The 57,671-nt window shown below is 31.4% G+C and carries 56 protein-coding genes and 1 tRNA gene (1 of these 57 running past the window's edge); 20 read left to right on the forward strand and 37 right to left on the reverse strand.

Annotated features, from left to right (window positions below; translation table 11 throughout):
• The 3 genes from ACUUYC_RS11310 to ACUUYC_RS11320 form a co-directional block, all read right to left on the reverse strand.
• A protein-coding gene (locus ACUUYC_RS11310; protein ID WP_474265940.1) for a DUF4407 domain-containing protein crosses the window boundary here: on the reverse strand, positions 1-733 show its 5' portion. 368 nt of this gene lie to the left of the window's left edge; only the first 733 of its 1,101 coding nucleotides appear in the window; the start codon lies at positions 731-733; its stop codon lies beyond the left edge, outside the window.
• A 286-nt stretch (positions 734-1,019) separates the two neighbouring features.
• Positions 1,020-3,656, reverse strand: a complete 2,637-nt coding sequence (locus tag ACUUYC_RS11315; RefSeq protein WP_474265941.1) for a M56 family metallopeptidase — start codon at positions 3,654-3,656, stop codon at positions 1,020-1,022.
• Positions 3,653-4,024, reverse strand: coding sequence for a BlaI/MecI/CopY family transcriptional regulator (locus ACUUYC_RS11320; protein ID WP_474265942.1), 372 nt, complete (start codon positions 4,022-4,024; stop codon positions 3,653-3,655). Before ACUUYC_RS11320 ends, ACUUYC_RS11315 begins: the two co-directional genes overlap by 4 nt.
• Positions 4,025-4,359: 335 nt before the next feature.
• Here ACUUYC_RS11320 and ACUUYC_RS11325 point away from each other — a divergent pair, with 335 nt between their 5' ends.
• The gene (locus tag ACUUYC_RS11325) at positions 4,360-5,895 is read left to right on the forward strand and encodes a family 16 glycosylhydrolase (RefSeq protein WP_474265943.1); all 1,536 of its coding nucleotides are present in this window, start codon (positions 4,360-4,362) and stop codon (positions 5,893-5,895) included.
• An 81-nt stretch (positions 5,896-5,976) separates the two neighbouring features.
• On the opposite strand, the gene ACUUYC_RS11330 is transcribed toward ACUUYC_RS11325, so the two are convergent.
• Positions 5,977-7,365, reverse strand: coding sequence for a dipeptidase (locus tag ACUUYC_RS11330; protein ID WP_474265944.1), 1,389 nt, complete (start codon positions 7,363-7,365; stop codon positions 5,977-5,979).
• 109 nt (positions 7,366-7,474) lie between these two features.
• On the opposite strand from ACUUYC_RS11330, the gene ACUUYC_RS11335 reads away from it, so the two are divergent.
• From ACUUYC_RS11335 to ACUUYC_RS11350, 4 genes are all read left to right on the forward strand, one after another.
• Positions 7,475-7,556 (forward strand) — tRNA-Leu (locus ACUUYC_RS11335).
• A 105-nt stretch (positions 7,557-7,661) separates the two neighbouring features.
• Positions 7,662-7,901, forward strand: coding sequence for a hypothetical protein (locus tag ACUUYC_RS11340; RefSeq protein ID WP_474265945.1), 240 nt, complete (start codon positions 7,662-7,664; stop codon positions 7,899-7,901).
• A gap of 279 nt (positions 7,902-8,180) precedes the next feature.
• On the forward strand, positions 8,181-8,369 hold the full coding sequence (locus ACUUYC_RS11345) for a hypothetical protein (protein WP_474265946.1): 189 nt from the start codon (positions 8,181-8,183) through the stop codon (positions 8,367-8,369).
• 188 nt (positions 8,370-8,557) lie between these two features.
• A complete protein-coding gene (locus tag ACUUYC_RS11350; RefSeq protein ID WP_474265947.1) occupies positions 8,558-8,794 on the forward strand; it encodes a hypothetical protein in 237 nt (78 codons plus the stop codon).
• An 82-nt stretch (positions 8,795-8,876) separates the two neighbouring features.
• Here the strand turns inward: ACUUYC_RS11350 and ACUUYC_RS11355 are convergent, their stop codons facing one another.
• Positions 8,877-9,287, reverse strand: a complete 411-nt coding sequence (locus ACUUYC_RS11355) for a hypothetical protein (protein WP_474265948.1) — start codon at positions 9,285-9,287, stop codon at positions 8,877-8,879.
• A gap of 143 nt (positions 9,288-9,430) precedes the next feature.
• Positions 9,431-10,663: a 3-deoxy-D-manno-octulosonic acid transferase gene (locus tag ACUUYC_RS11360; RefSeq protein ID WP_474265949.1), complete on the reverse strand. Its 1,233-nt coding sequence runs from the start codon at positions 10,661-10,663 to the stop codon at positions 9,431-9,433.
• Positions 10,664-10,761: 98 nt separating this feature from the next.
• On the opposite strand from ACUUYC_RS11360, the gene ACUUYC_RS11365 reads away from it, so the two are divergent.
• The 3 genes from ACUUYC_RS11365 to ACUUYC_RS11375 are packed head-to-tail and all read left to right on the forward strand — an operon-like array spanning position 10,762 to position 14,273.
• The gene (locus tag ACUUYC_RS11365; protein ID WP_474265950.1) at positions 10,762-11,919 is read left to right on the forward strand and encodes a DegT/DnrJ/EryC1/StrS family aminotransferase; all 1,158 of its coding nucleotides are present in this window, start codon (positions 10,762-10,764) and stop codon (positions 11,917-11,919) included.
• A gap of 27 nt (positions 11,920-11,946) precedes the next feature.
• Positions 11,947-12,972 (forward strand): UDP-glucose 4-epimerase GalE, encoded by a 1,026-nt coding sequence (gene galE, locus ACUUYC_RS11370; RefSeq protein ID WP_474265951.1) that lies wholly within the window; start codon positions 11,947-11,949, stop codon positions 12,970-12,972.
• Between the two features lie 20 nt (positions 12,973-12,992).
• Positions 12,993-14,273, forward strand: coding sequence for a metal-dependent hydrolase family protein (locus ACUUYC_RS11375; protein ID WP_474265952.1), 1,281 nt, complete (start codon positions 12,993-12,995; stop codon positions 14,271-14,273).
• Positions 14,274-14,335: 62 nt separating this feature from the next.
• On the opposite strand, the gene ACUUYC_RS11380 is transcribed toward ACUUYC_RS11375, so the two are convergent.
• Together ACUUYC_RS11380 and ACUUYC_RS11385 are read right to left on the reverse strand one after the other, a co-directional pair.
• Positions 14,336-15,916: a hypothetical protein gene (locus ACUUYC_RS11380; RefSeq protein ID WP_474265953.1), complete on the reverse strand. Its 1,581-nt coding sequence runs from the start codon at positions 15,914-15,916 to the stop codon at positions 14,336-14,338.
• 266 nt (positions 15,917-16,182) lie between these two features.
• A complete protein-coding gene (locus tag ACUUYC_RS11385; RefSeq protein WP_474265954.1) occupies positions 16,183-16,383 on the reverse strand; it encodes a hypothetical protein in 201 nt (66 codons plus the stop codon).
• A gap of 227 nt (positions 16,384-16,610) precedes the next feature.
• On the opposite strand from ACUUYC_RS11385, the gene ACUUYC_RS11390 reads away from it, so the two are divergent.
• The gene (locus tag ACUUYC_RS11390) at positions 16,611-16,823 is read left to right on the forward strand and encodes a hypothetical protein (protein ID WP_474265955.1); all 213 of its coding nucleotides are present in this window, start codon (positions 16,611-16,613) and stop codon (positions 16,821-16,823) included.
• A gap of 62 nt (positions 16,824-16,885) precedes the next feature.
• Here the strand turns inward: ACUUYC_RS11390 and lspA are convergent, their stop codons facing one another.
• The 12 genes from lspA to ACUUYC_RS11450 all read right to left on the reverse strand — a co-directional run bounded on the left by lspA (position 16,886) and on the right by ACUUYC_RS11450 (position 27,955).
• Positions 16,886-17,392, reverse strand: a complete 507-nt coding sequence (gene lspA / locus ACUUYC_RS11395) for a signal peptidase II (RefSeq protein WP_474265957.1) — start codon at positions 17,390-17,392, stop codon at positions 16,886-16,888.
• Between the two features lie 15 nt (positions 17,393-17,407).
• On the reverse strand, positions 17,408-18,298 hold the full coding sequence (fabD, locus tag ACUUYC_RS11400; protein WP_474265958.1) for an ACP S-malonyltransferase: 891 nt from the start codon (positions 18,296-18,298) through the stop codon (positions 17,408-17,410).
• 119 nt (positions 18,299-18,417) lie between these two features.
• Entirely contained in the window at positions 18,418-19,569 is a 1,152-nt protein-coding gene (locus ACUUYC_RS11405; RefSeq protein WP_474265959.1) for a DinB family protein, read from the reverse strand.
• 19 nt (positions 19,570-19,588) lie between these two features.
• The gene (locus ACUUYC_RS11410) at positions 19,589-20,518 is read right to left on the reverse strand and encodes a dihydrofolate reductase (protein WP_474265960.1); all 930 of its coding nucleotides are present in this window, start codon (positions 20,516-20,518) and stop codon (positions 19,589-19,591) included.
• A 13-nt stretch (positions 20,519-20,531) separates the two neighbouring features.
• Complete coding sequence (locus ACUUYC_RS11415) at positions 20,532-21,017, reverse strand: hypothetical protein (protein WP_474265961.1); 486 nt, start codon at positions 21,015-21,017, stop codon at positions 20,532-20,534.
• 193 nt (positions 21,018-21,210) lie between these two features.
• Positions 21,211-21,804 (reverse strand): GNAT family N-acetyltransferase, encoded by a 594-nt coding sequence (locus ACUUYC_RS11420; protein ID WP_474265962.1) that lies wholly within the window; start codon positions 21,802-21,804, stop codon positions 21,211-21,213.
• A 105-nt stretch (positions 21,805-21,909) separates the two neighbouring features.
• Positions 21,910-22,770, reverse strand: a complete 861-nt coding sequence (locus ACUUYC_RS11425) for an energy transducer TonB (protein WP_474265964.1) — start codon at positions 22,768-22,770, stop codon at positions 21,910-21,912.
• A 25-nt stretch (positions 22,771-22,795) separates the two neighbouring features.
• Positions 22,796-23,620, reverse strand: a complete 825-nt coding sequence (locus ACUUYC_RS11430; protein WP_474265965.1) for a thymidylate synthase — start codon at positions 23,618-23,620, stop codon at positions 22,796-22,798.
• A 114-nt stretch (positions 23,621-23,734) separates the two neighbouring features.
• Positions 23,735-25,450, reverse strand: a complete 1,716-nt coding sequence (locus ACUUYC_RS11435; RefSeq protein ID WP_474265966.1) for a NupC/NupG family nucleoside CNT transporter — start codon at positions 25,448-25,450, stop codon at positions 23,735-23,737.
• Between the two features lie 13 nt (positions 25,451-25,463).
• Positions 25,464-26,102 carry a bifunctional nuclease family protein gene (locus ACUUYC_RS11440; protein WP_474265967.1) on the reverse strand — a complete coding sequence of 213 codons (639 nt, stop codon included), beginning with the start codon at positions 26,100-26,102 and terminating at the stop codon, positions 25,464-25,466.
• Between the two features lie 93 nt (positions 26,103-26,195).
• Positions 26,196-27,164, reverse strand: coding sequence for an electron transfer flavoprotein subunit alpha/FixB family protein (locus ACUUYC_RS11445; protein WP_474265968.1), 969 nt, complete (start codon positions 27,162-27,164; stop codon positions 26,196-26,198).
• 44 nt (positions 27,165-27,208) lie between these two features.
• Positions 27,209-27,955 (reverse strand): electron transfer flavoprotein subunit beta/FixA family protein, encoded by a 747-nt coding sequence (locus tag ACUUYC_RS11450; protein WP_474265969.1) that lies wholly within the window; start codon positions 27,953-27,955, stop codon positions 27,209-27,211.
• Between the two features lie 346 nt (positions 27,956-28,301).
• Between ACUUYC_RS11450 and ACUUYC_RS11455 the strand changes: the two genes are divergently transcribed.
• The 5 genes from ACUUYC_RS11455 to ACUUYC_RS11475 all read left to right on the forward strand — a co-directional run bounded on the left by ACUUYC_RS11455 (position 28,302) and on the right by ACUUYC_RS11475 (position 33,066).
• The gene (locus ACUUYC_RS11455) at positions 28,302-29,279 is read left to right on the forward strand and encodes a pyruvate dehydrogenase complex E1 component subunit beta (protein ID WP_474265970.1); all 978 of its coding nucleotides are present in this window, start codon (positions 28,302-28,304) and stop codon (positions 29,277-29,279) included.
• Between the two features lie 69 nt (positions 29,280-29,348).
• Positions 29,349-31,877: a DUF5686 family protein gene (locus ACUUYC_RS11460; RefSeq protein ID WP_474265971.1), complete on the forward strand. Its 2,529-nt coding sequence runs from the start codon at positions 29,349-29,351 to the stop codon at positions 31,875-31,877.
• A gap of 251 nt (positions 31,878-32,128) precedes the next feature.
• The gene (locus ACUUYC_RS11465; RefSeq protein WP_474265972.1) at positions 32,129-32,308 is read left to right on the forward strand and encodes a hypothetical protein; all 180 of its coding nucleotides are present in this window, start codon (positions 32,129-32,131) and stop codon (positions 32,306-32,308) included.
• A gap of 186 nt (positions 32,309-32,494) precedes the next feature.
• The gene (locus tag ACUUYC_RS11470; protein WP_474265973.1) at positions 32,495-32,650 is read left to right on the forward strand and encodes a hypothetical protein; all 156 of its coding nucleotides are present in this window, start codon (positions 32,495-32,497) and stop codon (positions 32,648-32,650) included.
• Positions 32,651-32,814: 164 nt separating this feature from the next.
• Positions 32,815-33,066, forward strand: a complete 252-nt coding sequence (locus ACUUYC_RS11475) for a hypothetical protein (protein WP_474265974.1) — start codon at positions 32,815-32,817, stop codon at positions 33,064-33,066.
• 67 nt (positions 33,067-33,133) lie between these two features.
• Here ACUUYC_RS11475 and ACUUYC_RS11480 read toward each other — a convergent pair whose 3' ends face one another.
• From ACUUYC_RS11480 to ACUUYC_RS11505, 6 genes are all read right to left on the reverse strand, one after another.
• Positions 33,134-33,400: a hypothetical protein gene (locus ACUUYC_RS11480; RefSeq protein ID WP_474265975.1), complete on the reverse strand. Its 267-nt coding sequence runs from the start codon at positions 33,398-33,400 to the stop codon at positions 33,134-33,136.
• A 561-nt stretch (positions 33,401-33,961) separates the two neighbouring features.
• Positions 33,962-35,689: a tetratricopeptide repeat protein gene (locus ACUUYC_RS11485; RefSeq protein ID WP_474265977.1), complete on the reverse strand. Its 1,728-nt coding sequence runs from the start codon at positions 35,687-35,689 to the stop codon at positions 33,962-33,964.
• A 422-nt stretch (positions 35,690-36,111) separates the two neighbouring features.
• Complete coding sequence (locus ACUUYC_RS11490; protein WP_474265978.1) at positions 36,112-36,360, reverse strand: hypothetical protein; 249 nt, start codon at positions 36,358-36,360, stop codon at positions 36,112-36,114.
• Between the two features lie 86 nt (positions 36,361-36,446).
• A complete protein-coding gene (locus ACUUYC_RS11495; RefSeq protein ID WP_474265979.1) occupies positions 36,447-38,156 on the reverse strand; it encodes a helix-turn-helix domain-containing protein in 1,710 nt (569 codons plus the stop codon).
• A gap of 299 nt (positions 38,157-38,455) precedes the next feature.
• A complete protein-coding gene (locus ACUUYC_RS11500; RefSeq protein ID WP_474265980.1) occupies positions 38,456-38,644 on the reverse strand; it encodes a hypothetical protein in 189 nt (62 codons plus the stop codon).
• Between the two features lie 93 nt (positions 38,645-38,737).
• Positions 38,738-40,513, reverse strand: coding sequence for a helix-turn-helix domain-containing protein (locus ACUUYC_RS11505; RefSeq protein ID WP_474265981.1), 1,776 nt, complete (start codon positions 40,511-40,513; stop codon positions 38,738-38,740).
• 355 nt (positions 40,514-40,868) lie between these two features.
• Here ACUUYC_RS11505 and ACUUYC_RS11510 point away from each other — a divergent pair, with 355 nt between their 5' ends.
• Positions 40,869-41,117, forward strand: coding sequence for a hypothetical protein (locus ACUUYC_RS11510; protein WP_474265982.1), 249 nt, complete (start codon positions 40,869-40,871; stop codon positions 41,115-41,117).
• A 461-nt stretch (positions 41,118-41,578) separates the two neighbouring features.
• Here ACUUYC_RS11510 and ACUUYC_RS11515 read toward each other — a convergent pair whose 3' ends face one another.
• Together ACUUYC_RS11515 and ACUUYC_RS11520 are read right to left on the reverse strand one after the other, a co-directional pair.
• Positions 41,579-41,845 (reverse strand): hypothetical protein, encoded by a 267-nt coding sequence (locus ACUUYC_RS11515; protein WP_474265983.1) that lies wholly within the window; start codon positions 41,843-41,845, stop codon positions 41,579-41,581.
• 104 nt (positions 41,846-41,949) lie between these two features.
• The gene (locus ACUUYC_RS11520) at positions 41,950-43,695 is read right to left on the reverse strand and encodes a helix-turn-helix domain-containing protein (RefSeq protein ID WP_474265984.1); all 1,746 of its coding nucleotides are present in this window, start codon (positions 43,693-43,695) and stop codon (positions 41,950-41,952) included.
• A gap of 226 nt (positions 43,696-43,921) precedes the next feature.
• Here ACUUYC_RS11520 and ACUUYC_RS11525 point away from each other — a divergent pair, with 226 nt between their 5' ends.
• Positions 43,922-44,173 carry a hypothetical protein gene (locus ACUUYC_RS11525; RefSeq protein ID WP_474265985.1) on the forward strand — a complete coding sequence of 84 codons (252 nt, stop codon included), beginning with the start codon at positions 43,922-43,924 and terminating at the stop codon, positions 44,171-44,173.
• 90 nt (positions 44,174-44,263) lie between these two features.
• Here the strand turns inward: ACUUYC_RS11525 and ACUUYC_RS11530 are convergent, their stop codons facing one another.
• From ACUUYC_RS11530 to ACUUYC_RS11540, 3 genes are all read right to left on the reverse strand, one after another.
• Positions 44,264-44,407 carry a hypothetical protein gene (locus tag ACUUYC_RS11530; RefSeq protein ID WP_474265986.1) on the reverse strand — a complete coding sequence of 48 codons (144 nt, stop codon included), beginning with the start codon at positions 44,405-44,407 and terminating at the stop codon, positions 44,264-44,266.
• Between the two features lie 121 nt (positions 44,408-44,528).
• Positions 44,529-44,786 (reverse strand): hypothetical protein, encoded by a 258-nt coding sequence (locus ACUUYC_RS11535; protein WP_474265987.1) that lies wholly within the window; start codon positions 44,784-44,786, stop codon positions 44,529-44,531.
• Positions 44,787-44,890: 104 nt separating this feature from the next.
• The gene (locus tag ACUUYC_RS11540; RefSeq protein WP_474265988.1) at positions 44,891-46,531 is read right to left on the reverse strand and encodes a tetratricopeptide repeat protein; all 1,641 of its coding nucleotides are present in this window, start codon (positions 46,529-46,531) and stop codon (positions 44,891-44,893) included.
• A 289-nt stretch (positions 46,532-46,820) separates the two neighbouring features.
• Between ACUUYC_RS11540 and ACUUYC_RS11545 the strand changes: the two genes are divergently transcribed.
• Positions 46,821-47,348, forward strand: a complete 528-nt coding sequence (locus ACUUYC_RS11545) for an inorganic diphosphatase (protein ID WP_474265989.1) — start codon at positions 46,821-46,823, stop codon at positions 47,346-47,348.
• Positions 47,349-47,467: 119 nt separating this feature from the next.
• Positions 47,468-49,756, forward strand: coding sequence for a sodium-translocating pyrophosphatase (locus ACUUYC_RS11550; RefSeq protein WP_474265990.1), 2,289 nt, complete (start codon positions 47,468-47,470; stop codon positions 49,754-49,756).
• Positions 49,757-49,818: 62 nt separating this feature from the next.
• On the opposite strand, the gene ACUUYC_RS11555 is transcribed toward ACUUYC_RS11550, so the two are convergent.
• Together ACUUYC_RS11555 and ACUUYC_RS11560 are read right to left on the reverse strand one after the other, a co-directional pair.
• Entirely contained in the window at positions 49,819-50,304 is a 486-nt protein-coding gene (locus ACUUYC_RS11555) for an SAM-dependent methyltransferase (RefSeq protein ID WP_474265991.1), read from the reverse strand.
• A 12-nt stretch (positions 50,305-50,316) separates the two neighbouring features.
• A complete protein-coding gene (locus ACUUYC_RS11560) occupies positions 50,317-52,830 on the reverse strand; it encodes a M48 family metalloprotease (RefSeq protein WP_474265993.1) in 2,514 nt (837 codons plus the stop codon).
• A 218-nt stretch (positions 52,831-53,048) separates the two neighbouring features.
• Here ACUUYC_RS11560 and ACUUYC_RS11565 point away from each other — a divergent pair, with 218 nt between their 5' ends.
• Entirely contained in the window at positions 53,049-53,297 is a 249-nt protein-coding gene (locus ACUUYC_RS11565; protein ID WP_474265994.1) for a hypothetical protein, read from the forward strand.
• A gap of 73 nt (positions 53,298-53,370) precedes the next feature.
• Here the strand turns inward: ACUUYC_RS11565 and ACUUYC_RS11570 are convergent, their stop codons facing one another.
• Positions 53,371-53,985 (reverse strand): deoxynucleoside kinase, encoded by a 615-nt coding sequence (locus tag ACUUYC_RS11570; protein ID WP_474265995.1) that lies wholly within the window; start codon positions 53,983-53,985, stop codon positions 53,371-53,373.
• 77 nt (positions 53,986-54,062) lie between these two features.
• Positions 54,063-54,815 carry a hypothetical protein gene (locus ACUUYC_RS11575; protein ID WP_474265996.1) on the reverse strand — a complete coding sequence of 251 codons (753 nt, stop codon included), beginning with the start codon at positions 54,813-54,815 and terminating at the stop codon, positions 54,063-54,065.
• Between the two features lie 143 nt (positions 54,816-54,958).
• Here ACUUYC_RS11575 and ACUUYC_RS11580 point away from each other — a divergent pair, with 143 nt between their 5' ends.
• The gene (locus ACUUYC_RS11580) at positions 54,959-55,171 is read left to right on the forward strand and encodes an immunity 17 family protein (RefSeq protein ID WP_474265997.1); all 213 of its coding nucleotides are present in this window, start codon (positions 54,959-54,961) and stop codon (positions 55,169-55,171) included.
• A gap of 115 nt (positions 55,172-55,286) precedes the next feature.
• Here ACUUYC_RS11580 and ACUUYC_RS11585 read toward each other — a convergent pair whose 3' ends face one another.
• Both ACUUYC_RS11585 and ACUUYC_RS11590 read right to left on the reverse strand, forming a co-directional pair.
• A complete protein-coding gene (locus tag ACUUYC_RS11585) occupies positions 55,287-55,970 on the reverse strand; it encodes a response regulator transcription factor (RefSeq protein WP_474265998.1) in 684 nt (227 codons plus the stop codon).
• A gap of 133 nt (positions 55,971-56,103) precedes the next feature.
• Positions 56,104-57,603 (reverse strand): sensor histidine kinase, encoded by a 1,500-nt coding sequence (locus tag ACUUYC_RS11590; protein ID WP_474265999.1) that lies wholly within the window; start codon positions 57,601-57,603, stop codon positions 56,104-56,106.
• Positions 57,604-57,671 lie beyond the last annotated feature (68 nt).

Raw genomic sequence — 57,671 nt, forward strand, 5'->3', positions numbered from 1 at the left:
TAGGCTGCGTAGTGGCTTCTTGTTCTTTTTGTAATACAATCAAATCAGCAACAGCTAACTCTTTTGCCGCAAGCTTGTCATTTGTTTCTGTACGTAACGTTTGGAGTTCTTGTAAAGCAGCATCATGTTTTTCTCTTTTCTCTTTATAAACAGGACCTTTTCCGAGTAATTCAGTTCCTTTGCGTCCTTCTGCCTCTGCAATATAAGTGTCATACAAGTCGTTTACTTCTTTTTCTTTGGAAACAACATTGTTTTTTAACTGTGTAATCTCACCTTTAATTTCTTCAATTTCAGGTGTAAATTGTTGTGCTATTTGTGTTTTATTGGCAAGTGTGAGTTCATTCTTCTGCTCCAATAAAACTTGATTGATTTCTTTTTCAAATATTTTTAATTCCAATGGTTTGGAAATAACAATGGCAATAATCACTGCTAAAATAATTCGTGGTGTTGCTTGTAGAATTTCATCAAATTTATTTTCTCGTTTTCGAAGTGTAGATACAATAAAACGATCTAAATTAAAGATCAATAATCCCCAGACAAGTCCAAATCCAACAGCGGCAAACGGATTATCAAAAACAGTGTATAAAGCATAACTGCTTGCAATAAAAGCCATTAATGCAGTAAAAAATACGGTAGCGCCAATTCCGGCATATTTAGTTTGTTCGCCATCGCTACAGTCACGTACCAAGTTGAGGTCTACGCCCGAACAAACGAGGAAAAATTGTTTTAACATAAGAAAGTCTTTTGAATGATGATACTATAAGAACGCTAGATTTGTGTAAATGTTACAAAAAAAACGTCTTATTTTATTGAAAATCAATTTTGAGTAGCCTGTTTAGACATACTCAATATTGTAAGTTGAATTAATCCTGTTGGAAAGTTAGTAGAAAGATGAATTTTTTCATGATAAAGCTTGTCGTTCGATGCTTTAAAAATAGGTAAAAAGAAAAGTTCTTATGTTAGATTTATATTTAAAATCGTACATAAGAACTTTTTCTAAATGAATTGATCGGAATATATTATGATTCTGAAAGTTTTACAAAAGCACTCGTTTTTTCAGTTTCATATTGTGAGTATACATGCAAGCTTTTATTCTTTCGAACCATGCGCAATGCTTCTCTATAGGTAATTCGTTTTTCATTAAAATAAAATACAGCATTATGTCTATTCATTACTTTTACATGTGCTACGATGTTGCCTGCATTTATCGTTGGAAATGATCTTGTATTTTTACTATAATCTGGAACGTGCTTTACGCCAACTAAGCCAGAAGATTTAGTCTTTTTATCAGCTTTTCCAGTTTCTGTTTTCTTTTTTGGTGGCGGTGGTGGCAAAACCTTTCCGTTTTTATCTACAGGTTGCCCATAACGATTGTAAATTTGTTTATATCCATCCTTGATGTTATAATAGTACGTTTCGCCATTGATATCTAGATAACCTGCTTTTCTAGTTTCTTCAGCTACTTCAACGACTTCAACTGCTTCAGTTTTCTCAGCCACTTCTGGTGCATTCTTTACTTTTTTTGGTGGCATGGGCGGCGGTGGCGGTGGAGGCGGCAAAACTTTTCCGTTTTCATCAACCAATTGACTTTTCTCATTATAAATATACTTCACGCCATTTTTTATGATGTAGTAGTGTTTTTGACCATTAATAGTCATGTTCATTACTTTTTGCCCTTTAATGTTTTGATGCATTCTACCGATTGTTTCACCTTCTTCTTTTGTTGATGGTTTAGGTGCTTTTACTCCTATAACAACAGGTTTTTTTGGCGCAGGAGCTTTATGGCCTTTTACTACAATTCCTTTAACCGTTGGTTTCTTTGGGGCAGGAGCTTTATGACCTTTTACGTCCACTTCTATAACTGTTGGAACTTTAGGAGCTGGCGGTGGAGGCGGCGGAATATCACCCGAACTCATAAGGTTAACGTTGTAAATTTTAAATTTTCTTAATGCTTTCTTTGCATTAGCAATTGGAGTTTCTAACTGATCTTTTACATATCCATCATAAATAATTAATCCAGATCTTGCTCTTTTATGTAAAATTTTATCAAGTTCAATCTTTATAAATTTATCTAACTCGTTCAGATCACATACATGATCATAATTCACAAGGAACTTACCATTTTTATTAATCAGAATTATAATGTCTTTTTTACCTTGATTACTTTTTTCTTTTTCTGGTACAGGTAAATTAATCTCATTAGGACCATTATCTTCATTTACATAATTTACAGGTAATGCGTTCGCTTCCGCAAGTGCTTCTTTTGCTGTTAAAACTTTCGGTGTTATAGCACCTACTTTTTTTCCATGTTTTCCTTTTTTGAGATGTATTACAGCACCTTTAGGTAATGGACTTGCTATATCTTTCTTTAATTCTTCAAAACCAGCAGCTGTGTATAAATGCATTTGGTGCGATTGTGGAAAACGTTTACTTCTAGCATTTTTATAAACAAAACCTCCCATATAATGTACAATGTCGTAATTTGAAATTTTAGTATTATCAATTACTTTTCCATCAACCCAAACGGCAAATTCTTTTTTGTTCTTCCAATCGTTTAAAAGTGTTGAAGTTGGACGATTTGCCAACGGTGTTTTTGGAACTGGCAATAACCTTGCTTTTTCTTCGTCTGAAAGTTCAGCATACGTTTTAGTTACTTTAACGCCTTTTTCATTTTCCAGAACAAACGTAGTATTTTTATAATAAGTTGCTTTTCCGTTTGGCGGAATAGTACTTTGTGAATCTGTTGTTTCAACAAATTCAGCAGTCATTTCTTGGGCAACTACTTTTGTGCTAAACAAAAATAGTGCGCCGATAAATATAGGAATTGTAAGCGAGGCAAAAAGCCATGTACGAATTCGTGATGTATGTTTTGTCATCATTTGTAGTCTTTTTTTAGTTACAGAAAAATTTAAATTACTGGCTAAGTATAAGTTGTGATTCCAACTCGCATTATCAAGCAATAATTGTTGATAGGTTGGAACTTGTATGTTTGATTTTATTACAGCATCATCAGCTAAAAATTCATGATTGAGCTGAATCGCTTTTTTGTAATAGATAAGTAACGGATTGAACCAAAATACAATTTGAATCAATTCAATTAAAATAATATCTAGTGTATGTTTTTGATTTACATGCGCGAGTTCATGTGTATACAATTCTTCAGCAATAGTTGAAGTATCATACGCTTCTTTTTCAATAAATATGTAGTGTAAAAATGTATGTGGTAACGTATTTTCCTTTAGTAAAACCAACGATGCTCTTTTATAAAATGCTTTTGCGTTTCGTGTAATTTTATAGAAAATTTGATAAATATTATTCATAAAACGAAGAAAGAATACCAAATACCCAATCACATACAAGCCAATTGTTATGTATATCCAACTAGGAATACCTGTAGTTGTTTGCGTAGTTTCTTCTGCGAAAGGAATTGCTTCCGTAAGATTAGAATCTTCAAAATTGATCACAGGTGTATTTTCAACAACAGGTATTTCGGCAGGTATTTCCATCGTAATAAATGGAACTACTAGCGCAAAACACAATCCAAAAAGCAAATAATATCTATTGAATTTGTACATGCGTTCGCGTTCTAAAAGTACTTTGTATACAAATAGTATCAACGCTAAACATAATCCTGATTTTATGATATATATAATCATTTGTTGTTGTCTTTTAGTTGTTGATCGATAACTTTTCGTAATTCTTTTAATTCATCATCGGATAAATTCGTTTCTTTCGTAAAGAAAGAAGCAAACTGCGATGCTGAATCGTTAAAGAAATTTTTGATCAATCCATTTAAATGATTAGAGAAATAATCTGCTTTTTCAATTAATGGAAAGTATTCTCTCGATTTTCCAAACGTTGCATATGAAACATATCCTTTATCTGTCATACGTTTCAATAAAGTAGCAATCGTTGTTGTTGCAGGTTTAGGTTCATTATATTGTTCCAAAATATCCTTCATAAATGCTTTTTCAAGCTTCCATAAATGCTGCATCAACTGTTCTTCTGTTTTAGATAATTTCATCCGTTACGAGTCTTATTGTTATTTTTCTAGCATAATTTTTATCATTACTATAATTGGTCGACATCAACATAGTAAGAATACACATTACACAAGAATGTATTGTAATATTACTCTACAAATGTAGAATATAAAATTTAATTCTACAAATGTAGAGGTAAAATAATTCTTGAAATCGTATTGAAGCTGCTAAATCGTATAATTTTGAGTGTAGGTATAAGTGTAATAGCATTTATATGAAAAAAACGCCTAATTTTCATGAGTTGTATAGTTTTTGTATAGGTGGAAAAAACGTTTTTTTAGACGTTTACATGTAAATTTGAAGAAAATCAGCTTACATGAAAAACCATTACTATAAAATTTTTGTAATATTTTTATTTCTTTCAGAATTTGCTTTTTCACAGCAATTGCCAATTGACTTCTCATATGGTTCACACAATTTTAATGTTTGGGGCGGAAGCACATTTGCTAGAATACCTTCTCCAACGGATTCAGGGAATCAAGTAGGGCAGTTTTTTCGTTCTAACTCTTCAATGGAACAAGGACATTATATTGATTTAAACGAAACGATTGATTTAGATGTTGAAGATGAAATTACATTACAATTTTATGCATTCGATCCAAATTCACATACAATTACAATAAAGTTAGAAAATGGTACAAATCCAGATATTGAAGTAGGCGTAACTACAGCCTCACAAAATAATTGGACTGAATTAACTTTTGATTTTTCTACTGTGAGTGGAAGCGGTCAATATAATAGATTAACGGTTAGAATTGACGATGGTAGTAGTGTGCCAGGAACTTTTTTAATCGATGATATTAATGATGGTTCTATACCTGTAGATCCTAACGTATTAGATGTTATATATACAGATTTAGTTTGGTCTGATGATTTCAATGAAAGTGGTCCTGTAAATTCAACCAAATGGTATCATCAAACACAATTGCCTACTGGCGGAAATGGAAGTTGGTTTAATGGAGAACAACAACACTATACAAATCGCATAGAAAATTCGTTTGTGGGAAATGGGTTTTTAAATATTGTAGCGATTAAAGAATCGTTTACCGATCAAGGAGAAACAAAGCAATATACTTCTGCACGATTAAATTCAAAATTTGCATTCACGTACGGAAGAGTAGATGTAAGAGCTAAATTACCAAGTGGCGATGGAACTTGGCCAGCAATTTGGACGTTGGGTAAAAATATTAATGAAGATGGCGCGTATTGGGATAATGAAGGTTTTGGAACAGCTACTTGGCCTGCATGTGGAGAAATTGATATTATGGAACATGGACTTGGTGCTGTAAATCATGCATCAAGTGCTATACATACACCTTCTAGCTCTGGAAATACAGTAAACACAAGTTCACAAGTGCTTTCGGATGTAGCAAATAATTTTCATGTATATTCAGTAAACTGGTCGCCAAATCAAATTACATTTTTAGTTGATGGAGTAGGTTTCTATACATACAATCCGGCTGTTAAAGATGCGAGTACATGGCCGTTTGATTTAGAACAATATTTGATACTGAATATAGCTATGGGAGGCATTGCAGGAACTATAGATCCTAATTTTACGGAAAGCCCTATGATTATTGATTATGTTAGAGTATATCAAAATGTTTTAAGTACTGAAGAATTTGAAGATAATAGCTTTAAAATATATCCTAATCCTACTTCAGGAAATGTTTTTATTAATTCAAAAATTTCTATTGATACAATAGAAATATATGATACTATCGGTAAATTAGTAATGCGTACAACTACTACTGAAAATGTAATTGATGTTTCAAACTTAAAAGCAGGATTGTATGTATTGAAAGCTTATGCTGGAGAGAACTCAGTCGTTAAAAAGCTGATAATAGAATAATATAGTTAGATAGGCTTGAATACTTTTATGAAATAGATATAAAAAAACCGCTTTTAAAGCGGTTTTTTTAGTGATTATATTTTACTTAGAAAGTTCTGTGAAATATTTATAAAACAGCGGAATAGTTTCAATTCCTTTAAGGTAATTGAAAATTCCAAAATGTTCATTTGGTGAGTGAATTGCATCACTATTGAGCCCAAATCCCATTAAAATAGTTTTACTTTTCAATTCTTTTTCAAACAATGAAACAATCGGAATACTTCCACCAGAACGTTGTGGAATAGCAGGAACGCCAAACGTATCTTCATATGCTTTGCTAGCTGCTTTGTAGCCAATATTGTCAATAGGCGTTACATATCCTTGTCCACCATGATGTGGTGTTACTTTCACAGTTGTTCCTTTTGGAGCTAAACTCTCAAAATGTGTTTTGAATAATTCTGTGATTTCACGCCAATCTTGATTTGGAACCAAACGCATAGAAATTTTTGCGTATGCTTTGCTTGCAATCACCGTTTTTGCACCTTCACCAGTATATCCGCCCCAAATTCCGTTAACGTCTAATGTTGGACGAATAGAGTTGCGTTCGTTGGTTGTATAACCAGTTTCTCCATATACATCATCAATATCAAGTGCATCTTTATATTCTTGAAGTGAAAATGGTGCTTTTGCCATTTCTGCACGTTCTTCTTTTGATAATTCTTCTACGTTATCGTAAAAACCTGGAATGGTAATATGATTGTTTTCATCATGTAGAGAAGCAATCATTTTTGTTAATATATTAATTGGATTCGCAACAGCGCCACCATATAAACCAGAATGTAAATCACGGTTTGGACCAGTAACTTCAACTTCTACATAGCTTAGACCACGTAAACCAGTTGTAATAGAAGGTTGTGTGTTACTAATCATTCCTGTATCAGAAATTAAAATAACATCATTGGCTAATTTTTCTTGATTACGTTCTACAAACCAAGCTAAACTTTCTGAACCAACTTCTTCTTCACCTTCAATCATGAATTTTACATTGCATGGTAATTGATTGGTTTCGTTCATTAATTCCAATGCTTTCACATGCATGTACATTTGACCTTTATCATCACAAGAACCACGTGCAAAAATAGCACCATCTGGATGAATCTTTGTTTTCTTAATAACAGGTTCAAATGGTCCACTTTCCCATAAGTCTAATGGATCTGGCGGTTGTACATCATAATGTCCATATACTAAAACTGTTGGCAAGTCGTCTGAGATATGTTTGTGTCCATATACAATAGGATAACCAGGTGTTTCACAAATTTCAACATGATCACAGCCAGCTTTTTCTAAACTAGCCTTTATAGCAACTGAAGTATCAATTACATCTTGTGTATAAGCTGGATCAGCACTTATTGAGGGAATTTTTAAAAGTTCGATGAGTTCATCTATGAAACGGTTTTTATGCGCTTCAACATAAGATTTTATAGTATTCATGTAGTGTCTTGAATTTATCTAGATACTCAAAAGTACTAAAAAAAGAGATAAAAATAGTTGAGACTTCCTTTGAATATTCAAAATCTTCTTTATATTTGCACCCACATTTGCGGGTGTGGTGAAATTGGTAGACACGCTAGACTTAGGATCTAGTGCCTCACGGTGTGAAGGTTCGAGTCCTTTCACCCGCACAAGAAGCGAAAGCCGAAGTTTTAAAACTTCGGCTTTTTTTGTGTCAATACAGTTCTAAACTTTGTTATATTTAAAATTTAATAACCTTTTTAATTTTATATACTATGGAATTTGAATTCCCAAAAACCATTATAGAAATTGCTTCTGCTATTTTAATCTTAGTAGCTTTTGAATTAATGAATCGAAAAAGCATCAAAGGATTCTCAATAATGGCAATAGGACAAATATTAGCAACTATTGTTTGTATAATGGCATCTTTATGGTTTTTGTCTGTAATGCATTTTATCAATTTTTTATTAATGGTCAGAGGATACTTAAAATGGAAAAAAGCTCACAAAGTATAGTTTAAATAGAGTCGAAAAATCGTAGATGCGCCTTAACAAATGAAATAAGGAAAGAAATGTTCTTACAGCTTAACTTCTAATAGTGAAATAATCGTTACAAAAAAGATGCTCATAAAGTAATTTAATACTATAATTCAATAATTTAAAAACAACAATTAATGGTAAAGTTAGTTGTTGTTTTTTTATTTTAAAAATTCTTACCTCCTGTAAATTAGGGTTTTACCGTAACCGCTTCTCTTTTTTAATGATTAACTTTAGTACAACTTAAAATAATAAATAATGAAAAAAAGAGCAATTAAAAAAATCGCATTCAAAAAAAGCGTAGTATCTAATCTTACTACTGAAAACTTAAAAGGAGGATCATCAAGAACTTCAAACTTATGTTCCGCAATATGCACAGGGCAATGTCCACCAGTATCTGATGGTTGTTTTACACAAGGCAACGGAAGTGAGTGCGTATGTCTGTAAGAAAAGTGAAAATCAAAGACTAAAAATTCTATGATAAAAAGCGCCTTCAAACCTTGAAGGTGTTTTTTTATTTTTCATGTTTTACTTTCTAATAATACAAATAACTAATGAAACGTTAAATACGGTAAATCCGTAATATACCCTGAATTAAGTTTCCTAATTTCATCAAGAATTAAAATTAATACATCATGAAAAAAAAGAGCATTAAAAATCTATCACTAAACAAGAAATCAATTTCTAACTTACATGCAAATCAAGGAATTGGGGGAATAAAACAAAACTCTATTCAAGTTTGTATTCGTACAATAGTAGATCAGAATGGTAATAATTTATGTTTGAGAACTGTTTTCAATTGTGATCGAACATGGCAACCAGGTTGTGTAAATACAAATGAAATAGATCCAAATACACTTCCTATCTGTTAATAAAACAGTTGAAGATAACGTATAAAAAAAGCTTCTCCATTTGGAGAAGCTTTTTACTTTTCTATATAAAAAGAATAAATTCTTAGTGACCTGCAGCCTTTTCTTTTAAGTCTTTAGCCGCTTTCTTAGTATCTTCAACCGCTTTGTTTGCAGCATCTTTTACATCTCCTGCAGCTTTGTTAGCCCCATCTTTCAAGTCCTTTACAGCACCTTTTGCTCCATCAACAGCATCATTTGCAGCATCTTTTACACCATCAACTGCATCTTTAGCAGCGTCTTTTGTAGCATCAACAGCATCATTTGCAGCATCTTTTACACTATTTGCGGCGTCTTTTGTAGCATCAACAGCATCTTTTGTAGCGTCTTTTACTTCTTTAGTTGCTTCTTCAGTTTTTGTAGCTGCATCATCTGTCTTTTTCTTCACTTCTTCACAAGAAGTCACACCAAATACTAATGCAAGGGCAAGTGCTACTTTAAAAATTACTTTTTTCATCTCGTTATCTATTTATTGTTAATTGTATAACAATGTTAAGATTTCTTTTACGGATAAGCAAAGAATGTTTTAACATCTTTTTAACACTCCATGAAATTATCATTTTAACAGTTAAAAGGTAATTTTCTGAGGAATTCTTATAATTAGGAAAGATATTTCATAATAATCGCACTTGCATTTCCCTGCGAATGGACATAGACATGATTAATAGTGCCAACTTCATTTCTATAATCGATGTCTGTCAATAAGCGCGTTAGTAGAGTATCAAACTCAGCTTGAACCTTTATGGAAAGTACACCTTTAAGTGCTACCAAATCTTCAGCTTCTTTAAATCCTGAATACGTTTTTCCAATCACCACAGGAATTCCAAAAACAGCAGGTTCTAAGGTATTATGCAAACCTGTATTTCCCATGCCGCCACCAACATAGGCAATATCAGCATAACTATATATTTTGGTCAAAATTCCTATAGTGTCAACAATAAAAACATCAAACTGATTCAAATTTTCATGTTGATCCAACTCAGAAAACAAAACAGTCGATTTTGTAATGCTATTTTTAAGTTTTAGAATTTCTTGCGATTTAATATTATGTGGCGCAATGATATATTTACAATCTATCTTCGATGAATTAATAAAAGGGACAAAAATAGCTTCATCTTCTTGCCAGCTACTTCCAATAACAACACACGTTGAATCTCCTTTAAAATCATCAATAAATTGTAATGAATTGTCTCTATCTAAAATTTCTAAAACTCTATCAAAACGCGTGTCACCACTAATTGTTGCGTTTATATAATTAATAGAGTTCAATAACTCTTTTGAAGCTTCATCCTGTACAAAAATATGATCAAAAGCGTGTAATGACTTTCGCATCCAGCCGCCATACGATTTGAAAAATGCTTGTGAAGGTCTAAAAATAGTAGAAATAGAAATGGTATGAATAGAACGTTTCTTTAACTCAGCTAAATAATTTGGCCAAAATTCATACTTCACAAACACTACCAATTCTGGCTTGACCAACTCTAAAAAACGTTTTGCATTTGCTTTGGTGTCTAATGGTAAATATGTAATAATATCTGCAACGCCACTATCTTTTTTAACTTCATATCCAGAAGGAGAAAAGAAAGTTAAAACAAACGTATGTGTTGGATATTTCTTTTTCAATGCTTCTAAAACTGGCAAGCCTTGTTCGTATTCACCTAAAGATGCAGTGTGAAACCAAATAACGTTATCAGTAGCATTAATTTGACTTGATAAAGTTTCAAAAACGGTCTTTCTACCTGCAACAAAAAGTCCTAATTTCTTATTAAACAGCGCTACTATTTTAAGGAAGAAACCAGTAATGTAGATCAATATGTTGTAGATAAAATACAAAAGCCAAAAGTTTACTGCTAAAATACATTCTTTCACTTAAATTCATTGGGTATCGTTGTACAATTTTGTAATATTGTTAGAACAAAAGAAAGATACGAATGAAGAAAATCCAAATGGTCGACCTTAAAGGTCAATACGCAAAAATAAAAGACCAAGTTGATCAATCCGTATTAGATGTAATTGCATCTGCAGCATTCATAAACGGACCCGAAGTACACGCATTTCAAAAAGAACTAGAAGAATATTTAGACGTAAAGCATGTAATTCCTTGTGCAAATGGAACTGATGCATTACAAATTGCAATGATGGGACTTGGATTAAAACCAGGAGATGAAGTCATTACTGCCGATTTTACATTTGCAGCAACAGTTGAGGTAATCGCATTATTACAATTAACGCCAGTGTTAGTTGATGTAGAGAAAGATTCATTCAACATTGATCCAGAAGCCATTCGTAAAGCAATTACTCCAAAAACGAAAGCTATTGTTCCTGTACATTTATTTGGACAATGTGCTAACATGGATGCAATTCAAGAAATTGCAAAAGAGCATAATTTATTTGTAATTGAAGATAATGCACAAGCAATAGGAGCAGATTATACATTTGCCGATGGAAGCACAAAAAAGGCAGGAGGTATTGGACATGTAGCTTCAACTTCTTTCTTTCCTTCAAAAAACTTAGGTTGCTATGGTGATGGCGGTGCTATCTTTACAAACGACGACGATTTAGCACATACAATCAGAGGAATTGTAAATCACGGAATGTACAAACGTTATCATCACGATGTAGTTGGAGTAAATTCTCGCTTAGATTCTATTCAGGCAACAATTTTACGTGCAAAACTTACAAACTTAGATGCATATAATGCTGCACGTCAAATAGCTGCCCATAAATACACAGAAGCTTTAAAAGGAAGTGATAAAATTATTACACCACAAACAACAAAACTGTGTGGAAATCCAGGAGATGGAAATTGTAATTGTCATGTATATCATCAATATACATTACGCGTTATTGATGTAGATAGAGATGCGTTAGTTCAACACTTAAACGATAACGGAATTCCTTGTGGTGTATACTATCCAATTCCTTTACACTTACAAAAAGCATATAAAGATGATCGTTACAACGAAGCAGATTTTCCTGTAACGAATCAATTGGTAAAAGAAGTAATTTCATTGCCAATGCATACAGAATTAGAAGATGATCAAATCGAATTCATTACGAGCACGATATTGAATTTTGTTAATGGCTAATTGATGTTTATCACGAATTTTTAAAGTTTGAAAAAAATACTTGTTACTGGCGGATTAGGTTACATTGGCTCACACACAGTTGTTGAGTTGCAATTAGCAGGGTTTGAAGTTATTATTATTGATAATTTATCAAATTCATCAGCAGAAGTTCTTAACGGAATAGAAAGCATTACAGGAATGCAACCACAATTTGAAGAGCTAGATCTAAGAGACAAATTGGCAACAATCTCATTCTTCCAAAGGCATCAAAATATACAAGGAATCATTCACTTTGCAGCTAGTAAAGCTGTTGGTGAAAGTGTTGAAAATCCATTGTTGTATTATGAAAATAATATCTCAACATTAGTAACGGTTTTACAACAAATTCAGCACAAAGCCAGTATAGCATTTATCTTTAGTTCGTCGTGTACGGTTTACGGTCAAGCCGAAAAAATGCCGATTTCGGAACATGCACCAATTCAGCAAGCGTTTTCTCCATACGGAAACACCAAGCAAATTGGAGAAGAAATTCTAATTGATACAGCCAAAGTTGCCAAAGGTTTGCAAGTAATATCATTACGATATTTCAATCCAATTGGAGCGCATGCAAGTTGCGCAATTGGCGAATTGCCAGATGGAGTTCCACAAAATTTAGTGCCTTTTATAACACAAACAGCTGCAGGTTTACGAACTCAACTATCAGTTTTTGGAAATGATTATCCTACGGAAGATGGAACTTGTATTCGTGATTATATTCACGTGATTGATCTCGCGAAAGCGCATGTAGTTGCCTTAAAAAGACTACTAAACCAAAAGCATGAAACTTCTTTTGAAGTATTCAATATCGGAACAGGAACTGGAAGTTCTGTCTTAGAAGTCATTCAGAGTTTTGAACGTGTAAGCAAGCAATCTCTTAACTATAAAATAGTAGATAGGAGAGAAGGTGATGTAATTTCTGCCTATGCAGATACGACTAAGGCAAATACCGTTTTAGGTTGGAAAGCAACTTCTACATTAGATGAAGCAATGCTTTCAGCTTGGCAATGGGAACAGAAAATAAGAAAAATCAACTAACAAACCATAAACATAACCATATGAAAAAACTACTCATTTTATTCTTAGGGATATTGTGTTCTACAGTTGCAATTGCACAAGAAACATATATTCATTGTGGAAAAATCATTGATACAGAAAGTGGAAAAGTACTTACAGAAAAAACAATTGTAGTTTCTGGAAATAAAATAACAAGTATTTCTAATGGTTATTTACAACCCAAAAAAGCAAACATTACAATGATTGACTTAAAGTCAAAAACGGTAATGCCAGGATTGATAGATATGCACGTTCACATAGAAAGCGAAACAAATCCGAAAGCTTATTTAGAAAAATATACTTTAAATGACGCAGATGTAGCTTTTCGTTCTGTTGGTTTTGCAGATGAAACACTAAATGCAGGATTTACAACCGTACGTGATTTAGGTGGAAGTGGTGTAAATATTTCTTTAAGAAACGCTATTAATCAAGGAAGAGTTGATGGACCAAGAATTTTTACAGCAGGAAAATCATTAGCAACAACTGGTGGACATGCCGATCCGACAAACGGAAGTCGTAAAGAAATTATTGGCGATCCAGGACCAAAAGAAGGAGTTGTAAATAATGTGAGCGATGCTAAAAAAGCAGTGCGCCAGCGTTATAAAAATGGTGCTGATGTTATTAAGATTACTGCAACAGGTGGTGTTTTGAGTGTTGCCAAAAGTGGAAGTAACCCACAATTTACAGTTGAAGAAATTAAAGTAATTTGTGATACAGCAAAAGATTACGGAATGCACGTTGCGGCACACGCACATGGAGATGAAGGAATGCAACGCGCTATTATTGGTGGTGTAAAAACAATTGAACACGGAACGCTAATGAGTGAGGAAACAATGGAACTCATGAAAAAGCACGATGCGTATTTAGTACCAACAATTACGGCAGGAAAAGAAGTAGAGGCAAAGGCAAAAATTAAAGGATATTACCCAGATATTATTGTTCCTAAAGCATTAGCTGTTGGACCAAAAATTCAAGGAACATTTGCTAAAGCTTATAAAAAAGGTGTTGGAATTGCCTTTGGAACAGATGCTGGAGTTTATAAACATGGACTCAATGGAAAAGAATTCGGTTTCATGGTAGAAGCCGGAATGCCAGCAATAGAAACAATTCAGTCAGCAACAATTACGAATGCAAAAATTCTTGGAATGGAAGATCAATTAGGACAATTGAAAGTTGGATTTTTAGCTGATATTGTAGCAGTTGATCAAGATCCTACAAAAAACATCAATACGATGGAAAACGTGGTATTTGTAATGAAAGATGGAAAAATATACAAGCAATAAATAAGCAAAGCCATATACATAATGCATATGGCTTTGCTTTTATATTAATTTAATAAATATTATTATTTATCTTCTCCTTTTAATAATTCTGCATATATATGACTTAAGTCTGAAGGAGTTAAACCAGGGTTTGCATAATTAGAGTGACAACTAAAACAAGTTCCATATTGAGAATAACCTGCTCCGTTTTGTGCATAAGTTTCCATTGTGCTATTAGCTAATTGACTTGTTCCTATAGCTACACCTGAAGCTGTATTTGTTGCAGAATAACTTGTTCCATTTGGCGCTGCTCCATCGTCAGTCCAAGTAGCTCCAATAAAAATATAGTTTTTACGTAAATCACCTGAGGCTAACTGACCTAGTACACTATTATTTATAGAAATTACTTCGCTGTTAGATGCTGCTGCTGAGCTATTTTCAGCATTAGGTACACCGTCATTTGCAACTCCCCAAGGTTTTGTCATTTTAGTATTACTAGCACTAATTGTATTGTCTGTTGTTGCAAAAATAGTGTTAAGTTCATCACACTTCTTTTGCTTTAACTCACTTGAGTTACAAAACTTCATATGTGATTGATTGTATGTTGAATTTGAACTATCACTATTTAATAACCAATCATTTCCTGTATCTGCAGCTTGTGTTTTAGTATTACTTTCCGTATCTAGGTAAGTATACTCAAGATTAGGTGCATTATTCACGTGTTCAAAAGTTGCCCAAACCATTTCAGGGTGTCCATCAATGGTACCTACAATATGTATTCCTATCATTGCTAATTTTTTTGGTTCTGAACCGTTAGGAATCCATTTTTGATCATTACTTGTATCATAAGTAGGAACAATAGCATCCATCGTAATATAATCACCTATATTTGTTAATTCATCAGCGGCTACCCACGAAGTTTTAACTTCTATTGTTAAAGTGTTAGGGTCTTTAACAGTAATTCCTTGTGTTTCTGCAAAAGCAATAATAGTGTTTAATTGATCTTGTGTTGTAGGGAATTCGCTTCCACTAACACTTCCTCCGCTATTTGCAACTCCATTTAAATATTGTGCATATACATCATTCACCATGCTTATATAATAAATGAGTGAACCATTTTGAGCCATCAATACATCATCTGTTGCTTGTCCTTCTTCAGTATCAGCAGCAAAGAGTTTATCATTTTTTTGAGAATTAGCTACTGCACTTATCATTTTTCCTTTTTCATGAGGTATTAATGTACGTACACCATCAACAGATGTAGATACCGTATAAAAACTATCTGACTCCATAACAGTTCCACTACTATAATCTCCTGAGGTATTTGGTGAGGTAACCCACAAAAACATTTGTTCAGACCATTTGTAAAAATCACAATTATTGTTGTGTAAAGCAGTTACTGAATTGGCTGCATCTACAGCACCATTTTTAGAAACAGTTTCAGAAGCAAACCAAGAATCAAAATCTGAGCTGCTTACTATACACGATTGTAATACATCGGCAGGGAGTTTAGAGTTTATGGGAGCGTTCATGACAATTTCAGCTGTAGCAGTTCCATTAGTTGTCGTTTTATATTTATCCTTATCCTTTTTTTCTTGACAGGAAACCATAATAAACGCAAAAACTAAAACGATAGATAAGCCTTTAAAAAGTAAATTCTTCATAATGATTAATATTTGGTTAGTTGTCAAATTTATGGATAATATACTATATACACCTCGGTAAAAATACCTGTTTTTAAAGATCGATACCAGTTTGCGTACTATTATAGTGACAAATAAAGACGTTGTGTAAGGTGTTGATACAATGGAAGATGTAGTATTTGGGGTAAAGTAGAAATATATATGAGCTATAGCTTATATATCTATTTAGTATGAAAAAGGAGCAGTGAATTGCAATTCACTGCTCCTTTTTTGTTTTGTAGTTTTTCTTAAAAAGGAAAAGGACAATTCCTGAAATCAGTAGGGCATATCCAAGCTGACGGACAAGCATCAATAAATGAGGTACATGTATCTTTTGTAATAATTATTGTTGTACCTGTTTGTAAAGTTCCTCCTTTTAGTTGGCTATTTTCCAAGTTAGAAATAGAATTTTTGCGAAGTTTTAATAATTTTGTGCTTCTTTTTTTCATGATCTAAAATAATTTTGGTTAAACTAATAATATCAAATTATAAAAAAAGCTTAGAAATGATGTACGGGAATGCCGTAGTTAACATTTTTGAATAAAACATGATTAAAAGTTTATTAATAAATAATTATAGCAATTCAAACATGCTTTTCAGAAGTTATCATCTAAAATGAACGACGTTCTTTAATAGTTTAGTGATAAATAAATTATTAACCATAATTAATATTATCATGAAAAAAAAGCATTTAAAAAACCTATTATTAAACAAAAAGTCAATTTCTAATTTAGCCATTAAAGGTGGATTGCCAGGATATACTTGGTTTTGTCCAAGAGAAGAGCAGGAACCATTAACCTATGAGTTAGACTGTTTGAGTCATGAACCTTATACATCAAGAGATATGAATGGTGCGCTTCCAAGCGAATGCGAAAGTGTTCCGCTATAGTATGTAAAAGAAACAAAAATTGAAGTCAAAAGAAAAGCCTAGTGAAAACTAGGCTTTTTATATTATGATATGGAAACTTCTTTTCGTTTAATAAAGGAGAGAATAAGTAGTCCTGTTCCGAGCATGACGGAAACATCAGCCATATTGAAAATTCCAGTTCTAAAAACACCGCCTAAATCGATATGCATAAAGTCGGTTACAGAGCTGTATAGAATTCTATCATATAAATTACCAATTCCACCACCAATAATACAACACAATCCAAAAATCATGTATTTATCTAAGTCTGTATTCACAATAATCATTCGTAGAATAAAAAGTAATACTGCAATTGGAAGTAATATCAAAAGAATACTTTTCAAAATTGGATTTTCTAATGTTGAAAAAGAACCTAAAAATGCGCCTTTGTTTTCGGTTTTAGTTAAAATTACATAGTTACCAATAACAGAAATATTTTCACGTGTTTCTATGTGAGTTCTAGCAACTGATTTAGAAACTTGGTCGCAACCAACGTTTAGTAAAATCAGTCCAAAAATCAACAGTATTCTAATTGTTTTGGAAACCTTCATAGCAATTTTATAAATTTATTCTTCTCCAAAAGTAGCACCTTGTGCTGTTACAGAACGATCAATTTTACGTAGTAATCCTTGCAACACTTTTCCAGGTCCAACTTCTGTAAATGAAGTAGCCCCATCAGCAATCATTTGCTGTATAGACTGTGTCCATTTTACAGGCGCAGTTAGTTGTGAAATTAAGTTCTTTTTAATCTCGTCTGCATCAACAATAGCAGTAGTTGGTACATTTTGATATATAGGACAATTTGGTTTGTTAAATGTTGTGTTTTCAATAGCAGCTGCTAATTCTTCACGAGCAGGTTCCATTAATGGAGAATGAAAAGCACCACCAACAGGCAATACTAAAGCTCTTCTAGCGCCAGCTTCTTTCAAAGTTTCACAAGCGGCATTAATTGCGTCAATCTCCCCTGAAATTACAATTTGTCCAGGACAGTTATAATTTGCAGCAACCACAACTCCAGTTGTTTCGTTACATACTTTTTCAACGACTTCATTGTCTAAACCTAAAACGGCAGCCATTGTACTTTGTTGTGCTTCACAAGCTTTTTGCATCGCTAAGGCACGTTGTGAAACAAGTTTTAAACCATCTTCAAAGGTTAATGTTCCATTGGCAACTAAAGCAGAAAGTTCTCCTAAAGAATGTCCTGCAACCATTTCTGGCTGAAATTCATCTCCTAATACTTTACTTAAAATAACAGAATGCAAAAAGATAGCTGGTTGCGTAACTTTCGTTTGTTTTAAATCTTCGGCAGTTCCTTCGAACATAATATCTGTAATGTGAAATCCTAGAATATCATTGGCATCTTCAAAAAGGTGTTGTGCTACATCAGATTTTTCATAAAGATCTAATCCCATTCCTGTAAATTGAGCACCTTGCCCTGGAAATATATATGCTTTCATAAGTATATCTTATTTTTTCTTCATAAATGAAGAAAGCGATTGTTTTTAAATTAGTTGCTGCAAAAATAGATAATTTTAAGGTAATATCTGACTTTGCCTAATTTGTTGATTTTTAAAACTTAATCAATTTTCTTTTTTCCTTTTAGATCTATAGTTGGTGGAGGAGGAATTCTTTTTCTTAGAAATAGTATTTGTCCCAAATGACTGGATTGATGTTCCATAACATGAAACCAATAGTAGTGATTGTTTTCGGTAGATCCTGGGCGAATTTTTGTAAGCCAACTATCATCTAGTTTTTTGAATTCTTCGAGTGTTTTTGCTCGTACTTCTTTATAAATCTTCAAATAGTATTTAACATCGTGATCTTTGAAAGTTTTTCTACCGGCATCACCTAAGTTTAAAGCTGGTCCCCAAAATTTTTCTTCATCATCATTAAAACCTCTATTTTCAAAAGTATATAATTGGTATATTTTTTCGGCTGCGGCTAAATGCATAATTAACGCGCCAATGGAATTTGCTTTTTCATCGTGTAAATGGTCAAGTTCTCTTTTGTCTAAATTTTTAACAACACGTTCTACACGAGAACTCAAATTATTCAACATAGAAATTAACGTTCCAATTTGTGGAGAATATCCATCTCGCTCACCTATCAAGTCTGTACGATCTATTTTAATATTTCTTCCTTCAATATAAAGTGATAGGTTTTTAGTAGGATTATCTTTTACTAATCTGAAACCATATCCTTTTGTAATTGAGTCGCTAAGTATAGGATCTGGAATTTCCCAATCGGGAAGTTTTCCATCAGTTATTCTTTTTTCAAATTGAGCATTGCTTAACTTTACTTCTTCAAATTCTCCTGTATTTTTATTTTCAACGTAGAGTTTGAAGTCATCAAAATAAAACTTTCCACCAGAGAAACATACTCCACCAAAGTTTAAGTCGGTTGAATTGTCATCAATAAAACCATTAATTTCATATGTAGCCCAATCACTTGATATTATAGGACGATCTTGCATGTTGTCAAAAAAACCATCTTCATCATTTTTAGTATCAACGTTTGCCCAAATAGAAGCCCAACTTAAAACGTTTCCATCAACTAATTTTACAGAAGCCGTGAGTTTAAATTTCAATTTAGAATCAGAAGTCATTTTGATAGACTTGGTAAAAGCCGTCCATTCTTTATCCTGGCTAAAACTGTTGCTTACTATAAAAAGGCAGAGCACAAGAAAGTAGTATAAATTCTTTTTTGGGAATAAACTATTAATATTCATTAAAATTTTGAGTGTTTAATTATATTCTTTTGTAGGTAATAAAAGAAAATTCATAATCGTGTTTGTCATCTTTTTTGTTGAAAGTATTGGCAACTTCTTTCCATGTTGTTTCGTCAATTTCTGGGAAATATGTATCACCTTCAAATTCGTGATGCACACGAGTTAATTCAATTTTTGTGGCAAATGGAAGTGCTTGCTTGTATATTTCACCACCACCAATTACAAATGGTTCACCATCGCTAAGTGTAGCGACATTTATAGCATCTTGAATAGAATTTACGACAATAACTCCTTCAGGTGCTTTGTAATCTTCTTGACGAGTTATGACAATATGAGTTCTGTTAGGTAATGGTTTTGGGAAACTTTCAAACGTTTTGCGGCCCATAATAATATGATGACCAGAAGTTAGTTTTTTAAATCGTTTTAAATCGTTACTCAAATGCCAAATTAATTGATTGTCTTTACCAATCGTGTTATTTTCGGCTGCAGCCACAATTAATGACAACGATTTTCTTTTTGAAATTGGCTGCGGTTCATTGGTAATTTCTTCCATAGCTTGCGCTTTTGCAATTTCTGTTTCTTGTTTTAAGAATTTTTGTTTTAGTTTTTCAATACGATATTCTTGTTTGGCAACCAATTTTTCTAATTGTTTTGCTTCCCAATTTTTTCCCATGAATTTTTTCGTAATGAATACATCAAATGAATGAAATAGGAATACGAAAAACCAAGCCAATACTGCCCATACAAACCATTCCGTTTGAAATATTTTAAAATCTTTTCCAAACCCTAAAACAATATTTAAGAGTACTAAAAATGCAGAACCAATAATAAAAATGACTAAATGATAATATAGACGCTTTTTCTGTTTGATACGTTTTTGTGCAGTTTCAATTAGAGCAAGTTGTTCTTGATCTATTTGTGTGGTAGGTTTCTTTTTTTTGCCAAACATGTGTGTTTATTTTTTATTCAGCAGCATTTCTTAATAATAAATCAGCTTGAAGTGATAAAGAATATGAAACATTCATTGGATTTCCTTTGTGTGTTCCGCGTGAGAAATTAGGTAAAGAAGCTAGAATTTTTTTTACTTCTGCTTTCATAGCACTATTATTAGTGCGTACACCAATATTCTCAACATTTCCTTGTTTGCTTACAATAAAACGAATGTATACTTTATTGTTTTTAATGTTTCTTTTTGCTGATATTGATTTCGCTATATTTTTGTCAAAATTCTTTTGAATATATGCTTGTATTTTATCTGTAGTACATTTACTTTTTTGTTTTGACTGACCTGCATTTTCACATCCTTCAAATAATGGCGCATTGTCCATTACGGTATAATGAATAGTTCCATTTGGTGATGTTTTAGGAGTTGACATGTTTGTTGCTGTTTGTGCAAAGCCAACACTAATTGTTAAACAAAATAAAACGGGGATAATAAATTTTTTCATTACTGTATAATTTTTAATCACATAAAGATACTTTTCTTTTTTGAATACTACATTCTGTTGCAATGAAAAGATAACATTTCACTATGAAATGCAATTTATTTAGATGAACGTATTTTTTAATTTTTCTGAAATAGCTAAAAATTACGCAAGTAATATTGTTGAAAACCAGGTAGTAGCGTCTGAAGAAAGTGGTCTATAATTTTTTAAGGAGTTCTTTTTTAATGCCGCTAAACCATTCATATTTTAAGATACTTAGTACAATGCTATCGCGTCTGCCAGTTGGTGAAGCACAATTACTTCGCAATATGCCTTCTTCTTTACAGCCAATACTCTTCATAGCAGCAATACTGCGCTTGTTGTTGTTATCAGCTCTAAACTCTACACGTTGTAGCTTCATGTGTTCAAAAGCAAATTGGAGTAATAAAAGTTTGCAATTTTTGTTTAAACCTGTACCATGAAATTCTTTCCCATACCAAGTATAACCTAATGAAGCTGCATGATGTTGTTGATGGAAATCATAAAAACGTGTGCAACCTGCATATGTATTATAACGTTTGTCAAATACAATAAAAGGATATGCTTTTTTATCAATTCTAGCTTGAATTGCTTGTTGTATATATTTTCGTAAATTTTCTTCTCCGTCTGCTGGTGTTAAGGAATATTTCCACAATTCGGGTTCTTTTAAAGAGAAGCGAAGCAAATGTTCAAAATCATCCATTTGTAATGGACGCAATTGTACAAATCCGTTATCTAGAATATAGTTTTTGTTGAAATCTAATAATATCATATGTGTAAAATTCCTCGAATACCTAAGTTACAAATCATTATTGTAAATTCATTTGTTATTTGATATAGAATTTTTTAGAATTTGATTGTTTCGAAAAATGATTTATTAACCTCTTTTCCTTTTTGAAGACTTTCCTTCTACATTAAAAACAATTGGAAGCGTATACATTACATTTACAGGAATATTCTCAATAGTACCAGGAGTCATTTTTGGAAGTTTTTTAACAACTCTAATCGCTTCTTTTTCTAACTCAGGATGCGGACCTCTTGCACGTATTTCAACAGGTTTTCCTTGTAAATTAATTTTAAAAACGACATAAATTCTTTGAACACCATTCAAATCTAATTTCGTAGCTAACCTCGTGTTAAAGCGTTTTGCAATAACTTGTGAGATTTTAGTAGACATACATCGTTTTCTCTCTTTGTTTGTTTTTGCACTTTTACACCCAGGATAGATGACACCAACTTCAGGACCGCTAAATGGAATTCGTTCCGGGTTGTAATCATATAATGGAATGAATACGTTATTTTCCCGATCAATCTGTAAAAACAAGTGTTTTTTAATAAAACTATTTCGTTTTTTAGATACAGGAGCCAATTCAATTTGGAAATCTTCTATTGCTGTTGCTGCTTCAATTGTTAGAGGCTTCATTTCACTTTCGTAAAACTTTAAAGAAGATTGTTTTTTAAGAACTTTGCCCTCTTTATTGGTACCGAGGCGCATATTAACAAAAATAGTATCTTTCGTGGTAATATTTGCCACATTTGTAACATCTGATGGTTTTAAGAACTGAAAAATGGCACGTTGCAATTTTTCTTCAGAACATTGATACACATCTTCTTCAAACTGACAACCTTCTATGGTTGTTGCCTCAGGAACAACTAATTTTTTTCGCCCTTTATTTTGAGCAGTTACTACTGTAGCAAAGAAGCATGCTACTAATACAAAAAGGTTTTTATAAGTCATAGAAATATATGAAAGTGAAATATTTTTAAATTGCAACAGCTCCTTTTATGCGTGGATGATGCTGGTAATTTACCAATTCAAAGTCCTCAAAAGTAAAATCAAAAATACTCTTGATTTCTGAATTAATTTTCATCGTTGGTAATGGATAAGGTTCTCTTGTAAGTTGTAATTGTACTTGTTCAAAGTGATTACTATAAATATGTGCATCTCCAAATGTATGAATGAAATCTCCGTACTCATATCCACAAACTTTCGCCATCATCATTGTTAATAATGCATACGAAGCAATATTAAAAGGAACACCTAAAAATATATCAGCACTTCGTTGATACAATTGACAAGATAGTTTTCCATCAGCTACATAGAATTGAAAAAATGCATGACATGGTGGTAAAGCTGCTTTTCCGTTTGCTACGTTTTCACTAAAAGAAACTTTTGTGTTTGGTAATACACTTGGATTCCATGCAGAAACCATCATGCGTCTACTATTGGGATTGTTTTTTAATGTTTCAATTACTTCTGATAATTGATCAATACTTTCGCTATTCCAGTTACGCCATTGATGTCCATAAACGGGGCCTAAATCTCCATTTTCATCTGCCCATTCATTCCAAATACGAACTCCATTTTCTTGCAAATACTTTATGTTTGTATCACCTTTTATAAACCATAAAAGCTCATGAATAATAGATTTTAAGTGTAATTTTTTAGTTGTTACCATCGGGAAACCTTCACTTAAGTCGAAACGTAGTTGATGTCCAAATACACTTTTTGTTCCCGTTCCTGTACGATCTCCTTTTTCATTTCCGTTTTCAAGCACATGTTTTACGAGGTCTAAATATTGTCTCATGATGATTTCTGTTTAATAGTATTGCAATACAATTTGTAGGATGTAAAAATAAAAAAAACGCTTTGATTATAGACCAAAGCGTTTGTATTTTATCAATAGGTTATTAACCGTGTGTTATCCAATCAACATTCCTGCAATTGTAGCAGAAATTAAAGAAGCAATTGTTCCTCCAATTAAGGCTTTAATTCCAAATTCAGATAGTGTTTTACGTTGTCCTGGCGCTAAAGAGCCAATTCCACCAATTTGAATTCCGATAGAAGCAAAGTTGGCAAAACCACATAACATATACGTTGCCATTATAATTGACTTCTCATAGGTTAAATGTACAGTGTTCCCAACATTTTTTAATTCTGCTAACTGAATGTATCCAATAAATTCACTTGCAGCTAATTTGATTCCGAGTAATTGTCCCATCAGCATCATATCTTCTTTCGCAACACCAATTAACCACATTAATGGAGCAAATACAGTTCCTAAGATAGCTTCTAGTGAAAACTTAGGATAAGGAGTGTTTGCAGCCATCCAATCGTTTAATGTGGTAACATCACCAATCCAGCCAAAAATTCCGTTTATCATAGCTATAAAGGCTACGAAAACTAATAACATTGCACCAACATTTACAGCAAGTTTTAACCCTTCTGTAGTTCCATTTGCAATAGCATCTAAAATGTTTGAACCTATTTTTTCTTGCGAAACCTTTACATCATTATCTATTTTTTCTTGTTGTGGATATAATATTTTAGAGATAACAATTGCACCTGGTGCTGCCATTACAGAAGCAGCTAATAAGTGCTTTGCGTAAATTAATTTTAAAGCTGGATCATCGCCACCTAAAAATCCAATATAAGCTGCCAATACAGCTCCGGCAACGGTTGCCATTCCTCCAATCATGACAAGCAAGATTTCGGAACGTGTCATTTTTTCTAAATATGCTTTAACTAATAGCGGCGCTTCTGTTTGACCTAAAAAGATATTTCCGGCAACGGATAAACTTTCTGCTCCAGAAATCCCTAATAGTTTTGTCAATACTTTTGCCATTCCTTTGACAATGAATTGAATAATGCCTAAATAAAACAATACAGAGGTTAGTGCTGAGAAGAAAATAATTGTTGGTAATACTTGAAATGCAAAGATGAAACCGAACGATTCAACATTCATCATACCACCAAATAAGAATTCACTTCCCGCTTTGGTATATTCTAATATTTCAATAAATAATTTTCCAATAGCTTCAAATCCAGTTTTTACAAATCCAACTTTTAGTACACCAATAGCGATGATTAGCTGAAAAGCAAGTCCTAAACCAACTGTTCTCCAATTGATGGCTTTTCGATTACTACTAAATAAAAAAGCAATTATGAGTAACACAAACATTCCTAAAATACCTCTTAGTATACTAGTAGAACTCGGTCCTGTACTTGGGATAATTTTAGATACTTCAGTATCTGTATTTGTTGTGACAACGTCTTTTGTTTGTTTTTCTTTTTCAAAATGATATGAAACACCTTTTTCTATAAATACTAATGTAGAATCTGTAAGTGTTGTGATTTTGTATTTGCGAATGGTATCCGATGGTTGGTTATAATAAAATACCAACAATTTATTCTGGTGAATATAGTCCCCGCTAGCTTTTAAGTTGTCTTTTGCTGCAAGTTGATACTGAAATTCTCCTTTGTTAAGTGTGAGTTTATCGTTTTGGGTAGTTGAAATGATATTTTCGCCTAACGAATTTTGAATACTACTAAAGTTCCATGTACCATCAATTTCTTGTGCATTTATACTAAAAAGCACACAAAAAATAGTAAGAATACTTGCTACAAATTTTTGCATATGAATATGGGTTTTATTTTTTGTCTTCTCTATTGGAAATCTCGTCACGAAGTCTAGCTGCTTTTTCATAATCTTCATCAGCAACAGCTCCATCTAACATATTGTATAATTCTTGAAGTGAAAGTGTTTTAAGTCCGTTATCGGGATTGTTTTCAATAATTTCAGCTTCTTCTTCTGTAAATAACTCGTCTACAACAATACTTTCTTTTTCTGTATTTTCATCTTCTTCGCTTGAAGTTAGTTTTAAGAAAATCCCAGCTTTGTCTAATATTGTTTTGTAAGTGAAAATTGGCGCATCAAAACGCAGTGCTAAAGCTATTGCATCGGAAGTTCTAGCGTCTATAATTTCTTCAATCTTATCGCGTTCGCAAATAATACTTGAATAGAAAACCCCATCAACTAGTTTGTGTATGATGACTTGTTTTACAACAATATCAAATCGATCTGCAAAATTTTTGAAAAGGTCATGTGTCAATGGTCGCGGAGGTTTTATCTCTTTTTCCAGCGCAATAGCAATAGATTGGGCTTCAAAAGCACCAATGACAATAGGTAGTTTTCGATCTCCATCAACTTCATTCAAAATAAGCGCATAAGCTCCATTTTGTGTTTGACTGTATGAAATTCCTTTAATATTTAGTTTTACTAAACTCATCTGTTTGTGAATGCGTGAACATAAAAAAAGGCTGTCTAAAAGAAGGAATTACCTATTTTAGACAGCCCTTAGTTGGGCACAATTTAAAAAAAATTATGCGTTATTTGCTTTAAATTCTTTCAATTTTTCGATTAGTTGTGGTACAACTTCAAAAGCATCTCCAACAACACCGTAATCAGCCGCTTTAAAGAAAGGTGCTTCAGCATCTGTATTGATAACAACTTTTACTTTAGAAGCATTGATTCCAGCTAAATGCTGAATGGCTCCAGAGATTCCGATTGCAATGTATAAGTTTGATGCAACTGGCTTTCCAGTTTGTCCAACATGTTCTCCGTGTGGTCTCCATCCTAAATCAGAAACTGGCTTTGAACAAGCTGTTGCAGCGCCTAAAACATCTGCTAACTCTTCAACCATTCCCCAATTTTCTGGGCCTTTTAATCCTCTTCCAGCTGAAACTACAACATCTGCATCAGCAATTGTAACTTTTCCAGTTACTTTATCTACGTTTTCAACTTTTACTCCAAATAATGAGTCATCTAGGTTTGGAGAGAATGATTCCGCAGCAGCGGCACCAGAATTCTCAACCAATCCGAAAGCATTGTTAGAAACTCCAACAACTTTTACATCTGTATTGATTTCTGTAAAACTGAACGCTTTGTTTGTAAATGCCGTTCTTTTTACTGTAAATGGGCTTGTACTTGTTGGTGCAGCTACTACATTAGAAGCATAACCTGCATCTAAAGCAACAGCTAAACCTGGCGCTAATGTTTTACTATCTGCACTTGAACTTACAATGACAACTTTGGCATCTTCTTTTTGAGCTGCTTGTTGTACAATTGATGCGTATGCTTTGGCACTAAAGTCTTTTAAGTTATCTGCAGATACATTTAATATTTTGTCTACACCGTATGTTCCTAATGTAGAAGCATCGTCTGCATTGATGGCAACTGCTGTCACAGTTGTTCCTAATTGATTTGCAACTTCTTTTGCATATGAAGCAACTTCAAAAGCTGCTTTTTTAAGTTTTCCTTGATCTGATTCTGTATATACTAAAACTGACATTTTTTCTAATTTAAAGATTAAATAATTGAAACATTAAAAGATGATTAAATCACTTTTGCTTCGTTGTGAAGTAAGTTGATTAATTCATCAATGTTATCTGCATCAACTAGTTTTACAGCTCCTTTTGGCGCTGGCTTTTCAAATTTCACAACAGTAGTTTCTTTTCCAGTATCTGCAGCATCAACAACCGTTAAAGGTTTTTTACGTGCCATCATAATTCCTCTCATGTTTGGAATACGTAAGTCACTTTCTTCAACCAATCCTTTTTGCCCACCAATTACTAATGGTAATGATGTATTAGATGTTTCCTTTCCGCCATCAATTTCACGAATTGCTTTTGCAGCAGTTCCATCAATATCTAAGCTGATACAGTTATTTACAAAATTAGCATCAATTAATTCTGCTAACATTCCAGGAACCATTCCTCCATTGTAATCAATTGATTCTCTTCCTGCAATTACTAAATCATAACCACCATTTTTTGCTACAGCTGCTAATTGTTTCGCAACAAAAAATCCGTCTGTTGCTTCTGCATTTACACGGATAGCGCCATCAGCTCCAATAGCTAATGCTTTACGTAGTGTTGGTTCAGTTTCTGCGCCTCCTACATTAACAACATCTACAGATGCTCCTTGCTTTTCTTTGAACCACATTGCACGCGTCAATCCAAACTCATCATTTGGGTTAATTACAAATTGTACACCATTGGTATCAAATTTAGTATCTCCTTCTGTAAAATTGATCTTTGAAGTAGTGTCAGGAACATGACTAATACATACTAATATTTTCATTGGTATTATATATTTTGAGTGTTTTTGAAATTTTTTACGAAGATACAGATAATTTCTCTAAAAATATTATGCGCGCATAATAAATTTTAATTATTTTTTGTTTTTAGTTTAATTTGTTCAACTATCTGTAATTTTTGAGTGTTTTTTAGTGTAATTCATCATTATTTTATAATAATGAACTTGAATATATCTTTTTTATTTTGATTAAGAATTCTTTAAAATTTGTTTATTTTCCTAAAGATATCATAAAATCACATGACTTTGCAAAATGTTTGATTGTGTAATTCCCATTTTTGGAATTAATTGTTATTTTTGTTTTTCACTTTTTTAAAATAACAACAATTGTATGAAAACAATACAGTTTAGAGAAGCGGTAGCTGAAGCTATGAGCGAAGAGATGCGAACAGACGATAGCATTTATTTAATGGGAGAAGAAGTTGCCGAATATAATGGAGCATACAAGGCTTCCAAAGGAATGCTTGACGAGTTTGGTGCAGATCGTGTAATAGATACACCAATTGCAGAATTAGGTTTTGCAGGAATTGGAGTTGGATCAGCAATGGGCGGAAACAGACCTATTATTGAATTCATGACATTTAACTTTGCATTGGTAGGAATTGATCAAATCATAAATAATGCTGCAAAGATGCGTCAAATGTCTGGCGGACAATTAAATATTCCAATTGTATTTCGCGGTCCTACAGCTTCTGCAGGGCAACTGGCTGCAACGCATTCACAAGCATTTGAAAGTTGGTTTGCAAATTGCCCAGGTTTAAAGGTTGTTGTTCCTTCTAATGTATACGATGCAAAAGGTTTATTAAAAACTGCGATTAGAGATGATGATCCAGTAATTTTTATGGAATCTGAGCAGATGTATGGAGACAAGGGAGAAGTTCCTGAAGGTGAATACACAATTCCATTAGGAGTTGCCGATATTAAACGTGAAGGAAGTGATGTAACGATTGTTTCTTTTGGGAAAATAATTAAAGAAGCTTACAAAGCTGCTGATGAATTGGCTGCTGAAGGAATTTCTTGTGAAGTTATTGACTTAAGAACAATACGTCCAATGGATCATGATGCTATTTTGACTTCTGTAAAGAAAACAAATAGATTGGTTATTTTAGAAGAAGCTTGGCCTTTTGGAAATGTTTCTACTGAAATTGTATACCAAGTGCAAGCACAAGCATTTGACTACTTAGATGCACCGATACAAAAAATAAATACAGCGGATACGCCAGCACCATATTCTCCAGTTTTGTTGGAAGAATGGTTGCCAAATAAAAATGACGTAATTAAAGCTGTAAAAAAAGTTATGTACAAGTAAAACGTACATTTAACATAAAAAAAGCTTCATCGGCATATTTGTTGATGAAGTTTTTGTTTTTAAAAACACATGAATTTGAAGACTATACTATATTGTTTTTTAGCCCTTTTATTTTGTTACACAGGATATTCACAGACAAAAGTAAGTGGAGTAATCAAAGATGAGTCGGGCGAGCCTGTACCATTTGCGAATGTTGTATTTAAAAATTCAATTCAAGGAACCATTAGTAACGAAGATGGACGATTTTATCTAGAATCAGATAAAACGTATGATATAGTCGTCATTTCTTTTATAGGTTTTACGACAAAAGAAATTAAGTTAGAGAAACGCGTAAACTATAAAATGGAAATTGTTCTTGAAGAAGGGCAAAAACTAAAAGCTGTAGTTATTGTCTCTGGAAAACAATCTAAAAAGAACAATCCTGCAATTGATATTCTACGAAAAATTTGGAAACGAAAACGTTTCAATGGTGTCAATCAATTTAAACAATATGCGTATGATAAATACGAAAAGGTAGAGTTTGATTTGAATACGATAGATAGCGCCATGATGAAAAGTAGATTGTTTCGTGGGATGGAATTTATCTTTCAAGAGCTTGATACTTCAAGAATTACAGGGAAAACATACTTGCCAATATTTATCAATGAAGCTGTTTCCAAGGTCTATGGAGATAATGTGAAAAACAAAGTCAAAGAAGATCTTATTGGAAATAAAAATTCAGGTTTTAGTAGTAATGAAACTATTACTGCTTTCATCAAAGATTTGTATGCTGAATATGATATTTATGATAATTATTTAAAGTTTTTTGATAAGAGTTTTACAAGTCCATTATCACGAACAGGAATCAATACGTATAATTATGTATTGGCCGATACAGCATATATTGACAATAAATATTGCTACAATATTATATTTTATCCACGACGTAAAAATGAATTGACATTTAAAGGTGATTTTTGGGTGAATGATTCCACGTTTGCCATTAAGAAAATAAACCTTCAAGCAAGTAAAAGTGCTAATATTAACTGGGTAAAAGAAATTTACATTGAACAAGAGTTTGATGTAGTTAATGATTCAGTTTTCTTGTTGAAACGCGATTATATGCTGTCTGATTTTGCTTTAAACAAAAAAGAAAAATCTAAAGGTGTATACGGAAAACGTACAACGTTATATGAAAACTATGTGTTTGATCAAGAAAAATCTCCTGAATTTTATAATCAAGAGATTAATCCGTTTAATGAAGAAATTTACGAGCGTGATGAAGCTTTTTGGGATGCAAACCGTTTAGAGAAATTAAACAAGGACGAAAAAGGTGTGTACAAAATGTTAGACACTTTAAAGACGGTTCCGAAGTTTAAACGTTTGTATAGTTTGGCTTCTATATTAGCTTCTGGTTATGTAGAGTTTGATAAGTATAACCTTGATTACGGACCAATTTTTTCAACATTCGGATTTAATGATGTAGAAGGAGTTCGTTTGCGTGCAGGAGGAAGAACCTATTTTGGACCAAATGACAAATGGAGAATTGAAGGATATGGAGCTTATGGTTTTAAGGATAATAAATTCAAATATGGAATTTCTGGAAAATGGTTATTAAACCCAAAAAACAGATTGATGATTTCGGGAGGAAATCGTCGTGATGTAGAACAAACAGGAGTTAGCCTAACAACAAATGATGATGTTCTTGGTAGAAGTTTTGCTTCTTCAGCATTATTTGCGAATGGAAATAGTGACCGATTAACCGATGTAAATTTATCTACGTTTGCTGTACAAATGGAACCTTGGAAAAACATTACATTACGTATAGGAAGTTCTTATAAAACGACAAAATCGGCTTCTCCAGAAACTTTTAGCCTTTCGTATATAAATCCAAATTCACCAACAGGAATTGCAGATGAATTAACACAAGCAGAACTGAGTTTCTCTATAGATATGACACCTGGAAAAAAAACAATTCGTCATGGTGTAGAACGAAAAGTTGTGAATGATGATTTTCCTAGAATATTCTTAAACTATAGTAGAGGAATTGAAGGGTTATTTAATAGTGATTTCAATTATTCTAAGTTTCAATTATTTTACAGACAACCATTCCAGTTAGGAGGTTTTGGACGTACATATGCAACCTTAGAAGCAGGAAAAACATTTGGAGATGTTCCATTAAGTTTGTTAAGTGTTGTTCCAGGAAATCAAGCATATTTTTCTATCTATAATTCATTTTCACAATTAAATTATTATGAATTTGTAACAGATACGTATACATCATTACATATTGAACATAATTTTAATGGACGTATATTTTCAAGAATTCCGTTATTACGTAAATTGAACTTAAGAGAAATCATTGGAATTAGAGGTGTTTGGGGAAAAATTTCAAATGAAAATGTTGCCATGAATACACCAGCATTTCAAAGTTTACCATTTAGTAGTATTACTCCGCAAGGAATTGCGCCAAATGATCAAATCTATTGGGAATATTCACTCGGAATCGGGAATATTTTTAAAGTTTTTCGAATTGATTTTAACTTCCGTGGAAACTACAAAAATAACATTGATGCACGACAATTTGGAGTCACAGGCGCATTCGGATTTCATTTCTAGAAAACCATATTTTATCATATAAATAAACGGTCATAATTGTAAAATTATGACCGTTTTTATTTATTTACACTATTCATAAAGTGATCTGCTTTTATTGAAGTTTTATAGAATTAAGATGCTGATTATTAAGTGTTTGAATCTATTTTTATTAAATAAATAGAAATCGAATTTGCGCAAATCCGACGTTCTTTTGTTGGAAATATTCAAACTGACTAATACATTTGAATCATGAATAATTTAAAATTTTCATTATGAAAAAAAAGAGATCTATTAAAGGTTTAGAATTAAAGAAAAGCGTGATTAGTAATTTAAAAGCTACTAAACATTCTGGAGGATTAAGACCGTCAATGATTAGAGTTAACGGTAACATTGTATTAGTATATAGTTGCGGAGACTTTTGTCCTGCTCCAGAAGATCCATTATTACCTTAATATTTAATGTGAGTTTAATAAGTTGAAATCATTTATTAGACCGCGATATAAGTATTTTTTTTAAAACTATATAAAATCAATTTATAGTTTCACAATTTAATAAATCATCATAAATACTTTAGATAGGACACTTTTTAGATGGTTTATATATTCTAATTATTTTTTAATCTTACTAAATTTAATATCATGAAAAATAGAAAAGTAAATGCATTGGGCTTAAACAAAAAAATGGTTTCAAAACTCAATTCTAATGAAGTAACTGGAGGTTATAGAGCATCTGCACTTAGTCGTTGTAATGATGGATGTATTTCTAGGTTCTATCAAACAGCTTGTGGTGAATAAATCATTATTTCTCTGAATAGTGCTTTTATAAATCTAAGGAATATTAACTATTAAATGAAGTTTAGATGATTTTGGAAACTTTCACTATGCCTTTTTTTTGATAAAATGTTCTTCTATGATTTATCTACCCTAATTATTTTTTAATCTTACAAAATTCAAATATCATGAAAAAAAGAAAAGTAAATGTTTTAAGCTTAAACAAGAAAATGGTTTCTAATTTAAGTAGAAATGAAGTAACAGGTGGTTGGTTTTCATATTTCTGTCCAGGAACTAATGATACGAATTGTGATGCTGGTTCACAATCTTGCGATGTAGAATGTGGAGGTGCAAGTAACATTTGTCCAACAGATATATTAGGACAATGTGGAGAGTCTCAGAAAAACACTTGTGGAGAAACTTGTGTATTTTGTCTGTAGTAACTCAATGAAAAAATAAAAGAGACTGAATCTAAATGGTAATCATTTAAGTTCAGTCTCTTTGTTTTTACTGATTATCAGTCAATTTTATTAGCGAGTCGCCAGTACGTGTTTCTATAGTGCCAGCTTCCTCACAAGTATGAAACTCATGTGTTTGATTATAACACATAGTATCCGCACACGAATAAGCTCCAATAGTTATGTCATCTGGAATTTCGGTAGTGCCTACACCGCAAGCAGCATCATTTGTGATAACACCACCTTTTATGCTAAATGTATTTGCTAATTTTGCAATTTTAAATTTTCTAAGGTTTAACTTTTTATATTTCTTCATGTCATAATATGTTTACAGTTTATGCTTTAAAATGATTGCCAAATATTTATAGGGACAAAGGGTTATAAGTCGTTTTTGCGAAATCACGATTTGTGTTCGTTGTTTTCATTGGCGTTTTTTTCTTCATTTGATAAATTATTAATGAAAATTATCTAGGTATTTGGTGTTATTCAAATACGTATTGTCTTTAAATAGAACTCTACGTATCATCAGTAAATTTTATTAACGAGTTACCATTGCGTGTTTCTAAAGTACCTTGATGGTTACATGTGTTAAATTCATAAGTTTGATTATTACATCCAGTATCAAGGCAAGAATTCACGCCAACAGTCACTGATGTAACTTTTATTGTGTCAAGGTAATCGCAGTTGGCTTGAGTTGTTTAATTCCGCCAACAATATTTGATGTATTTGTAAGTTTAACTACACTTAGTTTCCTTAGATCTAATTTTCTATGTTTTTTCATATACTGTGTTTATACTTTCAAAACTAGTTCCAAATATTAGGTAATACAAAGACTTATAAGTCGTAATTGCGCAAAAACGACTTGTAAATTAAGTTGTTAGTCTTTTAATTTATTTAAGTTTTTGATATAAAAAGAAGGATAAATTCCAGTACGTTTTTTAAAGGCTTTCGCGAAAGATTCTGAAGTGTTAAAGCCTAATTCGCTAGCAATCGATTTAACATCATACGCTCTAAATTTGGTGTCGTTTTTTAATTGAGACAATCCATAATCAATTCGTAAGTCGGTAATGTATTGTACGAACTTTTTCTGCTTGTGCGATTGTAATGTTCTTGATAAATATGTTTTGTTGGTATGAATTTTCTTTGCGACAAAATTGATGGTACAGTTTTTCTGTAAAAACAATTTCTTCTCTTCAAACTTTTTCAAACCTTGTAAAATTTTCACAATATTTTCATCCGTTATCGTATACGATGGAGTAGTCTCTTCATTGGAAGCAGTACTTTCTGTTTTCTTGAGTTTTTCTAAAATTGCATTGAAACTTTTCTTGTGTTTTTTAATACGGTTTCTATACAGTAAAAAGCCAATTGCTAATAAAGAAAGCAGCCCTAAACTAATGTAGAATAATATTTTAGATCGTTTTATCTGTTCTGTTGACTGATTTTCAAGTTGATTAATTTTATCTTTTAAAGAAGGAATATAATATTGACGGGATATTTTTTCTGAGATTTTTAGAGCAGCCTGATCATTTTTGGCATCCTTTTCTTTATAACGTTTATAATATTTTAGTTCATTTTCTTGATCACTTTTTTTCTCATAACATTGTGCTAATAGAATATATGTTTCTTGAAAAAAAGGTGATGTTATTTTTTTTTCTTCAGCAAGCGTATCAACTTTTAGTAAATAGTCAATTGCAGTGTCATAATCTTTGCTTAGAAAATAATTCTTTCCAATATATAATTGCAATAATGCTAATTGATTGTTAAACGAAGATTTTTTAAGTTGCTTTTTGGCTTTTATAAAATATTCATGTGCTTCTTTTAAATTTCCATGTTTTTGAAAAATAATACCTTTTACTGTTAAGAAAGAAGTATTAATTTCTAAATCTTTCGCTTTTGTACTTTCTTTTAAGCCAATTTCATTATAAAATGTTGCAGAATCTAAGTATGCTTTTTTTAATTCAGGATAATCTTCTGAAAGATTAGTATATACATTACTAAGGTTATTAAGTGTATTGAGGTAATTAAACTTAAATGCTTCTTTTGCAGTAACATTTTGATCAAAAAAAGCGAGACTCTTTTTAAAATAAGCAAGTGCTTCTTTTCGTTGCCCAAATTGATTTTTAAGCAAGCCAAAACTATTTGAAATAATAGCTAGTTTGTGTTTTTTAGTCGTATTTTTAATAAGTTCATAGGCCTTTGTGTAATAAGTAGTAGCCTCATTAAAATCTCTTGAATTATAATAAATAACACCTTTCTTGTAAATTCCACTCGCATAATTTTCATCATCATTTGCTTTTTGGCTTCTTGAAATAAAAATATCTATAAAATAGTGAGCACTATCTTGTTTGCTCAATGCATCATAAGCCTTAGCATTTAAAAAAGCACCTTCTGATATTTTAGTTTCATTTTTCTCTAAAATTGCTTTTTCGTAATAAGCTGAAGTTATTTTCTTAGTCTTCTCTAAATCTAGAGAACGATATTGTTTATATAAACTTACTAAAGAATCGTACGATATGTCCTTTAAAGAATCATTTGTTTTCTGAGCATGCGTCGGAAAAGAAATAAAGAGAATACTAAAGATGTAGAATATGCTTTTTATGTTCATGTAAAAGTGAATAGTTTATAAAGATGGACTATTTAGTCACTAAATATAGAGTTATTCTAACAATCAATTAAGTTAAATACTACTAAAAGTATAAATGTCTATGTTCAATTTTACTTTATAAAAGTTTATTCTACATACTGTGGTGAATGCTGTTAGTTATAAGTTGATTGTGTTTTAAGTTACTTGTTATTAGGTGTATACAGATTTTAAAGAAGTGTTTTTACAGCCTGTAATTATCGAATCATGGTTCACTTTCATTGTACACCCTATTTTTTCGTCTTAGTTTTACACTGTAACCAATAAAAAATATATGTCATCAAAAACAATTTTGGGGGAATGCGTTGCGATGATAAAAAAAGCGCATAAAGAAATTTATGCGCTTTTAATTAAAATGTGTTTAATTTAAGGGAAAACTAGTTTGTCTAAAACTGCTGAGAACCGTCATTTCCTTTAGTAGTATTTGTACAAAGGTCTGTTTCAGCTCTGGTGTTACCAGAACATGTTTTAGCTGGACTAGAATCACATGCGTCTGTTACTTGGGGACAGTCGCAAGTATCTACAAATATATTCACAGACAAACAGTACGTTGTGGCTCCTCCTAGTATAGAGTTCTTATTATTTACTCCCGCAATTTTGATTTTACCTAGATTTAATTTTTTTTGTTTTTTCATAACAATATGTTTTAGTGAAATCGAAAATACTTGGGTAATACTTAAAAACAAAAAAATGTTCCCAATGATTATCGAATTGAAGGTAGTTATATGTCTTCTTGACTATTGATTTTATTGATGTTTTTAATATAATAAGAAGGATAGATGCCAGTTTTACTCTTAAAGGATCTTGAGAAGGAATCTGGCGATTTAAAGCCTAATTCAGTCGCAAGTGATTTAATATCATATGAACGAAAAAGGTTGTCTTCTTTTAGTTTTTCTAAAGCATAATCAATACGCAGATTGGTTATATATTGAATGAATTTTTGTTGTTTTTCAGAATGTATAACTTTTGATAAGTAGGCTTTGTTTGTTTTTACTTTTTTAGCGACAAAATCCAGACTGCAATTTACATTTAAGAATTGTTTTTTTTCTTCAAATTTGTCTAGTTCAAAAAGAATTTTTTGTACTTGTTCTTCATCAATAGTTAAGCTAGGTTTTGGCTTTTCTTTCTTAATTGGAACTTCTTGTTTTTTTGCTTCTAGCGCCCTCAAGAGTTTATCAAACTTTAGTTGATTTTGGAGTTGCTTATTTTTATTGTACACCAAATAAATAAGAAACAGAAAAATTAATATGACAATTACAGTTAGTGCAGCATTGAAGTTTGCTTCTTCTTCTTTTTTACTGTAAATCAGTTTTTTAATTTGTGCTTCTAAGTTTTTTATATCATAACTTCTATGAATTCCATCGATGACACTTTTCGTTACATGTTTATTGATTTGATCATTTTTTATATATAAACCTTGATACTTTGCAATATTGTTCTGATCGTCTCTATCAGTATATATTTTACCCAATAAATAATAGGTTTTTTGAAGGATAGGATAATTTGTTGCATTTTTTTGTGAAACAGAATCTACTTTTTTAAAAAGATCAATAGCTTCTTCTTCTTTTCCCAGTTTATAATAACTAATTCCTTTATAATAAAATATACTTGGTAACCAATCTTTTATATTTTGCTCAACTATTTCTTTGTACGCAATATTGATTTCTTCAACAGCTTTAGTATACTGACCTCTTTCAGAACTAATCATTCCTTTTTCAGCTAAAAAAAGAGAATATCCATAATTGTCGCCTATTCGTTTTGTTTCCTTAAATCCAATTTGGTTATAAGTTGTTGCAGAATCTAAGTATATTTCTTTCTTATTGATATCCTCCGTATTTATTGCTAAACGTAGATATGAATCACATAATGCTAATATTGTATTTGCATGAAAAACGGTACTAAAATTTTTAGCTTCTTCAGTTGTAGCTTGGTTATATTCTGTATAATTTTTCTTTAGTGTTTTTATGGCACCATTTTGATCTCCAAGTACATTTTTTATCAATGCTATATTATGTGACGTAACATACGCCATGAATTTATTAGTATCTGCATAATAATCGAAAGCTATTGTGTAATGTTCAAATGCCTTTTTATACTTTCCAAAATCATAAAAAATCTTTCCTTTTAGATATACAGAAGACATTTCCATTGCTCGATCTTTTAAGTCTTCGGTCGCGATCTGTTTTGATTTATCTATAAAATCTAATGCTTTTTCATAATTCCCAAATTTACCTTCTATAATGGCATTGCGTTTATATGCTTCATGAATTTTAGTAGTATCATTTGCATCTGTAGCATTTTTAAATAATCTGTCGGCATACACTTTAGCAGTATTTATATCAGCAAACAATGTAGTGCGATAAAGATTAACTAGCTCTTTATCAGAATAATTTTGCAATGAATCTTTCTCTTGTGAAAAGGAATTTTGCATCAAGAAGAGAAACAATAAAAGCACAATACACTTTATGTGTTTTGAGGGAATGGACAGAGACATAAAATTAAAAATGTAAAAATATGAGTATACGATTGATTGTGATGAACATCACTAACAATTGAAAAAGCTAAGGTCTATGACAAATCTAACAAAATATTGTTAAATGATAATTCCCTTTTTATGGTAAACAACATTTTACATGTTAAATTATAAGTTGCTAATAATTTCTAAATAAGGTTAAAATAAAAAAGCGCATCAACTTAGTTGATGCGCTTTTTACTTCAATTTTTGATAAATTATCTACATTCAGTTGGAATGTTACAAGCAACACCTGGATCAATTGAAGAACCATTAGCTCGTTTGGTTTTACAAAGATTAAATATTGAGATGTAAGTGGTTTGATCCTGTCCACCATTTAATGAAAGTTGCGTGCTGATATTAGCAATATTAGTCTTTTTCAAATTTAATTTTCTATTTTTTTTCATGCGAATACATTTTTAATTATTAAAAGTTCAAAACTATGTAGGGAACTACAAAAAACAAAAAGAATGAAGCCATAATTCGATAATTATGGTTTGTTATTTGTTTTCTGAAGTGTTGATTTTATTGATGTTTTTAATATAATAAGATGGGTAAATGCCCGTTTTGTTTTTGAAGGCTCTTGAGAACGAATCGGATGATTTAAACCCTAATTCAGAAGCTATAGATTTAATATCATAAGAGCGAAATAACCTATCTTCTTTTAGTTTTTCTAAAGCATAATCAATCCGTAAGGTAGTAATATACTGAATGAATTTTTGTTGTTTTTCAGAATGAATTACTTTGGATAAATAGGCTTTATTTGTTTTTACTTTTTTAGCAACAAATGCTAAATCACAATTGATATCTAAATACTGTTTTTTCTGTTCAAATTTTTCAAGCGCAATTAATATCGTCTGAATTTTTTCTTCATCAATAGTTATTTTTGATTTAACCTCTTTTTTAATAACCACTCTTTCTAAACTTTCTTTTTTCTTGACTTCCAATTGTTTTATTAGATCTTCAAAAACTAAACGGTTTTTACGTTGTTTCTTTCGACTATTTATTACAAATATTAAAAAAATAAAAATTAAGAAAACAATAATGATTAACGCTTTTGTATAATTCATTTTATTGTCTTTCTTTAATTCTTGAATTTCCTCTTCTAATAAATCAAGATCATATTTTTCATGTATTTTTTTTCGTATTTCAATTGTTTTTTTATCATTAATTTTATCAATTTCTGCATATAAATCATAATACCTTAACGCGTTGTCTGCATCTAATTTTTTCTTGTACAAGTTGGCTAAAGCTAAATATGTTTCTGGTAGATATATTGACTGTTCTGTATCTGCATTAGAAATGGAATCTAATTTTTTATAAAAAAGAATAGATTCATTCAAATTATCTAATTTTTGATTACATTTTGCTAAATAAAAATAAATAGTAGTCAGTGTGCTAGTTTGGTCAATTTTGTTTGCTTTCTGCAATGCTAAGTTAAAATCAATAATAGCTTTTGAATAAGACTCCTTTTCAAAAGCAATAATAGCTTTTCTAATTAAAAAGTAATTATATCCATCAGTGTCATTATATTTTTCACTTTTTTCAAAGCCTATGTTATTATAGTATGTTGCAGAATCAAGAAGCCTATTTTTAAGATTGATTTCTTTTGTTTCAATAGCCTCATCTAAGTATGTGTCACTTAATGCAATTAAAGTTCCTACGTATGAAAATGTACTAAAAGATTTAGAATTATTTTTTTCTAAAGATGTATATAAATTATAATTATTTTTAAATATTTGTTTAGCTTCTTCTTCATCTCCAACATTTGATTTTAAAATTGCAATATTGTGAGCAATGTCTATGTTTATTTGAGAGTCTCTATTTCCTTTTTGGAGCCCAGAAGCTTCAATATAGAGTTTTATAGCATTTTGATAATCTACAGCGTTATAATAAACGATTCCTTTATAGTTTAAAAAATCACTTATTAAATCATTATCCTTAATTTTTTCTTTACTCAAAAGGATAGCACTATCTATAAATTTATGAGCAAGATCAAAATGATCTTGTCTAGCTTCTGAAACAGCTAGTTTTTTATATGCTTTCCCTTGTTGAATATAATTATTTTCTTCGAGAGCCTTTTTTAAATAAATTTCAGCATACTTTTTCGACTGTAAAATATTTTTAGAGTAACTGTTGTCAAACAAGCTATCTAATTTTTCATAAGAATAAATCTGCAACGAATCTTTTTCTTGTGTATAGACTGTTAATGATGAAATGAAAATGAAAAAATATAAAATGTTTTTTAAAAATGCTGGAGGAAATGCATAAGACATAAAATAGAGATAGGTTTTAAAGACTAACAAGTAGACATGTTATTTACAACTATACGTATTAACTTTTTTTAAAATGTTACGTTAAAAATTATATAAGACAGAAATAGAACGATTAATTATGATGAAAATTACGAACAATTGAAAAAACTAAAGTCTTACACAAATCTAATAAAATATTATACAACTACATTTTTGAAACGATTTATTTGTTTTTTTTGAAAACACTTCAATATCACTGAAATTACTGATCAAATTTACTACCGATAATCGACGAATCATAGATTGCTTTAGTTGTGAGAGCTATATTTTACTGTTAGTTTTATTCTAAATTATTAACTTTCAAAATACATTAATTATGAAAAAAAAGAGCTTAACAAGTCTTTCGCTTAACAAGAAATCGATCTCTAACTTAAGAACACAAAATTCTTTAATTGGAGGGTTCAAAACAGAATCTTGTCATCCAGTAGGAATTTGTTGCCCAACACATGATGCAAACTGTCCAAACCCTTCTAATGATGGAACTTGTGGTGGTGGAACAACAGGACCAGCAACAGGTTTAGCTTGTGAACCTACAATTTCTTGTCCAGGAGCAGGGATTTGTTAAAAATAAAGTAACGATGAAAAAAGAGGAGGCTGTCTTAAAAGGCAGTCTTTTTTTGCAATTTTTTGAAGTAATTCATAACTTTAAGAAGGAGCAGAAAAGTCATTTTCAAAACCTACAATCAAGATCAGTTAAGTCTTTTACTACCTAGTATCGGTATACTTTTGTATGGGGAAAATCTATCAAGACTCATAAAGAAGGTATCAAAAAGCAACTTAAGCAATTATGGTCTTATGTAGAAAAAGTATATAAGCAGGAACAGTTAATTCCTAATACACCAGACTTTTAAGTCATTGATGCCGATACAGTAGCAGCAACTATCGATAAAATAAATGATACTTTAAAAGGCAAAGATATTGATAAGAAAGTTAAACAAAAACCAAATAAGACAAAAAAGAAAATCGCCTAAAAAATACTTTTTAGACGACCTCTTTTTCATTTTATGATGATACTATTAGTATGAATTATCCGCTAATAGGGTCAATACCACAAGTTATGATTGAGTCAGTTTGTTGAGCACGTGTTTTCTGAGTACCAGTTTGTTGATTATTACAGCCACCAGGTTCATCTGTATTGCAATTATAATCTGTAGGACAATGAGCGCAAGTTTCTGCTTCCGTATGTGGAATTGTATCACTGTCAGTTATCGTACCACCTTTTAATGCATAAAGATTATGGTTTATTTTCGCAATCTTAATTTTCTTTAAATCTAGTTTTTGGTCTTTTTTCATTACAATAAAATTTTAGTGTTAGGGATGAAAAGTAATTCTTGAATCGCTTATCACAAAAAAATAGAACCGATAATTCGTCGATTATCGATTGTTTCATGAAGGTTTTAATCTTCTAATTTATTTATATTCTTAACATAAAACGAAGGGTAAATTCCTGTGTTTTTCACAAAGGCTCTAGAGAAGGAATCTGAAGATTTAAACCCGGATTCTTTAGCTATAGATTTAATATCGTAAGCTCTAAATACTTTATCTTCTTTCAATTTCTTAAGCGCATAATTAATGCGGAGCGTTCTTATATAATCAATAAATTTTTGTTGTTTATGTACGTAAATAATTTTTGATAAATAGCCTTTGTTGATTTTTACTTTTTTGGCAACAAATGCTAAATCGCAATTTTGATCTAAGAACAATTTCTTTTCTTCAAACTTATCTAACTCTTTCAAAACTTGAGCTATTTTCTGATCATCAATCGGAAGGCTAGTCGATTTTTTTTCTTTTGGAATTGCTTTTTTACTAGTATCTTCCAGTTGTAGCATTAATTTCTTAAAAGCTAATTTATTTTTCTTTTGTTGCTTTTTGTAAAATAGAAAAAACACAAACAATAGTGCCAGTAAAACACCTATAATAATAATTGCTTTTGTGTATTGTATTTTTTGTTTTTTAGTAGTATTTGTGAGCGCTTCTATCTCTGAATTTAAAGGAGCAATATCATATTTTTGATGAATGTCCTGTCGTACAGTTTCTGTAAGGTGTGCATTGATACGAGCATTTTCAATATATAAGTTTTGATATTTCAATATACTAGCAGGGTCTTTTCGCTCTTTGTAAATCTCAGCTAAAGTATAATAAACGCCTTGTAGTGTAGGATAATTAATACTATTCTTTTTAGAAATCGAATCGGTTTTTTTTAAATACACAATAGTACTATCAATTTGATTCAATTCTCTATAATTAAGACCTTTGTAATAATATGCTGATGTTAGTAGACTTGGCTGATTTACTTTTTTGATTTGTTTGATAGATTCATTTAATTTTTCTATCGATTTTTCAAACATTCCTTTTTCGTAACTAATAATAGCCTCGCCACTTATAAAATAAATGTTTCCATGAACATCATTCTCTTTTATTGTTTCCTTGAACCCTATATCAGTATATATAGAAGCTGAGTCTAATAACATGTGTTTTTGTTCTAGGTTTTCTACTTTATTTGCTTTACGAACGTAAACGTTACCAAGTGTTATTAAAGTATTAGTGTAAAAAAATGATCCAAATTCTTTATTTCTAATTTCTCTAGAAACATTTTTTGAAGCATTATAATTCTGTAGTAAAATATCTAATGCTCCGTTTTGATCGCCTAACTCACTTTTAATCAGTGCTATATTCTGAGAAATGCTATTAATCATTAGTTTATGACCTGTTTTTTTATAATATGCTAACGCTTTAATATAGGCATTAAAGGCATTGTCATAATTTCCATTATCATAATCTATAATACCATTAACAAAGTGGCTTTGCGCTTCTAAATTTTCATTAAGAATCGATTTTGAAAGTTGTGTGGCACTTTCAATATATGTTATTGCCTTATCATAATTCCCAATATTATTTTCAAACTTGGCTAGCAATATAGATGTCTCAGAAATATTATAAATATTGTTAGCAGCTTTTGCGTTTGTAAGCATTTTATTTAAATAAACGTGTGAAGCAGAAGTATCTTCATACTTGATCTTATGATATAACGATCGTAGCTTTTTATGCGAGTAATTTGCTAAAGAGTCTTTTTCTTGAGAAAAACCACTATGAGAAATTAAAAAAAATGCAAACAGTATATATTTTATGAATTTAGGAGACATGTAAAAGGGATAATTTGCTAAAAGCAAGATACTATAAATTAAAGAATTTATGCTGTTAAAGAAATGAATTTTTAATGCCGCTAAATTTAAAATAAACCCTTCCTGTTGCTGAATAATATAGAGAAAATTATAATCTAGAATTGTTCAATAGTAGATTGCTTTAGTTGTGTAGCCAGTTTTTTGCACATAATTTTGATTCAATAATTAACATTTAAAACTCATTATTATGAAGAAAAAATTAACAAGTCTTTCGTTAAACAAAAAATCAATTTCAAACTTAGGTGGTTTGCAAAAAGTAAAAGGTGGTACAAAGCAATTAGAAACAATTTCTTGTGTGCCTTATGGAATTTGTTGTCCAACACACGATACGGATTGTCCAACAAACACTTGTGGAGGTACAGGAAATGAATTAACAGTAGATTGTAACACAAACCAAGCAGGTTGTACTGTAATGACTTTTTCGGAAGTAATTTGCTAAAAAGGCAATGTAACTAGGTTTTAGGGTAATAAAAAAAGCCTGCATTTTATAGATGCAGGCTTTTGATAATATAATTTTGTAAAGAAAAGACTAACAACCTACACTAGTTGCGTTTATACTATCACATGTATAATTAGTTTCTGCACGAGTATTCTGGGTTCCTCCTTTAATTTTTGCAGTTTGTAAATTAGAAATAATACTTTTTCGTAAATTAATTTTTTTCTCTTTTTTCATAATGGATGTTTTTAAGTTAATAACTAATACAATATCAAGAATCATGCTGATTATAGTATAAATGAAAAAAAAGCCCACATTTTCAAAATATGGGCTTTTAGTGTTTTCCAAAATGAATGATTTATCCGCTACAGGCTCCAGTTGGAATATTGTTACATTTTTTGCTAGCTAATGTTGTTTGTATTGTTATTGTGCAATCATAGCCAGTTATAGTATCTGAAGTACATTCGCATGCAGTAGGGTTATTAGAAATGCACGTATAATCAGTGTCACAAACGGTACTCATACAAGTTTCTGTTTCTCCTCCTCTTATAGAGTTTAAATGATTAACATTAGCGATTTTAATTTTTTTAAGATTTAATTTTTGTAATTTCTTCATTGCAATAAAGTTTTAAAATGTTGGTTCGAAAATATAAATTCAATTGGCTTAGGCAAAGAAAACATAACTACAATACGACAATTGTAGATCATTTAAATATCTTCTTAGCTACTAATTTTATTGATGTTTTTGATGTAATAGGAAGGGTAGATCCCCGTGTTTTTTACAAAGGCTCTAGAGAACATATCTGAAGACTTAAAACCCGATTCTTCTGCAATGGATTTAATATCATATGAACGAAAAACAGGGTCATCTTTAAGTCGTTCTAAGGCATAATCAATTCGTAAGTTTCGTATGTAATCTATAAATTTTAATTGTTTGTGTGTGTGAATTATTTTAGATAAGTAGGTTTTATTTGTTTTTGCTTTTTTGGCAACAAAAGCCAAATCGCAGTTTTTATTTCGAAACCACTCTTTTTCTTCAAACTTATCCAAAGCATTTAAAACTTGAACTACTTTTTCATCATCGATGATAACATTTTTTGATGATTTAGAAACAGTAACTTTAGATTTTGTGTTAGCATCTACTTGTTTTAATAAATTTTCAAAAGTTACTTTATTTCGTTGTTGTTGTTGTTTGTAGAAAATAAAAAATACCACTAAGCATATTACAAGTAAGCCAGTGATAATTAAAGTGTTAAGTCGTCTTTGCTTTAATTTTTCTATTTCTAGAATTAAACGGTCTAAATCATATTTCTTATGAATGTCTTCCCTAACGCTTCTTGCTAAGCGTTGATTGATACGATCATTTTCAATATACAAATTTTGATATTTGCTAATATTTTCAAAATCTCTTTTGTCTTTATAAATATCTATTAGTGAATAGTATACGCCCTGTAAAATTGGGTAATTGACACTATTTTTTTGTGAAACTGAATCTGTTTTTTTTAGAAAATCAATCGCATTGTCAAGTTGATTAAGTTTTTTATAGCAAAGACCTTTATGATAATATATTGAAGTAAATAAGCCGGGTTGTTTAAATTCTTTAAGCTTGTTCAAAGCATTGTCTAGTTCTTTTAAAGCTTTATTATAGTCTCCTTCCTCTTCATAAAGAACTCCTCTTGCTGTCATAAAAGAGATAAGTCTAGGTATATTGTTGGTTTTTATTGCCTCTTCAAGCCCAAGTGAATTATACTTAGAAGCTTCCGCTAATAGAGAATCTTTTTTAGCAGGGTTCCGTATTGCTTCTCTCAAATATGCGTCAGTTAGCCCAACAAGTGCAAGTATGTTATAGTCTTCTGAAAATAAGTTACTTCGGTTGCTTTCAGGAGTATTGTTATAATCATTATAACACTTTAATAATGATTCTATAGCTGTGGCATGATCTCCAAGATTATTTTTAATTACTGCAATATTTAAAGAAATTAAGTTTGTCATATAAGGAACATCCTTCTTTTTATAAAAATCATATACAACCGTTAAAGATTCAAATGCTTTTTTATATTCACCACGACTAAATAGAATTGTTCCTTTTGTGTAAAGAGAATATATTTCTAACCCTTTATTGGCAGGATTTTTACTCGAAATTGAAATAGCTTTTTCTACATGCGTAAGTGCTTTTTCAATATTACCTAATTGATCTTCTAAGTTTCCTAACTTATTGTAAGCAACAATAAGTTCTATGGAGTCTTTACCTTTATTAGCGATCTCTAAAATTTTTTTAATATAAAGTCTTGCTAAATTCCCATCTTGGGAAATTACATCATTAAACTTTAAATTAAGTTCTTGAAAAGAATACTGATCCAACGAATCTTTTTCTTGTGCGAAACTAAAAGATGAACATACTAAGAAAAAGCAAAAAAGGAATTTTGATAAAATTGTGGAGGATGAAAAAATGCGCATAAATTGACTATGAGATATATAAGTGTTTGTTACTAAATTAAGCGATTATAAATATATGTGGTAGGAAATAAATTATTGTTACAACAAAAATCATGCAAATCTAACAAAATATTAATGCTTGTTGATTGGTCAGTCTGAACGTTTTATGTAAATTTGCACCCGATTTTAGAAAAACGAATTAAGAAAAGAAGATATGACAGCAAAAGAGAAAAGAACGTTTGACGCGCTGATAGAGATTCCAAAAGGAAGTAGAAATAAATATGAATATGATTTCGATTTAAAGAAAATTCGATTCGATAGAATGTTATTTTCATCAATGATGTATCCTGGTGATTACGGATTTATCCCAGAAACCTTAGCATTAGACGGAGATCCGTTAGATGTATTAGTATTAGGAGCAGAGCCAACATTTCCAATGTGTGTCATGGAAGTAAAACCGATTGGAGTTTTCCATATGGCAGATGAAAAAGGACCTGATGAAAAAATAGTATGTGTTCCTGTAAGTGATCCAATCTGGAATAACTACAATGACCTTGAAGATTTAAATCCACATAGAATCAAAGAAATCACACATTTTTTCCAAGTATACAAAGACTTAGAAAAGAAAAAAGTTGATGTTGGTGGTTGGGGAAATGCTGATGAAGCCTACGAAATTGTAGACAAATGTATCGAACGTTACGAAACAAGTGAGCATAAAACAAACGGTGACTTCACAATATAAAGGAAATAAAGCCTTGCAAATGTTTATAAAAAACCTTCTAAATCGATTTAGAAGGTTTTTTATTCTACTTGATTTTGTTACATTTACGCCGCTAAAATAATAAACCAAATAAAAAAAATATGGAATCAATGATGATTTATATGCCAATAGTTGCAGCAGCACTAGGCTTAATCTATATGCTTATCAAAAAATCTTGGGTAATGAAACAAGATGCCGGAGACGGTAAAATGAAGGAGATCTCAGATCATATATATGAAGGAGCCTTGGCATTCTTAAACGCGGAATATCGCTTATTAGCAATATTCGTAGTAATTGTAAGTATTGCATTATTTGTAGTCTCTATTGTAGTTGACACAACGCACTGGCTAATTGTAATTGCATTTATATTTGGAGCTGTGTTTTCTGCATATGCAGGAAATGTCGGAATGAAAATAGCAACCAAAACAAATGTAAGAACAACACAAGCAGCACGTACTAGTTTACCAAATGCACTAAAAGTATCTTTTGGTGGAGGAACAGTAATGGGACTTGGAGTTGCAGGTTTAGCAGTATTAGGGTTAACAGCATTCTTTATCATATTCTACCAATACTTTATGGGTGGTGTTTGGACGTCTACAGGCGATATGACAATTGTATTAGAAACATTAGCAGGATTCTCTCTTGGAGCTGAATCAATCGCATTATTTGCACGTGTTGGTGGAGGAATCTATACAAAAGCAGCAGATGTAGGAGCAGATTTAGTAGGAAAAGTAGAAGCAGGAATTCCAGAAGATGATCCTCGTAATCCAGCTACAATTGCAGATAACGTAGGAGATAATGTTGGAGATGTTGCAGGAATGGGAGCTGATTTATTTGGTTCATACGTAGCAACTGTATTAGCAGCAATGGTATTAGGAAACTATATCATAAAAGATATGGGCGGAAGTATTACAGATGCTTTCGGCGGAATTGGGCCAGTATTATTACCAATGGCAATTGCAGGAGCAGGAATTATTATTTCTGTAATCGGAACAATGCTTGTAAAAATAAAAAGTAACGAAGCGAAAGAAAAGCAAGTTATGGGCGCATTAAACATAGGAAACTGGACATCAATTGCACTAGTAGCAGCTGCTTGTTTCGGATTATGTACATGGATGCTTCCAGAAACAATGACGATGGAATTCTTCGGAGAAGGAAAAGTAGAAATATCTGCAATGCGTGTATTTTATGCTACGTTAGTAGGTTTATTTGTTGGAGGAGTTATTTCTGCAGTAACAGAATATTATACAGGATTAGGTAAAAAACCAATCTTAGAAATTGTACAAAAATCAAGTACTGGAGCTGGAACAAACATTATTGCAGGTTTAGCAACAGGAATGATTTCTACATTCCCATCAGTATTATTATTTGCAGGTGCTATTTGGTCATCGTATGCATTAGCAGGATTCTACGGAGTAGCATTAGCCGCTTCTGCAATGATGGCAACTACAGCAATGCAGTTAGCAATTGATGCTTTCGGACCTATCGCAGATAACGCAGGAGGAATTGCAGAAATGAGTGAACAAGATCCAATTGTACGTGAACGTACAGATATCTTAGATTCAGTAGGAAATACAACAGCAGCAACAGGAAAAGGATTTGCTATTGCTTCTGCAGCATTAACATCATTAGCATTATTTGCAGCATACGTAACATTCACAGGAATTGAAGGTATCAACATTTTCAAAGCACCAGTATTAGCAATGTTATTTGTTGGAGGAATGATTCCAGTAGTATTCTCTGCATTAGCAATGAATGCAGTAGGAAAAGCAGCTATGGAAATGGTATACGAAGTTCGTCGTCAGTTTAAAGAAATTCCAGGAATTATGGAAGGAACTGGAAAACCAGAATATGACAAATGTGTAGCAATCTCTACAAAGGCATCGTTAAAAGAAATGATGTTACCAGGATTATTAACAATCGGATTTCCATTAGCTATTGCATTTATTCCAATGATTTTTGGAATGGATAACTTAGCAATCGCTGAAATGTTAGGTGGATATATGGCAGGAGTTACCGTAAGTGGTGTACTTTGGGCAATCTTCCAAAACAATGCTGGTGGAGCATGGGATAACGCTAAAAAATCATTTGAAGCTGGTGTTGAAATCAACGGAGAAATGACATACAAAGGTTCTGACGCACACAAAGCTGCCGTAACTGGTGATACAGTTGGAGATCCTTTTAAAGATACTTCTGGACCATCAATGAATATCTTAATTAAACTTACATGTTTAATTGGATTGGTAATTGCGCCAATTTTAGGTGGACATGGTGATGATACTGCAACTGCAGAAGAAGTAAACAAAAATGTAATTCAAGTAAATGTTGAAGACACTACAAAAACAAATGTAGCAATCAACGCAGTTACTTTAGAAGAAGAAAATATATAAGTAATCTTATTATATAAAGAAAGCCGCAATCAATACGATTGCGGCTTTTTTGTTTTATAAAATTACTTTTTTCTATATAAAAATAAAGTAAACGGAATTGAGTTTGTTGATCTTATTTTGATCACTTTTTCCGCTTCCCATGCAGGAATATTGAAATCATGCGTAACAATTCTAGCGCCGACAGGTAATTCATTTTCTAACTTTAAGGAGAGTTGACCGAGAGAAAATCGTGTCAAGTATAAAATTAAAGCATTGGCATTGGATAAATCAGCGTTTAAGAAATCTTCTTCTATAATCTCAATTTGATTCGACATGTTTTCTTTCTGAATATTTTCAGTAGCAGATTCAATGGCTTTTGAAAATAATTCATAACCAATACATTTAACACTAGCGTACTTTGCAGCAGCAATCAAACTTCGTGCGTCGCCACAACCTAAATCAATAAGTGTTTCGCCATCTTTTAAATCTAAAAGGCGTAATTTTTCTTGAAGAACTTTATCAGGTGTTAACTCATAAGGTTCTGCTAGTTCAATAAGGGAAGTTTTCAAATATATCCAGTTTTAGGGGTTTATAGGGGAATGTAATTGTTTTTTTAAATCTTCAAAAGTGTCCGATAAGTAGAATGCGCACATACTTTTTAAACGAATAATTAATTCTTGATGTACAAATTCTCCTTGTTCATCAGTTCTCGCTAGGAAAGCTTCTACGCCATATTGAGAAATGATATGATAATCTTGTTCAAAATCAGGCATACCAGCCAATAAACCTTTTACAGCGGCTTTTAAATCGTCACAAAATAATAAAGCAACTTTATCTGCGACAATTTCCATTAATCTGGAAGTAATCAACAAATTTTGAGAATCATTTTCTTGCGATTTGTCTTTGCTAAAAGGATTCAAATTAAATTTCTCGCTAACTTCTACAATTCCTTGTCCTTTTTCTGCAACATTCGCAACTTGTTCTACACGATTTATAATCTTAGCATATTTTTCCACACTTGCAATGTTTCCAAAGATTTTACCAATATTTCCAACAAATGGCAAAACCGTTAATAACATACTTACCAGCGTAAACCCTTTGTCAGTTGCGCCACGCCAAACATCTGTTGAGGTGATTTTTGAATGTTCAAAGTACATGTGTGCCAATTCAATAGCAATTAAAAAAGTTAATGCATTTACTTCTAAATAGCGTATGTTTTCAGGTTCTAAAAAGTCAACACCTATCATTAGGAATGATGGTTTTCCTTCCACACCAATCACAGAAGCTGCATACGTACCACGTCCAATATAACATTCAGGAACGTTCATTTGCAACGCATAACAAATTGCGGTAATACGTTCCGTAATTTCAGGATAATTGTGTGTATTTAATCGATCTGAAAAAGAAATTACAGATTCATAATCTGGAGGATTCAATGCTGCAATAAAATTATTTAAAGAGTCAAAAAAACCTGTTGCATTTTTAAAACAACTTGGCACAACTTCCTTTAAAACTGTTGCTTTTTCCAGACGTTCATATTGATTTGAATGTTCAATAGTTGCTGTTGTCAATACTTTTGCTTGTAAAACATCTTGTATCACTTTTGCTTTACGCTGATGTACTTCATGATGTGTTAAAGCTTCAATACGCGATTGTTTCAACGGTTGTAATTCGGCAAGTTTATGCACCGTTTCAGAACTATCTTCTTCAAGCTGTTTTTGAATCGATAAAATTGCTTCAAGAATGGTAATTTTTAACTGTTGTCCACCTTCGCCTTCCAATAAATTGGTGGTATTTTTAGGTAATAAATCAGTAATGCTATCATCAGGAAGTGTTTCGTAAATCGTTCTGTATAAGGAAATTGCTTCTAAAAATCGTTCTGAATTGTTTAAATGTTTGGCATAATTCAGATTAAACTCAAATATGACTTCTGCCTTTTTTTCTTTCGCACTAAATAATTGATGAAAATGATTATGAAATTTAATTGTGTGCGTAGCAGTCTCCTTTTTTTGAAATGGTTGTAATAACTTTAATAACTGCTTTTGCTCTTCATATGAAAGTTGCCAATCGTTTACAATAGCAATTAAATTTTCGCCAAAACTATCATGCGCTTGTATGTGTGTTGAAAAAACTGTTGCAATAGCTTCTTGTTCTTCTTCTGTAACTTTTAATCGTTTTAAATGAAGAATTAAATCACTTTTCAATTCATTTCCTAACAAATCAGAAGTCGTACTTTGCAATTGAAATAAACGTGAAGCCAATGCTAAATGTGTATCTTTTTTATGGTATTTTTTAATTAAAATATCTCCAAAAACTCCAATGCGATTTCCGTTATTTTCAACAACTGGTAACAATTCATGATATAATGTATCATTCATGAATTCTGTGTAAAACGTCAATGAATCAGTTGTTACCTTATCTTTTCCTGTTTTATCTTCAACGGTAAAGCTTTCGCTAGAAATGTCAATGACAAGCATTTCGTTATCAGGTGATTTTCCAACAATAAGCGTTCGCACGGAAGTGATGACAACATACCAAATTGAATCTTTTGGATAGGTAATATTTTTATCTTTTGGCGTCAATTCACTAATGCCTAAAACACTCAATACATATTCCGATGGTTGTAACTGATGAAATATAAAATTCTTTGTTGTTAAATCAAGTGCTGGAACAAACGAAATTGCTTCTGAATTGTAAAGTGCATACAAATCATCATTTTGTTGAGCTAAAAGAAATTCTTGTAGTTGTATAAAAAAGGCTTGAGTTTGCAATTCAAAATCAGCTGCTTCTTTACGTTCTTCATAGGTTGAAGGATTAATTTCTAAGGTTTCGGCAACTATATATACAATAGATTCGTTTTGTAATAACTGTAAGCGAGAAGCGGTAATTACGCCTTTCTTTTCATTGTTTTCTCTTGAATAATCAACTGTAAAACCATTATGAACTTGTTTGAATGCGGCATCTGTAATCGTTGAAGTTTCAAAAAAAGTTGTCAAAGGCGATTTTAAATCTTCTATTGAAAAATCATTACGAATATAGAGCTTGGCAATAGTTTTCTTGTTTTTATCTTTTGATCCTTTAAAAAAGTTGAGCATAGGTATGTAAAATGACTTTTAAGAATAGAAAATTAAACAATTTTCTGCAGAACGTATGTTTTTTCATGTAAACACATCTAACATATATTGTTAGGTGTTCATTATCAGCAATGTAAGATTGTGGGTTATACCTTCAATTCATAAAACAGCGCTACTACTTATTGTGTTTAGAAGCACAACTGTATATATTTAATATTTAACCATTAAAATTTTATATCATGAAAAAAAAGAAATTAATCACAAAATTGTCATTAGGGAAAACAGATGTTTCTAATCTATCAAATATTCGTGGAGGTTATTATCCACCTTTAGAAACAGACGATTCTAGTTGTGATGGAAATGGAAGCGGCGGAAGCGGCGGAGCAAATAACACTAACCAAAGTGGAATTACATGCGGAAATTGTAGAACGGCAGCACATGTACTTTCTGATCCTTTACACTGTAGAACGTGTCATACAGGTTGTTAAAATGTTGTATAGTACATATAAAAAAAGCCATTCTATCAAGAATGGCTTTTGTATTTTATATATAAATTGTTGTTTAAAACAATCCGTGTATTTCTGCATCAATTTTGTTGATAACGCTTCCTAAATCTTCTGGATTATCTACAAAATCTAAATTGTCAACATCAATAATTAATAGCTTTCCTTTAGTATATTTTGTAATCCAAGCTTCATAACGCTCGTTCAATCTACTTAAATATTCAATACTAATTGAATTCTCATAATCGCGTCCACGTTTATGGATTTGTGCAACTAGTGTAGAAATATCTGCACGTAGATAAATTAATAAATCTGGTGCGTCCACTAATTTTTGCATTAATTCAAAAAGCGATTGATAATTTTCATAATCGCGATTTGTCATTAATCCCATCGCATGAAGGTTTGGTGCAAAAATGTGTGCATCTTCATAAATAGTACGATCTTGAATGATCTTTTTTCCGCTTTCGCGAATTTGTAAAACTTGTCGAAAACGACTGTTTAAGAAATAAATTTGAAGATTAAAACTCCAACGCTCCATTTGCGTATAAAAATCATCCAAATATGGATTATCTACAACATCTTCAAAATGAGGTTCCCATTTGTAATGTTTTGCTAATAGTTTTGTCAAAGTAGTTTTACCAGCGCCAATATTTCCTGCAATTGCAACGTGCATGTGATTGTGTAATTAGGTGTTTGCTTTAAAATCAGACTGTTGGATTTTACAATCGATTTTAAAAAGATTCGTTCTATTTATTCTTTTGTTGGTTTTTTGAGTTGAAACTGATACAATACAATTTCGTCGTAAATATACAAGATATCATTGTGAAGCGAAAACTGTTTTATGTCAATTCTGTCAGAAGGCAAATTTATAAGATAAACGTCTTCTTCAAAGGTGTAATATAATTTTTTTTCTTTCAAGAAGATTACTTCTGTATTTGTCATAGAAAAGTCTGTAACGCCTGTCACTTCTTGTTGCGTCAATAAACTTCCGTAAATATTATATGTATACAAAGTAGTCTCTGTAAGAATTCTACAATAATTGTAGTTGCTTTTTTGTGTAATAAATTTTTCTGGAATTGGTAAATTTTGGATCGGCGTTTTCTCTTGGACATAATTAAACACTTCCAATTGTTGCGTGTTTGTATCAAAAACCCATAAATTTCTATCGGTTGCTGTTGTGGCTGCAGCCAGATTTTTGAATTCGCCAATGACATTAAAATCAATTCGTTTGATTTCATTTAAGGTATTATCTAAAATGATAACAGTATTGAAATCTGCATAAAACAATGTAATTTTCAACGGATTTAGAATATCCACAGATGTAATTTCGCCTAATTGCAGATTATTATATTGCCATTCTTTTGAATCTTTCTTCTTCATCAGAATATTATCCTGAATCACGTACGAAGCGCCAAAATTGTCCATTCCTTCAAAATGATCAACCGCCAAACTATCTTGCTGTTGTAACGTAGCAGAAATCGTTTTCTGTCCGAATATACACATCGAACAACACAAGAAAAGACAAAGAATCACATATTTCATGATTGGCAAATTACAAAAAATGCGCCAAAGAAATTTAATTGTTTATTATTTAATAAATTAGAGCAAGAAATGAAATCATTTTTTAACTGTAACGAAACAATATTATGGAAGATAATAAAGAATTGATTGGAATTATATTCGCAATTGCTGTTGGTGCTTTTACAATTTTAGCAAGTATTTTTAACTGGGATTTTTTCTTTACTAATAGAAAAGCAAAATTTATAGTTAGTGTCTTTGGTCGGAATGGTTCACGTATTTTTTATGCATTAATTGGGCTTTTGCTATTCTTTTTTGCCTACAAAATGTATACGACTTAATGGTTGTAATTTTCTATGAATAATTGCTCATGATTATGTGAAGTTGAATTGAGTTCAGCTTTACGAACTCAGAAAAATTATCTGAATTCTCAGCTCTCACGACTCAATATTATTCTCAACAAATTAACTTATACCCAAAACCGCGTACATTCACAATTTGAATGGAAGTATCATTTTTCAACTTTTTACGAAGTTTAGTGATAAAAACATCCATACTTCGGGCATTGAAAAAATCATCATCTCCCCAAAGTTTATTCAAAATAAAAGTTCTATCCAATACTTCATTTCTTTTTTCAGTCAAATGAAAAAGTAATTCAGACTCACGATGTGTTAACTGTGCAATAGATTCATTATGAGTCAATTGTTGCTTAGTGTGATTGAATGTGTAATCTCCAATAGGAATTTGTGAATGATCTTGTTTTATATGAATTCGATCTAACAATGCATGAATACGAACAATCAATTCTTCCATGCTAAATGGTTTTTTCAAATAATCATTTCCACCATGTTGAAAACCTTCTACGACATCTTTTACTTGCGATTTTGCCGTTAAGAAAATAATAGGAATAGTCGGATTTTCTTGACGAATTTCTTGTGCCAATGTAAAGCCATCTTTTTTTGGCATCATCACATCTAACACTAATATTTCGGGACTTTCTTTTTGATATGTTTCATATGCTGCTACACCATTTTCGCATAAAAACACTTCAAAATCACGCGATTCTAAACTTTCTTTTACAATTTGTCCCAAAGCAGGTTCATCTTCTGCCAATAATAATTTTATCTTATTTTTTTTCACACGTTTAAATTTTAGTGATTATATAGTAAATTATTTATAAAATTGAGAACGTGTGCAACTGCTGCGCTCTCACATTAAAAATTTTAAATATTCACTTTTGTGAATGTATTTTTAAATTTTATTAATGTTCGTTTCATACGTGCAGTGTTATTTTAAAAATTGTATGTTTTGCATCAGGAATCAATTGAATCGTTCCGTTATGTTTTTCTATAATTTTTTTGGTGTAATATAAGCCAATTCCAAACCCTTTCACGTCGTGTGTGTTTCCTTTTGGAATTCTGTAAAATTTATCAAAAATCTTTTCTCGTTGCGATTTGTCAATTGTGTTGCCATTATCAATAACTGTAATTTCAACAGTTTCTAGTACTTTAGCAATATTTACTTCAATAGCATTTCCACCATATTTTATAGCATTGTCAATTAAGTTTGTAATCGCATTTTCAAAATGAAAAGGATCTAATGCTAATAATAATTCTTCTGTGTTACTTCTAAAAACAATTTCTTTTTCGGAATCTAGAGTTTGTTGTTTATCAGCGATTTTTTTTACAAAATCAACCACATTTAAAGACTCTTTCTTTAACAACAGATTTTCACTATCTAACGTAGCAGTCTCTAATAATTTCTCAACCATGATATGCAACTTTTTCAATTGCTTGTCAGAAATTGACAAGTATTTCTGAGCTTTTTCAGGATCTTTCAATGCATCAAAATGTTGAATAGCTTCCAAAGCTGTAGAAATGGTTGTAATTGGTGTTTTAAACTCATGTGTAATATTACTAATCAAGTCGTTTTTAATCTCTGCTAATTGCTTCTGTTTATTAATTACATTCAATAAATACAATAAGGAACTAATAATAGCAAGTGTAAGTAATGTAGAGAGTAAAATTCCCATCGAACTTTCTTTTAGAACAGCTTTTGAAATATTAGCATATTGTAATTCTAGTTTCTCATTAGGTGGTAAATACGCAGATTTTGCATAGGTTTTTAAAAATGTTGTTGGAAGTGAATCTACTTTTAACTCGTCAATAAGTTCTTTATTATTAAAACGTTTTAATTGATACGGAAGCGTAATTTGCTTTCTGTCAAACTCTACATCTAAAAATGATTGTAATTTTTTAAAGCTAAGAGAATCTTCTGAAATAGAAATATACAAAGACGAAACTTCATTGAATAAGCGAACGCTATCTTTATATTTTTTTAAGTTATTACTAAATTTTGAAAATTTTGCGTGAATTGTTGATTCTGCGGCGAGGAGAATAGAGTCAATAGTTTCGTGTGGATATGGCATACCTTCTGGTACATGAGCTTCAACAATAATTGTATCACCATTATTATAATTTAGATGATTGGATCTATTCAGGATAGAATCTATATCCATGCTTCTAAACTTATCAAATGTTGGTAAATTACCCAAATTGGAAGCGTCCATAGATACAAACATCACTTTATCTTTCTTAACAATATCAGCATAATACGCTTCTACTGCATTATCCAAACTTATCTGAACCTGATTGATGAACTGTTGTTTATTTACCTGATAGTTTTTATAATTCCAATACACTTGCACCGCAACCGTAATTGCAATGGTTGTAATAATGAAATATAAAATCCAATTAGCGCGTTGTTGCTTCATTTGTATCTATTTACATTCCAAATGTAAGAAGTTCTTTAGGATAAAAAACAATCGCTTAACACTCGTTA

The organism is Kordia sp. E (genome assembly GCF_056033805.1).

Bases quoted from the DNA above. Each gene is read 5' to 3' on its own strand.
- ACUUYC_RS11425 (WP_474265964.1), bottom strand. From the start codon at position 22,770: ATGACTTATAAAAACCTTTTTGTATTAGTAGCATGCTTCTTTGCTACA.
- ACUUYC_RS11430 (WP_474265965.1), bottom strand. From the start codon at position 23,620: ATGAGACAATATTTAGACCTCGTAAAACATGTGCTTGAAAACGGAAAT.
- ACUUYC_RS11320 (WP_474265942.1), bottom strand. From the start codon at position 4,024: ATGAAATTATCTAAAACAGAAGAACAGTTGATGCAGCATTTATGGAAG.
- ACUUYC_RS11385 (WP_474265954.1), bottom strand. From the start codon at position 16,383: ATGAAAAAAAGAAGCACAAAATTATTAAAACTTCGCAAAAATTCTATT.
- ACUUYC_RS11505 (WP_474265981.1), bottom strand. From the start codon at position 40,513: ATGTCTTATGCATTTCCTCCAGCATTTTTAAAAAACATTTTATATTTT.
- ACUUYC_RS11515 (WP_474265983.1), bottom strand. From the start codon at position 41,845: ATGAAAAAAGACCAAAAACTAGATTTAAAGAAAATTAAGATTGCGAAA.
- ACUUYC_RS11570 (WP_474265995.1), bottom strand. From the start codon at position 53,985: ATGCACGTTGCAATTGCAGGAAATATTGGCGCTGGTAAAACTACTTTG.
- ACUUYC_RS11500 (WP_474265980.1), bottom strand. From the start codon at position 38,644: ATGAAAAAAAATAGAAAATTAAATTTGAAAAAGACTAATATTGCTAAT.
- ACUUYC_RS11435 (WP_474265966.1), bottom strand. From the start codon at position 25,450: ATGCAAAAATTTGTAGCAAGTATTCTTACTATTTTTTGTGTGCTTTTT.
- ACUUYC_RS11455 (WP_474265970.1), top strand. From the start codon at position 28,302: ATGAAAACAATACAGTTTAGAGAAGCGGTAGCTGAAGCTATGAGCGAA.
- ACUUYC_RS11330 (WP_474265944.1), bottom strand. From the start codon at position 7,365: ATGAATACTATAAAATCTTATGTTGAAGCGCATAAAAACCGTTTCATA.
- ACUUYC_RS11340 (WP_474265945.1), top strand. From the start codon at position 7,662: ATGGAATTTGAATTCCCAAAAACCATTATAGAAATTGCTTCTGCTATT.
- ACUUYC_RS11560 (WP_474265993.1), bottom strand. From the start codon at position 52,830: ATGCTCAACTTTTTTAAAGGATCAAAAGATAAAAACAAGAAAACTATT.
- ACUUYC_RS11345 (WP_474265946.1), top strand. From the start codon at position 8,181: ATGAAAAAAAGAGCAATTAAAAAAATCGCATTCAAAAAAAGCGTAGTA.
- ACUUYC_RS11525 (WP_474265985.1), top strand. From the start codon at position 43,922: ATGAAGAAAAAATTAACAAGTCTTTCGTTAAACAAAAAATCAATTTCA.
- ACUUYC_RS11325 (WP_474265943.1), top strand. From the start codon at position 4,360: ATGAAAAACCATTACTATAAAATTTTTGTAATATTTTTATTTCTTTCA.
- ACUUYC_RS11405 (WP_474265959.1), bottom strand. From the start codon at position 19,569: ATGAATATTAATAGTTTATTCCCAAAAAAGAATTTATACTACTTTCTT.
- ACUUYC_RS11445 (WP_474265968.1), bottom strand. From the start codon at position 27,164: ATGTCAGTTTTAGTATATACAGAATCAGATCAAGGAAAACTTAAAAAA.
- ACUUYC_RS11580 (WP_474265997.1), top strand. From the start codon at position 54,959: ATGGAAGATAATAAAGAATTGATTGGAATTATATTCGCAATTGCTGTT.
- ACUUYC_RS11530 (WP_474265986.1), bottom strand. From the start codon at position 44,407: ATGAAAAAAGAGAAAAAAATTAATTTACGAAAAAGTATTATTTCTAAT.
- ACUUYC_RS11490 (WP_474265978.1), bottom strand. From the start codon at position 36,360: ATGAAAAAACAAAAAAAATTAAATCTAGGTAAAATCAAAATTGCGGGA.
- ACUUYC_RS11410 (WP_474265960.1), bottom strand. From the start codon at position 20,518: ATGTTTGGCAAAAAAAAGAAACCTACCACACAAATAGATCAAGAACAA.
- ACUUYC_RS11535 (WP_474265987.1), bottom strand. From the start codon at position 44,786: ATGAAGAAATTACAAAAATTAAATCTTAAAAAAATTAAAATCGCTAAT.
- ACUUYC_RS11510 (WP_474265982.1), top strand. From the start codon at position 40,869: ATGAAAAAAAAGAGCTTAACAAGTCTTTCGCTTAACAAGAAATCGATC.
- ACUUYC_RS11315 (WP_474265941.1), bottom strand. From the start codon at position 3,656: ATGATTATATATATCATAAAATCAGGATTATGTTTAGCGTTGATACTA.
- ACUUYC_RS11390 (WP_474265955.1), top strand. From the start codon at position 16,611: ATGAAAAAAAAGCATTTAAAAAACCTATTATTAAACAAAAAGTCAATT.
- ACUUYC_RS11520 (WP_474265984.1), bottom strand. From the start codon at position 43,695: ATGTCTCCTAAATTCATAAAATATATACTGTTTGCATTTTTTTTAATT.
- ACUUYC_RS11380 (WP_474265953.1), bottom strand. From the start codon at position 15,916: ATGAAGAATTTACTTTTTAAAGGCTTATCTATCGTTTTAGTTTTTGCG.
- ACUUYC_RS11415 (WP_474265961.1), bottom strand. From the start codon at position 21,017: ATGAAAAAATTTATTATCCCCGTTTTATTTTGTTTAACAATTAGTGTT.
- ACUUYC_RS11420 (WP_474265962.1), bottom strand. From the start codon at position 21,804: ATGATATTATTAGATTTCAACAAAAACTATATTCTAGATAACGGATTT.
- ACUUYC_RS11590 (WP_474265999.1), bottom strand. From the start codon at position 57,603: ATGAAGCAACAACGCGCTAATTGGATTTTATATTTCATTATTACAACC.
- ACUUYC_RS11460 (WP_474265971.1), top strand. From the start codon at position 29,349: ATGAATTTGAAGACTATACTATATTGTTTTTTAGCCCTTTTATTTTGT.
- lspA (WP_474265957.1), bottom strand. From the start codon at position 17,392: ATGAAGGTTTCCAAAACAATTAGAATACTGTTGATTTTTGGACTGATT.
- ACUUYC_RS11350 (WP_474265947.1), top strand. From the start codon at position 8,558: ATGAAAAAAAAGAGCATTAAAAATCTATCACTAAACAAGAAATCAATT.
- ACUUYC_RS11440 (WP_474265967.1), bottom strand. From the start codon at position 26,102: ATGAGTTTAGTAAAACTAAATATTAAAGGAATTTCATACAGTCAAACA.
- ACUUYC_RS11485 (WP_474265977.1), bottom strand. From the start codon at position 35,689: ATGAACATAAAAAGCATATTCTACATCTTTAGTATTCTCTTTATTTCT.
- ACUUYC_RS11465 (WP_474265972.1), top strand. From the start codon at position 32,129: ATGAAAAAAAAGAGATCTATTAAAGGTTTAGAATTAAAGAAAAGCGTG.
- ACUUYC_RS11365 (WP_474265950.1), top strand. From the start codon at position 10,762: ATGAAGAAAATCCAAATGGTCGACCTTAAAGGTCAATACGCAAAAATA.
- ACUUYC_RS11495 (WP_474265979.1), bottom strand. From the start codon at position 38,156: ATGCAAAATTCCTTTTCACAAGAGAAAGATTCATTGCAAAATTATTCT.
- ACUUYC_RS11450 (WP_474265969.1), bottom strand. From the start codon at position 27,955: ATGAAAATATTAGTATGTATTAGTCATGTTCCTGACACTACTTCAAAG.
- ACUUYC_RS11545 (WP_474265989.1), top strand. From the start codon at position 46,821: ATGACAGCAAAAGAGAAAAGAACGTTTGACGCGCTGATAGAGATTCCA.
- ACUUYC_RS11575 (WP_474265996.1), bottom strand. From the start codon at position 54,815: ATGTGTATATTCGGACAGAAAACGATTTCTGCTACGTTACAACAGCAA.
- ACUUYC_RS11475 (WP_474265974.1), top strand. From the start codon at position 32,815: ATGAAAAAAAGAAAAGTAAATGTTTTAAGCTTAAACAAGAAAATGGTT.
- fabD (WP_474265958.1), bottom strand. From the start codon at position 18,298: ATGAAAGCATATATATTTCCAGGGCAAGGTGCTCAATTTACAGGAATG.
- ACUUYC_RS11480 (WP_474265975.1), bottom strand. From the start codon at position 33,400: ATGAAGAAATATAAAAAGTTAAACCTTAGAAAATTTAAAATTGCAAAA.
- ACUUYC_RS11470 (WP_474265973.1), top strand. From the start codon at position 32,495: ATGAAAAATAGAAAAGTAAATGCATTGGGCTTAAACAAAAAAATGGTT.
- ACUUYC_RS11375 (WP_474265952.1), top strand. From the start codon at position 12,993: ATGAAAAAACTACTCATTTTATTCTTAGGGATATTGTGTTCTACAGTT.
- ACUUYC_RS11355 (WP_474265948.1), bottom strand. From the start codon at position 9,287: ATGAAAAAAGTAATTTTTAAAGTAGCACTTGCCCTTGCATTAGTATTT.
- ACUUYC_RS11565 (WP_474265994.1), top strand. From the start codon at position 53,049: ATGAAAAAAAAGAAATTAATCACAAAATTGTCATTAGGGAAAACAGAT.
- ACUUYC_RS11550 (WP_474265990.1), top strand. From the start codon at position 47,468: ATGGAATCAATGATGATTTATATGCCAATAGTTGCAGCAGCACTAGGC.